The sequence below is a fragment of the Dehalococcoidales bacterium genome, from assembly GCA_030698765.1.
Taxonomy (GTDB): Bacteria; Chloroflexota; Dehalococcoidia; order Dehalococcoidales; family UBA2162; genus JAUYMF01.
In genome coordinates this window covers 1-55,443 of the sequence record JAUYMF010000104.1, presented here as the reverse complement: position 1 = coordinate 55,443, position 55,443 = coordinate 1, and the positions used below count along the sequence as shown (strand labels likewise).

The following is a 55,443-nucleotide window of genomic DNA, read 5'->3' as shown; positions in this document are numbered from 1 at the left end:
ACTGAGCGAAGCGAACGTGCTCAGGGTGACATAGAGGGAATCACTTGTGATACAAAGCTTCCTGGGGGAGAGAGTACCCTGATCTTTATTCGGCTCTCCGCTTACAAATCCATCTTCACTACAGCAAACCGGGTTGAGAGGGTTGAGAGTGGGTAAAGCTGGTGAGCGCCACCACCTTATCACCATCATCGAGCCTCATCAACCTTACCCCCTGGGTGCTCCTCCCCTGAATAGTGATGCCTTTCTTGGGGTCTGTCTCCCGCACCGGCGTGCGGATGACAATTCCATCGGCGGAGACTATCATTACTTCCTGGGATGGAGTGACTACCCTGGCAGCGGCCACCCCCTCCGTCTCCGAGGTAAGCTTAAATGTCTTCACTCCGCTGCCGGCTCGCTTCTGTTTCGGATAATTACTGATAGGGGTAATCTTACCAAAACCGCCGCCGGTAACCGTCAAAAGAAAAGCATCAGGATCGGCGATATCCATACTGACCAGCCGGTCACCCGGCGCCAGCCGGATACCGGCCACTCCGCCACTGGTCCTCAGGCTGGCTCTTAAACTGGATACGGCGAACTTGATTGACTGTCCCTTCTCCGTGACTATAATCACATTGTCCCGGTCAGTAGCCAGACGCGCCGCCACCAGCTCATCCCCCTCCTCCACATCCATGGCAATGAGCCCGCTGCTGCGCACCACCGAGAACCGGTCCAGGGCCGTCTTCTTTACCTCGCCACTGCGGGTCGCCATCAACAGGTAGGTATCCGGCTTAAAGTCAGTTACTGAGACGACATCGGTAACTTTTTCATGCTCGACGATAGGGAAGAGATTGACCACCGCGATTCCCTTGGCTGTCCGTGAACTGCCGGCCGGGATTTCATAGCACTTAAGGCGATAGACCTTGCCCCGGTTAGTAAAAAAGAGGAGGTTGGCATGGGTATCCGCCACCACCAGCAGTCTGACGGCATCATTCTCCCTGGTTACCATGCCGATGATACCCTTTCCCCCGCGGTGTTGCAGCGTGTAGAGTTGAGAAGGCACTCTCTTCACAAACCCCCGGTCACTGAGCGTGACCACCACATCCTGGTGAGGGACGAGGTCTTCTTCGTGGAACTCCACCTCCCCCTGATCACTGATTTCCGTCCGCCGTGGGTCACTATACTTCGACTTTAACTCCTCGACCTCACTCTTGACCAGAGCCAGCACCCTTCTCGGATTCGCCAGCAACTCTTCCAGATAAGCGATTGTCTTCAAGACCTCGGCATACTCATCAAACACCTTCTGTCGCTCCAGATTAGCCAGCCGGCGTAATTGCATGTCCAGGATAGCCTGTGCCTGGATCTGAGACAAACCAAAGTCGGTCATCAGGTTCTGTCTCGCCTTCTCGGCCGTCTCGGACTGCCTGATGGTAGCGATCACCTTGTCTATCTGGTCCAGAGCGATTTTCAGCCCCTCCAGGATATGAGCACGGGCTTTAGCCCCTTTCAACTCAAACCGGGAACGCCGGGTGATAACCTCGCGGCGGAAATCAATATAGCACTGCAACGCCTCTTTGAGACTGATAAGCCGGGGTTGCCCGTCAACCAGGGCTACCATATTGACGAAAAAGGCCGTCTGCATGGCGGTATGCTTGTAGAGGCTATTAAGCACCTGCTGCGGTTGAGCTTCTCTCTTTAACTCGATGACGACACGCATCCCCTGACGGTCAGATTCATCCCGGAGCTCACTGATACCGGTTATTTTCTTGTTGGAAACCTGCTCGGCTATCTTCCCCACCAGGGCAGCCTTATTGGTCTGGTAGGGAAGCTCGGTCACGACAATCTGGCGGTGCCCGGTATCAGAACTATCGGTGATGAGCGCCTTTGACCGGACTATTATCCGGCCACGGCCGGTAGTATAAGCGCTTCTGATTCCGTCCCTGCCCAGGATGATACCGGCGGTCGGAAAATCAGGTCCCTTGACGAACTGGGTAAGCTCATCAACGGTCGCGCCCGGATTCTCAATAAGATAACAGATAGCCTCACATACCTCTCCCAGATTATGGGGAGGAATATTGGTTGTCATTCCTACCGCAATTCCCGAACTGCCGTTAACCAGCAAATTAGGTAACCGTGTAGGCAGCACCAGAGGCTCGGTAAGACTATCATCAAAATTGGGCGTGAAGTCGACCGTTTCCTTATCAATGTCAACCAGCATCTGCCCGGCAACCTCAGCCAGGCGGGCTTCAGTATAACGCATGGCGGCCGGCGGGTCGTTATCAATACTGCCGAAATTACCCTGCCCCTCGACCAGCATATAGCGCATCGAGAAATCCTGCGCCATGCGCACCATCGCATCATAAACGGAGGTATCGCCGTGGGGATGATATTTACCCAGCACCTCGCCCACAATACGGGCGCTCTTCTTAAAGGGAGTATTGTAACGGATCCCCATACCATCCATAGCGAAGAGAATGCGCCGATGGACCGGCTTCAGTCCATCCCTCACATCGGGCAGAGCGCGGGAAACGATGACGCTCATCGCGTAGTCAAGATAAGAGCTACGCATTTCATCTTCGATGTTTATCGGCCGGGTCTTACCTAGAACCATAGCAGCATAAACCTCCTATTCTTCGCTTTCCACATCATCATCACCATCCGTAACGTCCCCTGATAATACTTCCGTCTCCTCGCCGCCGATGATGGTATAGCTTGGCTCTCCGGGTAATTCCTGCTCGTACTCAATCTCGCGCCGGATAATCCTGTCCCCTATCCTGTCGGCAACATAGGGCCGCAGGCCCTCGGTACTTTTCGGCGGTGGAAACGAGAGACGCCCCATCTGCTCGGGACTCTTGAACACCTCCCTGATAATGACCTTCACCGCGTCTTCCGTGGAGCTGATAATAGCCGCCGAATACCTGTTCCCGCCCTCTATCAACTTGACCAGACGTTGTCCGTACCTGGGGTCAACCTGTCCCAGGTACTCGCCCCGGCTGTTCTCCGCCAGTAAATTAGACCCGGATACCTTCAGCTCTACCCGGCTACCAGCCACCATTTTAGCCAGTACCCCCGGTGGCGCCAGGTTATATAAATCAACCACTCCCGCCCGGCCCACCTCTTCGATGAATTGATTGGGCTCAACCTTCTGGTAATCACCCACCGAAGTATCCGTCGCCTCGTCCAGATGGGACAAACGGTTGAAATTTTTGCTGGCGATAGAATTGTAGGGATCAAGCTCTATCGCTTTCTGGTAAGCTTTCTTCGCCCCGGAATAGTCCCCCAGCTCCATATAGGCCCTGCCCAAACGGTTATAGGCCTCAACATCGTCAGGAAAAAGTTCCAGCAGGCCCTGATTAGCCGCTACCGCCTCCTCCCAGCGACCCTCCATCGCCAGGGCTATCGCCTGTTTACTGGACTGGCGTCTCAGCCTTATCCCTTCTTGCTCCTGATATGACATGCCGAATATCTCCCTGAGATTTAATCAACCCTTCATTTTACTCCAGCCAAACCAGTTAAACAAGGCTATTTCTATACATCCAGCTTAAATACCCGGTGCAAGGCGTTGACCGCATCTTTAATCCTGGCTTCATCAATAATACAGGTTATCCTGATCTCGGACGTAGAAATGAGCTGAATATTTATCCCGTGTTCACTGAACACCCTGAACATGCTGGCGGCATATCCCGGCGTATTCTGCATTCCGGTACCGACGATACTGACCTTACCCAGGTGAATATCACTGACACACTCGGTCGCCCCGATTGACCTGGCGATAGGTTCCACCACCTTCATCGCCTGGCTGAGCTGGCTCTTGGCCACCGTGAAGGTCAAATCCGTGATTTTGTTGATACTAGCATTTTGCACGATAGTATCGATGCTGATATTGGCTTCGGCCAGCGGCTCGAATAGAGCCGCGGCAATACCCGGACGGTCAGGAACACCAACCACCGTTATCTTGGCCACATCCAGGTCATGAGCAATACTTCTCACCTTGTTGCGTACTTCCATTGATGCTCCTCCATGAATCAGTGTCCCCGGCTCTTCCGTAAAACTTGAAGCCACCATAATGGGGATGTTAAACAGTTCCCCCAGCTCAACTGCCCGGGGGTGCATTACCTTGGTCCCTTCGCTGGCCAGTTCCAGCATCTCCTCATAGCCAATCTCAGGCAGCTTTTGCGCCGTGGGTACAAGCCGGGGGTCAGCGGTATAGACCCCTTCCACATCGGTATATATCTGGCAGACCTCCGCCCCCAGACTGGCCGCCAGGGCCACCGCCGTAGTATCAGACCCCCCCCTGCCCAGCGTGGTTACATCCATTTCTTCAGTGATCCCCTGAAACCCGGCCACGATAACAATATTCCCTTTCTCAAGCTCCTTGGTTACCCGTTTCGCCTCAACCTTCAGGATGCGGGCCCGGCTGTAGGTAGCATCAGTCTGTATCCCCGCCTGAGCGCCGGTAAGGCTGATCGCCTCGTAGCCCATATCCCTCAGGCTCATCGCCAGCAATGTGCTGGAAACGACTTCTCCGGTGGACAGAAGAACATCCAGCTCCCTCTCGCTGGGCTGTTCGGTAATCTGGTAAGCCAGACTGATTAGATCGTCGGTGGTATCTCCCATCGCCGAGACGACCACCACGACCTGATTACCCTTTTCCCTGGTAGCGGCAATACGCCGGGCCACGTTCTTGATCTTCCCGGCATCCGCCACTGACGAACCACCGTATTTCTGAACAATCAAAGCCATTTATTCCTGTCCTTTTCTGACCAATCTGCCCATAATACTACACCCCGGGTCAATAAACAAGTCTCTTCCGGCAGCCTCGGTTTCGGTGAACCTCAGCGCACCGTTGGGAGCGAAGCCGGGACCCCAGAGCAAAAAGGGGACCGGCTCCGGGCTGTGCGTCTGCGTCCTGACCGGAGTCGGGTGGTCAGGCATCACCAGCACCCGCAGGGCGTCCCTGCGCCAGGAACGGAGCCGGCGGGCAATTCCCTTATCCACTCTCTGTATCGCTTCTATCTTATCATCAATCGAGCCGGCATGCCCCGCTTCATCCGCCGCCTCAACGTGAATAACCGCCAGGTCATACTTACCGAGCGCCGCCAGCGCCCCTTCCGCCTGGGCATCGAAATCATTATCCAGCCCGTCTTTCACGCCGGGTATCTCCAGGACCCCGATCCCCATCATCAATGCCAGCCCCCGCAGCACATCAACCGCTGAAGTCAATGTCGCCTCCAGACCGTAGACCTGCCGGAAAGACGGCATCCCCGGCGGGCGCCCGCTTCCCCAGAAAAGCCAGACCATAGTGGCCGGAACCTCTCCGCGCTCCTGCCGCCTGATATTCACCGGGTGAGTCCGGAGCACTTCCCTGGAACGCTCCATCAGCTCCAGTAATATCTCGCTCCCCTCCCCCCGGGGCAGAAACTCAGCCACCGGCTTACCCGGAATGTCATGCGGGGGGGTACACTGAGCCCGCAGCGCCGGTTCATACCCCCTGAGCTTACAAATGTGGCGGTAGCTGACGCCGGGATAAAAGCGGACCCGGTCATCGCCCAGGCTTTCATTCAATGCCGAGATGAGCGACTGCGCCTCTTCAGTGCTGATGTGTCCGGCGCTGTAGTCCCGCATCTTACCATCGCCGACCGCCACCAGATTACAGCGGAAAACGACCTCACCCTCAGTGACCGGAATCCCCATACTGGTAGCTTCGATAGCCGCCCGGCCCTGGTAATAGACACGCGGGTCATAACCAAGCACGGACATACAGGCGGCATCGCTGGAAGGCTCCATCCCGGCGGGTACGGTACGCGCCCGTCCCACTATACCTTCCCGCGCCATAACATCGAGGCTGGGGGTCTGCGCCAGTTCAAAGCAGGTCTTGCCGCCCCTCTCAGGGAGTGGCAGACCGGCGGCGCCGTCAATTATCAGAACGCAATACTTCAAAGTCGGCAATTCTATACCATCTCATAATTTACTACCTTTTGCGGCAGGTGTAAATAACCATCACTATTGAAAACTGGACAGCGGTGGGTTCATTCAGAACCGGTCACTTGTCTTATTCCGCCCGTCAGCTTATAATGGATGCTTACGGGGCGTAGCGCAGTCGGTAGCGCGCAGCGTTCGGGACGCTGAGGCCGGAGGTTCAAGTCCTCTCGCCCCGACCAGTATTTTTTACTCCACCCTCCTCTTCGCCTCTTCCCACAGGGCGTTCTGCTCGGCAAACGAAAGGTCGGCAAAGCTCATCCCGCGCTGGCGGCAAAGCTCTTCCATAGCCGAGAAACGGCGGTAAAACTTCCGGTTGGCTTCCCTCAGCGCCGCCTCAGCATCAATCTCCAGATGGCGGGCAACGCTGACCAGGGTAAAGAGCAGATCGCCGAACTCCTGCGCTCTCTGCTCATCGGTAGCTGACTGCTTAAACTCGCCGACCTCTTCAACCAGTTTGTCAATCACACCGTCAATATCCTCCCAGTCAAAACCGACCCGCGCTACCCGGCGCTGGATTTCCTGGCTGTAACCCAGGGCCGGCATCTGTCTGGGGACACCATCCAGCATTGAGGCATCGCCGCGCGCTTCACGCTTAATATGCTCCCAGTTGCGCAGCACTTCCGCGGTACCGGTTACTTTCAGCGACCCGAAGACATGGGGATGACGCTGCACCAGCTTGGTGCTGATACCGGCCAAAACATCCCCCAGCTCGAAGTCCCCGGCTTCACGGGCAATCTGGGCATGCATCACAATCTGCATCAGCAGATCGCCCAGTTCTTCGCGGAGCTTCCCGGTATCCCCTTCATCAAGCGCCTCCAGCACCTCATAGCACTCTTCGAGCAGGTTTTCCCGCAGGGAAGCGTGGGTCTGCTCCCTGTCCCACGGACAGCCATCAGGCGCCCGCAGCCGGGCGATGATATCAACCAGCGTATCAAACCGCTCCAGGTTTTCCGGTAAAGACAAAATACCTCCTAATCGGAAGGCAATATCGCGCCGATAAATTGCCGCTGCCCCCGCAGGAACTCGGCGGCGGACATCACTCGCTTTCCCTCCATCTGCACCCGCAGGACACCTAATATCCCCTCACCGGTACCTATACCTAAAACCGCTCCTCCCTCGTCATTCAGAGCAATAACCTCCCCCGCCTTCCCGGCACCTTCCCCGGCTAGAGGCACCGCCTCGATTATCCTGAACTGCTTTCCCAGCCAGCGGGTGTAGCACCCCGGCCAGGGGTGAAAGGCCCGTACCCGCCGCCAGATAACCCCCGCCGGGAGCTGCCAGTCAATCTCCCCCTCCCCCTTGGTAAGTACCCTGGTATAGGTAGCCGCAGCCTCATCCTGGGGCTGAGGAGTGATCTCGCCTTTGACCCAGCGGGGCAAGACCTCCAGAAGCAGCCCCGCGGCAACACGGGACAGCTTCCCGGCAAGCGAACCCGTAGTATCCGAAGCTGAAATTGGTATCTGCGCCCTGGTCAGGACGGGGCCGGTATCCATGCCCCTGTCCAGCAGCATGATGCTCACCCCGGTGAACTCTTTCCCCGCCAGGATAGCCGCCGCCACCGGTGAGGCCCCCCTGAACTCGGGCAGCAGGGACGGATGGATGTTGATGCAGCCATGAGCGGGAACATCCAGGACCGCCTGCGGTAGAATTTGACCAAAGGCAGCCACGACCAGCACATCAGGCTGCAGCTCAGCCAGTTGCGACACAGCCGCCTTATCCTTAAAATTGACCGGTTGCAGAACGGGGAGGTTCCGCTCCAGCGCCGCCCTCTTTACCGGGGAAGAGACCAGAGAACGGCCCCTGCCCGCCGCTCTGTCAGGCTGAGTATAAACGGACACCACCTGGTATTGATCGAGAATTAGCCGCTCCAGAGAAGGCACGGCGAACTCGGGAGTACCCATAAAAATAACTCGCAAACCCAGTCCTCCCGCCAGTAATTGTAACATCAAATATTTTCGATAACAACAATTCCCCCCACGCCTATCAGTGAAATACTGGTCAAAACCAGAAGCCTGACAGACCTTGCAAGAGCAAAGGATAGGCCGAAACTGACCAGCAACCAGTGACACAAACCTTGCCAGTAAGGATGGCCGGTATTATCCTTGGTAATGTTCCCCGCTAACTAGCCCCGGTTGTTACCATCATCACTGAAAGAGCCTGAATGACGCCTCATCTTTGGGGGTTAAATCTTTAAGGGTACCGAAAACGGAGAATGCTTTGACGGAAATCAGGTCAGCGCAGCAAATCTGGAAAGCTGCCTTAGGAGAACTCCAAATCCAGGTCAACGCCCCAAACTACCGCACCTGGCTGGCAAACACCGCAGGTCTAAGCTATCAAGACGGTCAGTTTGCCGTTGCCGTACCCAATACCTTCGTCGCTGAGTATCTGGAGAAGAACCAGCGTTCCTTGATTGAAAGAGTGCTTACCGGTCTCACCCGGCACGAAGTCCGGGTACAGTTCAGGATAGACTCCTACCAACAGTACCCTGCGAGGAGCATCCGGGAGAAAAATATCCCGGCGCAGCAGGCCAGCTTTCCCCTGCTTAACCCGAAGTATACTTTCAGTTCCTTCGTCACCGGCAGCAGCAACCAGCTAGCCCACGCTGCCGCCCTGGGGGTAGCCCAAAACCCGGGACACAGCTACAACCCGCTCTTTATCTACGGCGGGGCGGGACTGGGCAAGACCCACCTTTTACAGGCTATCGGCAATATGTCCGTAGCCAACAATATGAATGTCCTCTACGTCAGCGCCGAAAAATATACCAACGACCTGATGCAGGCAATCCGCGAGAATAAAACCGAGGCTTTCCGCAATAAATACCGCAGCGTTGATATGCTGCTGGTTGACGATGTCCAGTTTTTCAGCGGTAAAAAGCAGACCGGAGAAAACTTCTTCCACACCTTCAATGAGCTGCATGACGCTAACCGCCAGATTGCCATCACCTGTGACCGTCCCCCCAGGTCCATAGCCCTGCTGCCGGAACGGCTGCGTTCCCGGCTGGAATGGGGATTAGTTACCGATGTTCAAGCGCCCGACTTTGAGACACGCCTTGCCATCCTGCAGGCCAGGGCCAAACAGGAACCCATCGACATTTCCGAGGACGTGCTCGAACTTATCGCCCTCCAGATTCAGCAGAACATCAGGGCGCTGGAAGGCTCTCTAAATCGCGTTGTCGCTTACGCCCGGCTGGTCAGGACCATGCTCACTCCGGCCCTGGCCGCCCAGGTGCTGAAGGATATCGCCGATAATGAAACGAAAGCCGCCCCGGTCACACCCGCTCTGATAATGGAAGCCGTGGTGAGCAGTTTCCAGCTCACTCCGGCCGACCTCAAGGGACGGAAAAGGGATGCTGAGACCGCCCTGGCACGCCAGGTGACGATGTATCTCATCAGGCAGGAAACCGAGTGTTCACTGGCCGAAATCGGGCGGGAACTGGGGGGTAGAAGTCCGGCGACAGTCAGCTATGCTTATCAAAAAATATCCAGTGATATCAACAACATTCCATCCCTGAGACGGAAAATATTTGAAATCCAACAAGGGTTACATGTTGTTTCCCCCGCTGACTAACCTCTCTTTACCTAACTTTTCCTCACTTTTCAACCAATCACCCTGTAAAATTTGATAAGTCCGGCTGCCTTTTCATAACTTCCAAAACCGCCCTGTGTATTATCGTCTCTTTCCCTAACCCGGTGCCAGATTTTAACCCTGCGTCAATTCGTGCTAATATTACTAATACTAATCTAAGTAAAAGTACTTATAAAACTATAGGAGTTTATTAATTATTAAGCGTGTTTGATAAAGTAGAGATAACAGTAAGGGCTGGCGGTGGCGGTGATGGCGCGGTGAGTTTCCGGCATGAGAAGTATGCTGAATTTGGCGGTCCTGACGGCGGTGATGGTGGAGATGGTGGAGACGTAATTATTCTGGCTGACGCCGGAATTACCGACCTGCGTATGTTCAGGGGGAAAAAGGTATATTCGGCGGGCAGGGGCGAGAATGGGAAGGGCAAGAAGCAGCACGGCAAGAAGGGGAAGGACCTGGTATTAGGGGTGCCGGCGGGCTGCGTTGCCTGGAGGAATACACCATCCGGTAGTGGAGAGATGGTTGCTGATCTGGAGTTACCCGGCCAGCAGGCGGTGGTAGCCAGAGGAGGCAGAGGGGGGCTGGGTAATGTTCACTTTGCCTCATCAACCAATCAGGCGCCGCAGCTGGCGCAAAAGGGAGAGGCCGGGGAAGAGATCTCGCTGGTACTGGAGCTAAGGCTTATTGCCGATGCCGGCATTATCGGTTATCCCAACGTCGGTAAGTCCACCCTGCTGACAGCCGCCTCCGCGGCCAGACCTAAAATAGCCGGTTATCCCTTCACCACTCTTGAGCCGGTACTGGGGCTGGTTGAGGTCAATCAGCGGAGCTTTGTCCTGGCTGAGGTGCCGGGGCTGATTGATGACGCTCACCTGGGACGGGGGCTGGGGCATGATTTCCTGCGCCACGCTCTGCGTACCAAAATACTGATCCACCTGATAGATGGCGCCTCGGCGTCTCCCGTGGAAGATATGCTGCGGGTCAATGCGGAGCTCAGCTTATTTGACCCGGCCCTGGCGCAAAAGCCTCAGCTCGTGGCGGTAAACAAGGTCGACCTGCCCCAGGTCAGCGCACGGTTGGCCGAGTTGAAGGAGCTTTTCAGCCGCGCCGGAACCCCGGTTTTTTTCCTCTCCGCGATGAGTGGCGAGGGCGTACCTGAGCTTATGGCTGCGGCGGTGAAACTGCTGGGCAAGGTAGCGGAGCGGGTGAAATCCGCTGAACCGGTTCCCGGTGTTGTCTTCCGGCCTCAGCCCAGGGACGCCGGTGTGACCGTGAGCCGGGACGGGGATACCTTTGTTGTGAACGCTCCCGCTCTAGAGCGTATTGTTAGCCGGGTGGATATGGGCAACCCCGAGGTGCGCCGCCAGCTCCGCCAGCAAATATCCAGGCTTGGGGTCAGCAAGGCCCTGGAAAAGGCCGGGGTCAGTCCCGGAGACAAAGTCCGCTGTGGCGGTGTTGAATGGGAGTGGTAATTAATCTCGATTAACCGGAGGTGAAAGTTGAATTCAGGGGTACTGGGCGGCACTTTTGACCCGGTCCATAACGGGCATATTGTTGTCGCTGAAGAGACCAGACGCCTCTTGAGTCTGGATGAAGTGCTTTTCATCCCGGCGGGTGACCCGTGGTTGAAGGCAGGTAACTCTATTCTGCCCGCGGAGCACCGCGTCCAGATGGTCCGCCTGGCGATTGCCGGCAAACCTTACTTCAAGCTGTCCACAATGGAAATAGACCGGGCTGGTCCCACCTACACGGTTGATACCATCAGTGAACTGAGGTCCCGGCTCGGGCCGGCTGACGAACTGTTCTTTATTCTGGGGAGGGACAATCTGGCTCAGCTTCCCCGCTGGCGGGAGCCGTCACGCTTGATTGAGATGTGCCGTCTGGTGGTGGTACCCAGGCCCGGCTATTCACTGCCTGACTTGCGTTCACTGGAGGAGGCTATTCCGGGAATATCGCGGGTGCTGGTGTTACTGGATAAACCGGAGATGGATATTGACTCCACGGAAATCAGGAATCGGGTAGCTCAGGGTCTATCAATCAGTCACCTCGTCCCGAAGGCGGTAGACGAATACATCAAGCAACACAAGCTGTACTCAAGCTGATTGGGGAGGTTGAAGTGAAAGCAGTTGTCGTAGAACATCGCGCTGCCGCTTAAAAGTTTGAATGACTGAAACGTTGAGGTAAATCGTAGTGGATAGTATCCGGGGACAGGGTAACCCTCCGGGAGAGGCAATGGAAGAAGCTCAAGAGTTCTGCCAGGCCCGGGTAACGGACTGCTATGACTGCGCCGAAGCCGCAAGCTGCCCGGCGCTTAACGAGTTATTCCTTAAGTATTATAAGAAGAACGGGGTCAATAACTACCAGGCAACAACCCGGGCAGTGCCCCACCCCAAAAATTCCCTCAATGAGCTTGGCGGCGCGGAGTGGCTCTACTTCACCAAGACGTTGCTGACCACCTCTTACTCCCGCCGCTACGGGCATGAGCTGCGCAAGGCGCACGGCGCCAACAAGCCTCCGGAGCTGATGAAGCACCTCATTGAGTTCTTTACCAGAGGGGGTGACCGTGTATTGGACCCCTTTGCCGGGGTGGGCGGTACTCTGCTCGGCGCCGCCATCGCCGCTCCCCCGCGGCAATGTACCGGCATTGAAATCAACCCGAAGTGGATTGACATCTATCACCGTGTAGTCGAGGATAGCAACTCCCGTGGAGAAGATCTGCGCCGGTATGAAATGATCCAGGGCGACTGCCTGGAAGTGCTGCGAAGCTTTGACGCAGGAAGCTTCCAGTTCATCGCCACCGACCCGCCCTACAACCGGCACCTGGAGAAGACGATGTGCACCGGGCAGTACCGGGACTTCGCCAACCGCCAGACCGATTATGACATGCGCTCTGATGACCCGCTTGACCTGGCTAACCTGTCAACCTACGCGGAATATCTGGACGCCATGGAGCGTGTCCTGGGCGAGTGCTACCGTGTCCTGGAGCCGAAGAAATACCTGGCGCTGATCATCCGGGACGCCTACCAGGACGGCGAGTACATCTTCACCCATGTGGATATCGCCCGCAGAGCCGGGGCGCAGGGCTTTACTCCCAAGGGTGAGATAGTGTGGTACGAGGCGGGTACCAGGCTGAGACCCTACGGCTATCCCTATGCCTACGTGCCCAATATCGCCCACCAGTACATCGTGATACTGCGGAAAGAGAAAAGCAGGGCATCAGTCTGAAAACACGTTGTTTATGAAACATATCAAAGACTGTCGGAGGCTGCCCAAAAATGTCATTCTGAAGGAGCGGAGCGACTGAAGAATCCGGGGGTGGAGTTGATACGCAATCAAATGCCTCCCCCAACCCAGATACTTTGCGGAGTTTATATTGAGCGTAGCGAATGTACTCAGTATGACAATTCGTCGTTTTCAGACAGCCTCTCCAGAGGGGTGGAGCTGGAAACTGGATTCTGGCTCCCGTAACGCGGTACGGGACAAGCTTCGCCAGAATGACAAGACATCATCTTCGCGCTGTATTGGCTCAATGCACATCAGGGCAGGGCACTAAACATCCAGGTTCTTGACGCTCTTGGCGTGTGCCTGGATGAAGGCCTTTCGGGGCGGGACTTCATCACCCATCAGCATATTGAACACCTGGTCAGCCTTGGCCGCATCGTCAATGTTTACCGTGATCAGGGTGCGGGTGTCCGGGTTCATCGTGGTCTCCCAGAGCTGCTCGGCGCTCATCTCGCCCAGGCCCTTGTAGCGCTGGACGTCCACATTCCGGGTGCCTTTCAGCCCGCGCAGGGCTTCCTCTTTTTCCTGCTCCGAGTAGAGCCATTGCTCGGTCCTGGCGGACTTGACGCGGTAAAGAGGTGGCTGGGCGATAAACAGGTGCCCGTGGTGAATCAGCTCCATCATGTGGCGGAAGAAGAAAGTCAGCAACAGGGTGCGGATGTGCGAACCGTCAACATCAGCGTCCGTCATCAGGATGACGCGGTGGTAGCGGAGCCGGGCCAGGTCTAACTCATCATCGAGGCCGGCCCCCAGCGCCGTAATGATAGCCCGGATTTCCTCATGGGCCAGTATCTTGTCCGGCGGGGCTTTTTCCACGTTGAGTATCTTACCGCGCAGCGGCAGGATAGCCTGAAAGCGGCGGTTCCGGCCCTGCTTGGCGGAGCCACCCGCGGAGTCTCCCTCAACCAGGTACAGCTCGCAGTGAGCGGGGTCTTTTTCGGAGCATTCCGCCAGCTTCCCGGGGAGCGTACCGGCATAGAGTCCGCTCTTGCGGACAATCAAATCGCGCGCCTTACGGGCGGCTTCTCTGGCTTTAGCGGCGAGCAGACACTTTTCGATGATCTTCTTGAGGTCGTCGGGGTGCTCTTCAAGGTAGAGGGATAAACCTTCGCCCATTGCCACCTCTACGGCGCCCTTGGTCTCAGGATTGCCTAATTTAGCCTTGGTCTGCCCCTCGAACTGCGGCTCGGTAAGCTTAACGCTGATGACGGCGGTGAGACCTTCCCGGACGTCCTCTCCGGTGAGGTTGGGCTCATCTTCCTTGATGAGCTTGCTTTTACGGGCGTAATCGTTGAGAACGCGGGTCAGCGCCGTGCGGAAACCGGTGAGGTGGCTGCCCCCGTCGATGGTGTTGACACAGTTGGCAAAGCTGAATACGGACTCGGTGAAGCCGTCATTGTACTGAAGGGCGACCTCAACGATGGTACCGTTTGCCGTACCCGAGATATAAATGGGCAGGGGGTGGCGGACTACCCGGTTGCGGTTGAGGTGACGGACGAAGCTGGTAAGTCCCCCCTCAAAGTAGAAGGTGCGTTCGTCATCAATCCTTTCATCCTTGATTGAGATTTCCACCCCTTTATTCAGGTAGGCCATCTCTCTCAGGCGTTCACTCAGGGTATCAAAGTCATACCTGGCGCCGCCGAATATCTCTTCGTCAGCCAGGAAAATAATGGTCGTGCCTGTTTCACCGGCTTCACCGACTTCGACAACGCCGGTCTGTGGTATCCCCTGCTTGTATTCCTGCTGGTAAATCTTGCCGTTCCGCTTGACCCTGACGGTGAGCCAGCGGGAAAGGGCGTTCACTACTGAAGCGCCGACCCCGTGTAACCCGCCGGATACCTGATAGGTCTTGCCGCCGAACTTGGCCCCGGCGTGCAGGGTGGTCATTACCGTCTCCAGGGCGGAGAGCTTGGTGGTGGGGTGGGTATCGACGGGGATACCACGCCCGTTATCCTCCACCATGACGGAATTGTCTGCGTGAATGGTTACCTTGACCTTATCGCAGAAACCGGCCATGGCTTCATCGATGCTGTTGTACGCAATCTCGTAAATGAGGTGCTGCAGTCCGCGCTGGTCCGTGCTGCCGATGTACATGCCGGGCCGGCGGCGTACCGCCTCCCGTCCCCCGAGGACATGAATCGCGTCGGCGTTGTATTCGCTCGTTGCCGTTGTTGAAGCCGGGTTCTTGGCCATTACTCGCTCTTACTCCTTTGCTTGTGATAACAGTACGGTAAAGAACAGACAGTTCGGGAGAGAATAGAATGGCTAGCTGGTGTTGAAACAAAAAACATGGTATCTGCTGATAGAAACATCATTATTATTATAGCACATTTTGACCGGGAAGTGAAGCTATTGTAGCCAACCACAGGTAAATACTGCCGCCGGCGTATCCGGTTGCATGCCCTTAGTATATTCTATTATACTAAAGTAGCGGGGATTCCTCTCCAGAGTAGATGATGTATTCCTGGTTATATCCTCAAAGAGGAATTGCCCCTAAACGCCTTGTAGCAAAGACCCGTCCTACCAAGAGTTGACAGTTTACTTTAGCTGTGATAGACTTTCTCTTTGGTACTTGGCGGTTCAGCAAACGGATGACAGAGTTGATTTTCAAGCTGTCGTTCTGATGATGGATGAGCTTATGCTCATCCATTTCAATTGTGAGACGGGGAGGAGATAATTGCCAACAATTAATCAGCTTATCCGAAAAGGGCGTAGGGCGGCTTCGAAGAAAAGTAAGACGCCGGCGTTGCGCTTCACCTATAATGCGTTGAAGAACAGGATGGTCCAGGGTGAGGGTTCTCCGCAGAAGCGCGGGGTCTGTATCCAGGTAAAGACGACCACCCCGAAGAAGCCCAATTCAGCGCTGCGTAAGATAGCCCGGGTACGGCTGTCCAACGGCATGGAGGTAACCGCTTATATCCCCGGTGAGGGCCACAGGCTGCAGGAACACTCCGTAGTCCTCATCCATGGAGGGCGTGTTAAAGATCTGCCCGGCGTGCGTTATCATATTATCCGGGGGGTACTGGATACCACCGGTGTCGAGAATCGCCGGCAAGCCCGCAGTAAGTATGGCGCCAAGCGGGTCAAGGCTTAAGGTACTCAGGAGGATAGAATGTCAAGACGGAGTCGGGCCACCACCAAAGGGATAGCTGCCGATGCTGTTTATCATAATGTAGTCTTAGCCAGGCTGATTAACAGAGTAATGAAGGATGGCAAGAAGAGCACGGCGGAGAAGATTGTTTATGGTGCTCTGGCCAGTATCGAAAAGCAGGAAGACAAAGCTCCTCTCTCCGTGCTGGAACAGGCGGTGAGAAATGCGACTCCTCAACTGGAGGTTAAGTCACGCCGTATCGGGGGCGCTACCTATCAGGTCCCGGTAGAGGTACGGCCGGAACGGAGCCTCTCCCTGGCTCTGCGCTGGCTGGTTGCTTCGGCCAAGTCCAGGCAGGGTAAATCTATGGTCGTGAAGCTGGCCGGTGAGCTTAGCGATGCGGCTAAGGGGCAGGGGGCGACCGTTAAAAAGCGCGACGATACTCATAGAATGGCTGAGGCGAACCGGGCCTTCGCCCACTACAGATGGTGAAAGGTGACCTAAGGGCAATTTCAGTATGGTAAATAAACAGCAAACAATTAAATCGGGGGCAGAGGAGAGGGTAGTGCCGAGAAGTTTTCCACTTGAAGATATACGAAATATAGCTTTTATCGCTCATATCGATGCCGGTAAGACTACCGTCACCGAGCGGATATTGTATTACACCGGCCGTACCTACAAGGTAGGGGAAGTGCATGAAGGGACGGCGGTCATGGACTGGATGGAACAGGAGAAGGAGCGCGGCATTACCATCACCGCCGCGGCGACAACCTGTTATTGGAGAGACCACCGCATCAATATCATTGATACCCCCGGGCATGTTGATTTTACCGCTGAGGTTGAGCGCAGTCTCAGGATACTGGACGGAGGCGTGGTGGTTTTTGACGCGGTGGCCGGAGTCGAAGCTCAGTCAGAGACGGTATGGCGGCAGGCTGACCGGTACCGTGTGCCCCGCATTTGCTTCATCAACAAGATGGACCGGCTCGGCGCCAATTTCAACCGCACCATATCCATGATTGAACAGCGGTTGCGCGCCAAACCGCTGCCGATCCAACTGCCTTTAGGCGTTGAGACTGCATTCCATGGCGTTATTGACCTGATTGAGAGCAGAGCCTGGAGCTTTGATGGTGAGATCGGGACAGAACCGACGGAGGTGGCTATCCCTGAGTCAGAGCGGGCGAAGTGTGCTGAATATCGTCAGGCGTTGATTGAGAAACTGGCGGAGATGGATGACCAGATTTTAATAGCCTACCTTGACGGTCATGACATTCCCGCTGAAGAGTTAAAACAGGCCTTAAGAAGAGTAACCCTGGCTAATAAAGGGGTACCGATTATTTGTGGCAGTGCGCTGCGGAATAAAGGTATCCAGCTATTACTTGATGCCATTACCAGCTATCTGCCATCGCCGCTGGAGGTGCCGCCCGTGCCGGCTGTGGCTACTCATGGCCAGGCTGAGCTCTCCATTCCCGCCAGTGACGAGGAGCCCTTTACCGCGCTGGCCTTTAAGGTGGTATCTGACCCCTACGTCGGCCGGCTGGTCTACTTCAGGGTGTATGCCGGCAAGCTGGCCGCCGGTGACCAGGTCTATAACTCGACCCGGGGCAAGAGAGAGAGGCTGGGACGGTTGCTGTTAATGCACGCCAACCGCCGCACCGAGATAGATGAGGCTGATACCGGTGCTATTGTGGCTACTCTGGGCCTTAAGGATACCTTTACCGGGGATACCCTGTGTCATCCTTCGCGCCCGGTGATACTGGAGTCGATCCGTTTCCCTGAGCCGGTAATATCAGTGGCTATTGAACCAAAGACCAAAGCTGACCAGGACAAGATGGGGGAAGCCCTGCAGAGACTAACCGAGGAAGATCCCACTTTCAGGGTGGTTTTTGACCACGAGACGGGACAGACGGTCATCTCCGGTATGGGTGAGCTTCACCTGGAGGTCATCGTAAACCGGTTGCTCAGTGAGTTCAAAGTAGGGGCCAAAGTGGGCAGGCCACGGGTTGCCTACCGGGAGACCATCACCCGGCCGGTGCGTGCCGAAGGCAGGTTTATCCGGCAGAGCGGCGGCCATGGTCAGTACGGGCATGTCTGGATTGAGCTTGAGCCCGGGGAGCGCGGCAGCGGTCTGGAGTTTGTTAACCGTCTTAAAGGGATTACCATCCCCAAGAATTTCATCCCGGCTGTTGAAGCCGGTATCAAAGAGGCTACGGAGACCGGGGTACTGGCCAATTATCCGGTGGTTGATATCAAGGCAACCCTGGTTGACGGCAGCTATCATGAGGTTGACTCTTCAGAGTTAGCCTTCAAGATGGCCGGTTCGATGGCGTTGAAGAGCGGCGTCGCTAAAGCGGCCCCGGTTCTTCTGGAACCGATTATGAAGCTGGAGGTAGTGACGCCGGAGCAGTTCCTGGGTGATGTTATCGGTGACCTCAATTCAAGGCGAGCGCATCTTGCATCCGTTGAGACCTACGGAGAATTAGCTACCATCCATGCCCTTATCCCCCTGGCGGAGGCTTTTGGCTACGCAACCGTTCTCCGGTCGAAAACTCAAGGCAGAGCTACTCACTCGATAGAGTTCGATCACTATCAGGAAGTGTCGGCTGATTTAGTGGCCAAGATGGTTGATAAAGTGGGGAGTGAACATGCCTAAACAAAAAATTCGTATCAAGATAAAGGGCTTTGACCATAAGCTGGTTGACCAGGCGGCGGAACAGATTGTAGAAGCCGTGGAGCGTACCGGAGCCGTTATTTCCGGGCCGGTGCCGCTGCCAACACATATCCAGAAGTTCAGCGTTATCCGCTCCCCGTTCATTGATAAAGACTCACAGGAGCAATTTGAAATCCGGACCCATAAACGGCTTATTGATATTATCGAAACGAGCTCCAAGACAATAGATGCTCTGACCGGTCTGCACATACCCTCGGGAGTTGAGGTAGATATTAAATTATAGAGGGGCGCAAATCGCTTTAAGGAAGCTGAAGATATGTTACAGGGAATTATTGGCCGGAAACTGGGCATGACCCAGGTATACAATGACAGCGGTGAAATGGAAGCGCTGACTGTTATTGAGGCCGGGCCGTGTACCGTAATACAGGTAAAGACCGAGGCTAAAGAAGGTTATAATGCCGTTCAGCTCGGCTTCGGTGAGGCGAAACGGATCAAGTCGCCGCAGCGGGGACATCTCAGGGAGCTGGGTAAATTCCGCTACCTTCGCGAATTTAGGGTGGGTGATGCGGAAGCGATCAATATCGGCGATAGGATTGACGTTAGCCTCTTTGAAGAAGGTGACCACGTGGATGTGACCGGAGTCTCCAAGAGCAAGGGTTTCGCCGGTGTGGTCAAGCGCCATCATTTTGCCGGCGGGCCGAAGACTCACGGCCAGTCCGACCGGCACCGTCACCCCGGCTCGATAGGCTCGACTACCTCCCCCGGCAGAGTGCTCAAAGGGACCCGTATGGCCGGGCGCATGGGGGGTGAGCGAGTGACGGTGCGCAAGCTGGAAGTATATAAAACAGACCCGGAGAATAACCGGTTGCTGGTCAAGGGAGCGTTACCCGGTAGCCGCAACGGGCTGCTTCTGATAAAGAAATCGGGCGGGGGAGCATAGCCGAAATGCAGGTTCCAGTTTACAGTGTTACCGGAGAAGAAGTAAAACAGATTGAGATCAGCGAGAGCGTGTTTGGCGTGCCCTTTAATCAGGGAGTGGTGCATCAGGTAATGGTCGGCCAGCGCGCCAATGCCCGCCAGGGCACGGTCAGTACCAGGACCCGCGGCGAGGTCACCGGGAGCACGCGGAAGCTGTACCGCCAGAAAGGTACCGGGAATGCCCGGGCGGGCAGTATCAAGTCACCGTTGCGCCGGGGGGGAGGCATCGTCTTCGGGCCCAAGCCGAGAAGTTACCGGCAGGCGCTACCGAAGCGGATGCGCCGGCTGGCGCTGAGATGTGTCCTTTCCGCCAAGGTCCGGGACCAGGAATTGAAAATCGTCGAAGCGCTGGAGTTTGAGCAGCCGAAAACCAGGGAAATGGCGCAGGTTCTGGCCGCCCTGGGCGTGACTTCTTCATCTCTTATCGTTACCGGCGCCCCGGAAGAGAATGTAATCAAATCAGCCCGTAACCTGCCCGGTGTCAAGACGATGCCGGCCAGTTTACTAAATGTGGTTGACATCCTTTCCCGCAAAATGTTATTGATAACGGTGTCTGCCGTACGCAGGGTGGAAGAGTTGTGGGGAGAGGAATCAACCGGAGGAGAAAGCAGTGCAACTGCATCAGATATTGCGCCGTCCGCTGATAACTGAAAAGTATACCGCCCTCCAGGCTTATGGTAAATATGCCTTTGAAGTAGCCGCGGGGGCTAATAAACCTCAGATTAAACAGGCCGTAGAAAAGGCTTTTAAGGTCAAAGTGACGTCGGTGAATGTGATGACCATGCCCGGTAGCCGGCGCCGGTTAGGAATGCGGCAGCTCCCGGCCCGGCCCTGGAAAAAGGCGGTGGTTACCCTGCAGCCGGGGGATAAGATTGAGCTCTTCGAGAGTACTTAATAAATGGTAAAGGGAAGGGGGAAAGCCCCTTCAGGGACTGCGCTCTTTCCCTGTTAGCGGGATTAGGTGAGAGTTCGGCCCGGGGATTACTTCTTAAAAGGAATCCCTTCAAAAACTGGGGAGACTGTAGTAGAAAATGGCATTAAAGATATATCGACCAACTTCTCCCGGCAGGCGGGGCATGACCGGCGCCACCTTTGAAGAGATAACCAAAGACAAGCCGGAAAAATCCCTGCTCTTGCCCCTGAGGAAGAGAGCCGGGCGTAATAGCCAGGGGAGAATAACCGTCCGTCACCGCGGCGGAGGCGCCAAGCGGAATATCCGCATCATCGACTTTAAGCGCGGCAAAAGCGGCGTTCCGGGCAGGGTGGCGGCTATCGAGTATGACCCGAACCGTTCGGCGCGGATCGCCCTGATTTACGATGCTGACGGAGAAAAGCGTTACATCCTGGCCCCTCTGGGACTGAAAGTTGGCGATACGATAAAAGCGGGCGGAGAAGCCGAGATAAAACCGGGGAACAGCTTACCTTTAAAGTTGATTCCAAGCGGCACTATGATACATAATATAGAGTTGCAGAAAGGCAAGGGGGGGCAGCTGGTGCGCAGCGCCGGGATGTCCGCCCAGATAGTAGCCAAGGAAGGCGATTATGCCCTCATCCGGCTGCCGTCCGGTGAGGCCAGACGTGTCAACAGTGATTGTACGGCGACTGTCGGGCAGGTGGGTAATGTCGAGCACCAGGGCATAAAATTAGGCAAGGCCGGCCGGAAACGGTGGTCGGGCTGGAGGCCCACGGTAAGAGGCTCGGCGATGACGCCCCGCGACCACCCTCACGGTGGTGGAGAAGGCAGAAGCCCGATAGGTCTCCCCGGGCCGAAAACGCCGTGGGGGAAGCCGGCACTGGGCTACAAGACCCGTAAGAACAAGGCTTCGGATAAAATGATTGTTAAACGCCGGGGGAAGAAGTAATAATGTCAAGGTCAACCAAAAAAGGTCCAGCCGTTGATGAAAAACTGATGAAAAGGGTGGAAGCGCTTAATCGCTCCGGCCAGAAAGCGGTTATCAAGACCTGGTCGCGCTGGTCTACCATATTACCGGACATGGTAGGTCTGACCATCGGCGTGCATGATGGGCGGAGGCACGTTCCCATCTTTATTACGGAGAATATGGTGGGGCATAAGCTGGGTGAGTTCGCTCTGACGCGGACCTTCCGGGGGCATGTCTCCAAGGCGGAAAGGACTTCTCAGGTAAGAAGGAAATAGCAGCTTACGGCTGGTTTTAGGAAAAGCCTGAAGGTATAAAAATGAAAGTAAGAGCGATAGCTAAAGATACCGGAGTATCACCGCGCAAGGTACGGCTGGTGGTTGATATGGTACGGGGTAAGAAGGTTGACGAAGCCTTAAATATGCTCAGATTTACCCCTTCCCCGACTGCCCGCGTCGTGTCCAAGGTGATAAAATCAGCGGCGGCTAATGCCGAGAATGGTTTTCAGATGGCGGCCGCGGACCTGAAAATTGTCAGTATCTATGCTGATGAGGCGCGGACTTTGAAGAGGTTCCGTCCCAGGTCCAGAGGGCGGGTAAGCCCTATCCTGAAACGTTCCAGTCATATTACCGTAATTGTTGGTGAACAGGAGAGTTAATGGGACATAAAGTACACCCACTGGGCTTTAGACTTGGCGTCATCCGTGATTGGCAGGCTAAGTGGTACGCCGATAAATCTTACGCCGATTTCCTGCAGGAAGACCTGAAATTGAGGCAGGCTATTCAATCCGCTTATGCCGATGCCGCCGTCTCTCTGGTGGAGATTGAGCGTGAAGCAAACCAGGTGGCGATGACCGTTCATACGGCCCGGCCGGGTATCGTCATCGGCCGCGGAGGACAGCGGGTTGATGAGACCAGGCGTTCCCTGGAGCGACTTATCGGTAAGAAGGTGCAATTAAATATCCAGGAAATTCAGCAGCCTGAACTTGATGCCTACCTGGTAGCCAGGAACATAGCTGAGCAGATTGAGCGCCGGGTTGCTTACCGCCGGGCGATGAAACAGGTAATGATACGCACGATGCAGGCTGGCGCCAAAGGAATGAAAGTCAGTTGTTCCGGCAGGCTGGGAGGCGCTGAAATAGCGCGCCGCCTGAGTATGCGGGAGGGACAGGTACCTCTGCACACGCTGCGGGCTGATATTGACTATGGCTTTATCGAGGCGCGTACGGTGATGGGGCGCATCGGGGTGAAGGTCTGGATATATAAAGGTGAAATCCTGCCGGAGGTCAAAAAAGAAGAGGAAGCCGAGGAAGCGCCGGCAGAAACAATGGCTGAGGCAGTAGCGGCAGAAGAAACGCCGGACAAACCGGCGCCGAAACGCCGGGCCAGAACCGCGCCGGCTGCGGAAGCGGCTGCCGGAGAAAGCACAGAAGGCGTAACGGCAGTAGCGGCAGAAGAAGCGCCGGACAAACCGGCGCCGAAACGCCGGGCCAGAACCGCGCCAGCTGCGGAAGCGGCTGCCGGAAATACGGATGAGGTAGAGTCGTCTAAGCCAGCGGGAGAGGATGATGTTACAACCTAAAAGAGTGAAGTTCCGCAAGTCGCATAAAGGGCACCGTCGTGGTGAATCCTCTTCGAGGAATACGGTTGTCTTTGGCGATTTCGGCCTGCAGGCGCAGGAGCCTGCCTGGCTCACTGCCCGTCAAATCGAAGCCGCGCGGCGGGCGATTACCCGTTACGTTCGTCGGGGCGGTAATATCTGGGTGTGCATTTTCCCGGATAAACCGGTCACCAAGAAGGCGGCGGAGACCCGTATGGGTTCAGGCAAAGGCGCCCCGGACCACTGGGTGGCGGTAGTAAAGCCGGGCCGGATTTTATTTGAGATGGCCGGCGTTAATGAGGATGTCGCCAAGGAGGCAATGCGCCTGGCGGCGCATAAACTTCCCATAGATACTAAATTTGTCGTCAGGGAAAGCCTGACGGCGGCCGGATAGTCAGACTACGGTGGGAGCTGGTGTCAATTGAAAGTTGATGAAATTAGAGCCTTGAGCTCCGAAGAATTGGCGAAGCAGCTAGAAGCTGCTCATCGTGAGCTTTTTGACCTACGTTTTCGTCTGGAGACCAAGCAGCTGGTCAACCATCGTCAGGTACGGGCGACCAGGAAGAACATCGCCCGGCTGCAGACGATAATCAGAGAGAGGGAACTGGCTCAGGAGTAAGTTATTAAAGATCAGGAGTTAAAACAGGCTCGGAGTGGGTTTGAAAGATATGGAGACAAAGCGTAAAATCAGGATTGGCCGGGTCGTCAGCAACAAGATGGATAAAACTGCGGTTGTCGCTGTGGAAACAACCACGCATCACCCGCGGTACGGGAAGACGCTTAAGAAGTTGGTTAAATATAAGGCTGACGATGCTAAAAATGAGTGCGGGGAAGGGGATATCGTCAGGATTATCGAGACCCGTCCTCTCTCCAAAGACAAGCGGTGGCGGGTGGCTGAGATAATAACCAAGAAGGAAGCCATTGAAATTCAACCCAGGGAAATAACCTAGGCTGATATTTGAGGTAGAGCGGCATGATACAATCTTATACCAGACTTAAAGTAGCTGATAACACCGGCGCCCGCCAGATTATGTGCATCGGGTTGCTCGGCGGTACCGGGCGGAAATTTGCCCGGGTGGGAGATACTATCGTGGCTTCGGTAAAGCGGGCAACCGCCGGGGGAGCCGTGAAAAAAGGCGAAGTGGTCAAGGCGGTTGTTATTCGTACCACTCAGAGGTACCGGCGCCCTGACGGCTCTTCCATCAGATTTGATGAGAATGCGGCGGTTATTCTTACGGATAAGAATAACCCTAAAGGAACCCGTATCTTTGGCCCGGTAGCGCGGGAACTGAGAGATAAAAATTTCACCAAGATAATATCTTTAGCCCCCGAGGTTTTATGAGATGAATATCAGGAAGAACGACACGGTTCTGGTTATCGCCGGTAAGGACAAGGGGAAAAAGGGTAAAGTGCGCTTTGCTCATCCACGTGACGAGCGGGTGCTGGTTGAGGGCGTTAATTTTATCAAGAGACATACCCGGGCGGTACGTCAGGCGCGGCAGGCGGGTATAATAGAGCGGGAAGCGCCAATCCATGTGTCCAATGTGATGCTGCTCTGCTCTAAATGTAATCACCCTGCCCGTATTGGCTTCCGTTTTTTGGCGGATGGTAAGAAAGTGCGGGTTTGTCGCGCTTGTCATGAGGTGATTGATTAGATGTCACGGTTGGGAGATAAATACAAGCAGGAAGTTGTCCCGGCGCTTATGGAGCGTAGTAAATACAAAAATATCATGGAGGTACCGCGCCTGGAGAAGGTGGTGCTTAATATTGGGGTGGGAGAGGCTATCCAGAATGCCAAAGCTCTCGAGGCGGCGGAAAGAGATCTGGCAACTATTACCGGACAGCACCCGATAACGACCCGCTCCAGGAAGTCCATCGCCAATTTCAAGCTGCGGGAAGGGATGCCCGTCGGCTTAAAGGTGACCCTGCGCGGTGAGCGCATGTATCAGTTTATTGATAAGCTGGTAAACACCGTTTTATGCCGCATCCGCGAGTTTCAGGGAGTTCCCCGGAACTCTTTTGATGGGCGTGGCAACTATACCCTGGCCTTCCGGGAGCAGACCGTTTTCCCGGAAATAGAGTACGACAAGATAGACAAATCCCGGGGTCTGGAAATTTCGTTTGTTACTACCGCCAAAGTAGACGAAGAAGGCAGAAACCTTTTGGAGTTGTTGGGAATGCCTTTTGCGATGGAGGACAATGGCTAAGAAATCAGAAATTGCCAAGTGGAGACGTCCCGCCAAATACAGCGTTCAGCAGCACAACCGGTGTCACGTGTGTGGCCGGCCTCATGCCTACATCCGTAAGTTTGGCCTGTGTCGTATTTGTTTTCGCAAACTGGCTCTGTCAGGTCAGATTCCCGGCGTGAGAAAATCAAGCTGGTGATAATAAAAATAAATGGTAATTTCAGGGAGGAACGGTGACTATCTCTGACCCAATAGCGGATATGCTAACGCGGATACGTAACGCAATTATGGTACGTCATGATTCGGTGCTGGTACCTTCCTCAAAAATGAAACTCTCTCTGGCCAGGATCCTCAAGGAAGAGGGTTTTATCAAAGACTATGAGGTACTCAAGGGGAAGCCTCACCGGACAATAAAGCTGGTGCTCAGGTATGATGATAATAACCGGCCGGTCCTTTCCGGGCTGGAGCGGGTAAGTAAGCCCGGGCTGCGGGTATACATGGGACGGAAAGAGATCCCGCGGGTTAGCGGCGGTCTGGGTATTGCCATTGTTTCAACATCTAAGGGTGTGATGACAGGCCAGCAGGCCTGGCGACAGGGACTTGGCGGAGAGCTGCTATGTTATGTTATGTAATTGAATCCGGGGGTAAGACTGGTGTCTAGAATAGGTAAAATGCCGATAGCTGTACCGTCGGGAGTGACGGTGAGCATTAAAAAAGATGAGGTCACGGTAACCGGGCCCAACGGGAAGCTTCAGCGTAGTTTTAGTCCGGAGATGTCGATCGCGCTTGAGGATAATAACCTGCTGGTCACCCGGCCCAGTGATAACCGTAGGCACCGCTCCCTGCACGGTTTGACCAGAAGCCTGCTGGCTAACATGGTGCAGGGGGTGGACAAAGGCTTTGAGAAGGTGCTGGAAATAGTCGGAGTCGGCTACCGGGCGGAGAAAGCGGGCGATAATCTGATACTTCGCATCGGCTTTTCCCATCCGGTTGAGGTTTCCCCTCTGCCCGGCGTTTCCCTTAATGTTGAGGGTAACAACCGGATTAAGGTCAGCGGGTTTGACAAGGAAGCGGTGGGTGAGATGGCCGCCAGGATTCGGGCTATCCGTCCGCCTGACGCTTATAAAGGCAAGGGTATCAGATATTCCGGGGAACCGGTTCGCCTTAAACCGGGTAAGGCAGGCAAGGCGGTGGGAGGTTCTAAATGACCAGAGATGAGCCGAGGGTAGCGCGCCGGCGGAGGCACATCCGCGTCCGGGCCAAGGTGAAGGGCACCCCCCCCCAGCCCCGATTGTGTATTTTCCGCAGTCTGAAGCATGTTTATGCCCAGGTGATTGATGACACGCAGGGTCAGACACTGACTTCAGCCTCAACTCTGGACCAGGAAATAAGGGAGGCAGCTGCCGGTAAATCCAGGACGGATAAGGCTGAGCTGGTTGGTGCCCTTATCGCCCGGCGGGCATTGAGCAAAGGGATTAACCGGATAGCCTTTGACCGGGGCGGATATCAGTATCATGGTAATATAAAGGCCATGGCTGACGCAGCTCGTAAGGGAGGTCTGAAGTTTTGAAAACCTTTGACGGAGAAAGTGGGAAAAGATGAGCGCGTTGCTGACCAGGATAGACCCGAGGGAGCTGGCGCTGAATGACAAGTTGATTCATATCAACCGGGTAGCCAAGGTATTGAAAGGGGGAAAACGCCTCCGCTTCAGTGCCCTGGTGGTTACCGGTGATGGTAATGGATACGTCGGTATTGGTCTGGGTAAGGCCAATGAGGTGCCGCAGGCCATCAACAAGGCAAATGCCACGGCCAGAAGAAACCTGATTAAAGTGCCGATGGCCGGGACAACCATTCCTTATGAAATCAAGGTCAAGTACGGCGCCGCTAAAGTATTACTTAAACCGGCCGCGCCCGGGACAGGTATTATCGCCGGTGGTAGTGTGCGGGCAGTGCTGGAAGCCGCCGGAGTCAAGGATATTCTGACCAAATCACTGGGCAGTGATAATCGTGTTAATGTCGCCAGGGCGACATTGCTCGCCCTCAGCCAGCTTAAGAACCCGGCGGAGGAGCTGGCCAGACGGAAGGCAATCTTCGAGGTAGCCGGTGAAAAACGGGGTACCTCATCGGAAGCTACAACCGGGAGCCGGGAAGTCTAGTTTACCGGAGAAATCCGGGGGTCTTTCCCGGCAGTCTCGCTTGAGAGGTGTTAGAGTCGATGACCGAATTACGTATCACCTGGGTGAAAAGCGCTATTGGCTACGCTGGTGACCAGAAGAGGACATTGAAAGTCCTCGGTCTGCACCGGCTGAATCATAGTGTTATCCATAAGGATTCGGCCTCATTGCGGGGCATGATTAAAAAAGTGAGGCATTTAGTCAGGGTAGAGGAAAAAACTGATGAAGCAAAATGAACTCTCTCCGGCTGCCGGTTCCAGAAAGGACAGGAAACGGGCGGGGCGGGGGAACGGTAGCGGACACGGTAATTATTCAGGGCGGGGCGTTAAAGGGCAGAAGTCTCGCGCCGGCTTTAAGATGAAGCCCGGCTTTGAAGGCGGACAGCTGCCTCTGATCAAACGCTTGCCCCAGAAGCGGGGCTTTGTCAACATGTTCCGGACGGAGTACAACGCGATCAATATCAACCGGCTTAATATCTTTGAAGCGGGGAGTGAGGTCACGCCGGAGACAATGCTTGCCCGTGGACTGGTGAAATCGCTGCGTCACCCGGTCAAGATTCTGGCCGGGGGTGATATCGAACATTCCCTTACCGTAAGGGCACACAAATTCTCGGCGGCGGCTAAAGCCAAGATCGAAGCGGCCGGGGGCAAAGTAGAGGAGATGGGGTATGCGCCCGAGAACAACTAGACCACGGCTGCTGCAGGCGGCCATTGACGCTTTCCACCTGCCTGATTTAAGGCGGCGCCTTCTTTTTATGGCGGTTATCGTGGTAATATTCCGCTTCGTGGCTCACGTACCTCTACCCGGAGTGGATGCCGATGCTTTGCGGGAACTCTTTGAACGTAATGCGCTGCTGGGTATGCTGGATATGTTCAGCGGCGGCGCCATGCGGAATTTCAGCGTGGCGGCGATGGGGGTTTATCCCTATATTACGGCTTCAATCATCATGCAGTTGATGGTACCGGTGATACCACGCTTACAGGCTATTGCCCAGGAAGGAGAAGCCGGCCGGCACCGCATTGACCGCTATACGCACTGGCTGACGGTACCCCTGGCCGGTCTGGCCGGATACGGGCAGATTGTCCTGCTGCGGCGGGAAGGGGTGGTGGCCAGCGCCGACCTACTGCCCACGGTGGCGATGGTCTTCGCCATGATGGCGGGCACCATCTTCCTGGTCTGGCTGGGTGAGCTTATTACTGAATACGGCATCGGCAACGGTATCTCTATTATTATCTTCGCCGGTATTGTGGCCGGTCTGCCGGAGATGATTGGCAGCGGTTTCCTGGCCAGGGAGCAGTTTGGCGGACTGGTGGCTTACGTGCTCATCGCCTTGGCTACCATCGTGGCCATAGTTATTTTTACCGAGGCGCACCGGCGTATCCCGGTACAGTATGCCCGTACCGTATTCCGTGGTAACCGCATGTATAAACAGTCAGGAGCCACTCATATTCCGTTGCGGGTAAACACGGCCGGCATGATACCTCTTATCTTTGCGATGTCCATGGTACTCTTCCCGGGAATGGTGGCCAGCTACTTCGCCGGTCCGCCGGATGCCCCTAACCTGGCTAATCATATTCAGAACCTGTTCAATCCCAACGCTGCCTTCCCCCTGGGCATGTTCTACTGGGGACTCTACTTTCTGCTGACGGTCGCTTTTGCCTTCTTCTACACCATGGTCATTTTCCAGCAGCAGGACCTGGCCGGTAATTTGCAGCGGCAGGGAGGATTTGTTCCCGGAATCAGGCCGGGAAAGCAAACGGCCAACTATCTTGATCAGGTAGTTAAGCGTATTACCTGGGCCGGGGCCCTTTTCCTGGCGATGGTGGCGGTAACACCTTACCTGGCGCGGGAGATTACCAGTGTCCAGGTGATACAGCTTTCCAGTATGGGTTTATTGATTGTCGTTGGTGTTGTTCTGGATACGATGAAGCAGGTTGAAGCGCAGCTGGTGATGCGGCGCTATGAAGGCTTCATCAAATAGTAAAAACTTTCAGCAATTTTGAAATAAGGGATAAAATACAAGTGTATATTATTTTTCTGGGTGCTCCCGGCGCCGGCAAAGGGACGCAGGCAGCCAGGATGGCACAGAGATTGAAGATAGCGCATATTGCCTCTGGAGACCTGTTCCGCCAGGCACAGGAACAGGAAACTCCGTTAGCCAGGGAGGTCAAATCTTATATGGAAAAGGGGGCTCTCGTCCCGGACGAAATAACGATACGGATGGTCCTGGAGCGCCTCTCCGCGCCGGACTGCGAGGCCGGGGTGATTCTGGACGGCTTCCCCCGGAACCTGCCCCAGGCTGAAGCTCTGGACCGGGCCCTCTCCGAGCGGAGGAAGGCTATCGATAAGGCGGTGTATATCAGGGTTCCTGAGCCGGAGTTATTAAAGCGGTTGAGCGGGCGCTGGGTTTGCCGGAAGTGTCAGGCGCCGTACCACTCCGTAGATTCTCCTCCCGGGGTCCCGGGTAAGTGTGACCAGTGCGGCGGCGAGTTGTACCAGCGCCCTGATGACAGGGTTGAGACGGTGAAAAAGCGGCTGCAGGTATATTTTACCGAGACCGCTCCCCTGATTGATTACTATGCCCGGGACGGTAAACTGCTGGAGGTGGACGGGGATGGGGGTGTTGAGGAGGTAGAAGGAAGAATGATAGCGGCTCTGGATAAAGAGTTTGCCCGCCTGGGGGGGCGGTGAGTATAACCATCAAATCCGAACCGGAGATTACCGCCATGCGGCAGGCCGGAAGGATTGTGGCTACGGTACTGAAAGTGTTAAAATCACAGTTGAGAGCAGGGATGAAGACGGAAGAATTAGATATTATTGCCGCGCGGGAAGCGGAAAACCTGGGAGCCACGCCCTCATTTAAGGGCTACCGGGGATATCCGGCTACTCTCTGTGTCTCAGTTAATGATGAGATTGTGCACGGCATTCCCGGAAAGCGGGTTCTGCGTGATGGCGATATCGTGTCGCTGGACTTTGGCGTTATTTTTAATGGTTTCCACGGAGATGCGGCGCTGACGGCGGGCGTGGGTAAGATTAGCCCGCAGGCGGAACAGCTGATAGCCGTTACCGAAGGCGCCCTCCAGACGGGGATTAAAGCCGCTCGCCACGGAACGAAGCTGGGAGACGTTTCGGTGGCCATTCAGCATTACGCCGAGTCAAGGGGCTACTCGGTAGTACGGGAATACACCGGACACGGTATTGGCCGGCAGATGCATGAAGATCCTCAGGTGCCCAATTTTGGGCTGCCGGGGCAGGGGCCGACTCTGAAGAAAGGAATGACTCTGGCTCTCGAGCCGATGGTAAATGCTGGCGGCTGGCGCACCAGGGTGGGCGATGACCACTGGACGGTCTTTACCGGTGACGGTAGCCTTTCCGCCCACTTCGAACACACCATTGCCATTACTGATGCTGAGCCTGAAGTGCTTACCGCTTTATAGATGAGGGTTTTATGCCTAAAACCAGAAAAGAAGTTATCGAGGTTGAAGGAACGGTTGTTGAGTCTCTGCCCAACGCCATGTTTCGCGTTGAGCTGCCCAACGGGCATAAAGTACTGGCGCACATTTCAGGTAAAATAAGAATGCACTATATCAGGATTTTGCCCGGTGATAGCGTACTGGTTGAGCTATCGCCCTATGACCTGAACCGGGGCAGGATTACCTACCGGTTCAAGTAGGCGGTTCGCTGGATAGATGAGAGGCAGATATTTATGAAAGTCAGAGCTTCAGTCAAAGTTAGATGTGATAAGTGTAAGGTAATTAAACGGCACGGGGTAGTCAGGGTCATTTGCTCTAACCCCAAGCATAAACAGAGGCAGGGTTAGTCATGGTAACCCTAGGAGGGAAAGATGGCGCGTATTGCTGGAGTTGATATCCCCCGTGACAAGCAAATCTGGGTGGCATTGCAGTATATCTATGGTATTGGCTCTACCCGCAGCCAGAAGATTCTGACTCAGGCTGGCGTCAATTACGATGTCAAGACGGATGCGCTTACCGAGGGAGAGGTTAACCGCCTGCGGGAGATTATTGACAAAGAGTATACTGTTGAAGGGGAACTGAGAAGAGAGATTGACCTTAATATCAAGCGTCTCATTGAGATTGGCAGCTACCGGGGTTCGAGACACCGCCATAACCTGCCGGTCAGGGGGCAGCGCACGCGCACCAATGCCCGTGTCCAGCGTGGCTCGCGTAAGACAGTCGCCGGCAGGGGCAAGAGACGCGGTGTGGCCAAGAAGTAGCCGTAATATAACGTAATACGATATTGAAATTTATTTTCAGAAGAGGAGTAGTATGACACAGAGGAGGCGAACCAGAGGAAAACGGCGGGAAAGAAAGGTTGTTCCGTCAGGGAAAGCCTATATCCAGTCCACCTTTAACAATACGATTGTGACCCTTACTGACCCCCAGGGTAATGTCCTTGCCTGGGGCAGCTCAGGGTCATCAGGATTTAAGGGTTCACGGAAAGGTACTCCCTATGCCGCCCAGCTGGCGGCCCGGGACGCCGCGCGTAGAGCCATGGAGCACGGCCTGCGCCAGATTGAGGTCTTTGTTAAGGGGCCGGGCAGCGGCCGTGAGGCGGCAATCCGTTCTTTGCAAAGCTCGGGCCTCTTTATCACCAGCATTATGGATGTGACTCCAATTCCGCATAATGGCTGCCGTCCTCCGAAGAGAAGGCGGGTGTAAGGTAAGAAATGGCAAGATATACGCTTTCAGTTTGCAAGTTGTGTCGTCGTACCGGTGAGCGGCTAATGCTCAAGGGCAGCAAGTGCATTATCAAATGCACACTGGAGAGAAGGCCGAGACCCCCGGGACAACAAGCCACTCAACGCCGCCGGCGGATTTCTGACCGCGGTCTTCAGTTAATGGAGAAGCAGAGAGTCCGCTACAGCTACGGCGTTCTGGAGAGACAGTTCCGGCGGATTTTCGCTCAGGCGGAGAAACAGATGGGTATCACCGGTGACAACTTGCTGGTATTACTGGAAAGGCGACTTGATAATGCGGTCTACCGTTTAGGCTTTGCAGAATCCCGTGCTCAAGCTCGCCAGCTGGTTCGGCACGGGCACATCACGATCAACGGACGTAAGAATGACATACCCTCTTGCCTGGTCAGGGAGGGGGATACTATTAGCTGGAAAGAGAGTAGTACCAGGTCTGAGTATTATCAGCAGTTGCTCAAAGATATTCAGGCTAAGTCTGTGGTCGGCTGGTTAAGCCTGAACAAGCAGACTCTCGTTGGGCAGGTTTTGTCTTTGCCCACCCCTGATGATATTGATACCAAGTTTGACGGGAAGGCGATAGTTGAGTACTACTCGCGATAAGGAGGTCGGTTTTGTCTCACCTCGTGGTACCTAAGGTTGAATGTATTGAGAGCGGTGATAACTTCGGGCGGTTCGGCGCCGAACCTATGGAGAAGGGTTTTGGTATTACTATCGGCAACGCCCTGCGGCGAGTGTTACTGGGACATCTTCCGGGGGCGGCGGTTGTCAGTGTTAAGATTGAAGGAATTCAGCATGAATTCTCGCCTATTCCTTACGTGAAAGAGGATGTAACCGACTTTCTGCTTAACGTCAAAGGCTTGAGGTTAAAGCCAATCTCAGGGCGTCCCGGTAAGCTGGTACTGGAAGCGGAAGGAGAAAAACAGGTTACCGCGGCTGATATTAAACCCTCGGCGGACTTTGAAATCGCTAATCCGGGTCTGTATCTGGCCACCCTGGATTCGGCTGAAGCCAGGCTTTATGTGGAATTAGACGTGGAACTGGCCAGCGGCTACAGAGAAGCTGAGTCCAGCGAGAACATGGCCGTTGGAGTAATTCCGGTAGATGCCATCTTCACCCCGACACGTAAAGTCAATTTTACCGTTGAGCCGGTCCATGTCGGTCAGGAGACCAGTCGGGAACGGATGTACCTGGAAGTCTGGACGGATGGGACGATATCACCGGTCACCGCCCTTAGCCGCAGCGCTGAAATTTTGGGCGAGCAGCTCGCCGCGTTTGCTAATTTTACCCGGGTTTCCCAGGAAGATTCAGGGGAGGCTGCTCGTCTGACTATTGATGAGGAGCAGTACAATATGCCGGTGGAGCAGCTAAACCTGTCCGTACGTACTCTCAACTGCTTGAGGCGTGGTGGTATTACTACCGTTGGCGAATTAATCGCCAAAGAGGAAAAAGAACTGCTGGGACTGCGTAATTTCGGGGAAAAGTCCCGGCAGGAGATAATCGACCGCCTTGAGTCAATGGGACTCTCGCTGGCTTCTTACATTGGAGATGATGAGGAAAATTTGGCCGGAATGGAATCCGAGGAGTAATAACCGGGGTATCATGAAATGAGTAACAAAACAGCACGTTCAAGAACAGGCAAGACTTCAAGTTACCGCAGGGCGATGTATCGTAACCTGGTGACTGACCTCCTGGGTTATGAGAAGATTACTACCACCGCGCCCAAGGCCGCCCAGGTACGTGGTCTGGCGGAGAAGATGATTACGTTAGGCAAGCGGGGCGGGCTTCATTCCCGTCGCCAGGCACTGTCCTTTGTCTTCAATGAAGACATCGCCGACAAGCTATTTAATGAGCTTGCCCAGAGATATTCCGCCCGTCCCGGCGGTTATACCCGTATTACTAAGCTGGGGCCCAGGCTGGGTGATGGCGCCCTGATGGTCCAGCTTGAGCTGGTGAAATAAATGGTGCTTACCGCCGATATTCCGGACGTGGGACTGATTACCGGTTCAGCCGTGACTACCAGGGTCGTCCTGGTGCTGGAATATGACGGTACCCGCTACCATGGTTCCCAGTGGCAGGCTGATATGCCTACTGTTCAAGAGGAAATAGAGAAAGCGCTACGGAAGCTTACCGGGGAAAAGACGCGGGTGACCTCAGCCAGCCGCACTGATGCCGGCGTCCATGCCCGGGGGCAGGTGGTCAGCTTCAGGACAGCGTCACCCCATCCCCCGGAGACTTTTATTAGCGGGCTGAATTATTATCTGCCTCCGGATGTGGCGGTCAGGACGGCGTATAGAGTAAGGGATTCCTTTAACGTCAGGAGACAGGCGGTGAGCCGGGAATATGACTATTACATACTTAATAGCCCGGTACGGTCGCCCCTGAGAGAGGGTTTTTCCTACCGGGTTGGCGGGCGACTGGATATCGAGGTGATGAATCAGGCATGTCAGGCGCTTATCGGCGAACATGACCTGGCCTCTTTTATGAGCGGTACCGGCGCCGGGGTGAAGAGCACGGTGCGCCGGGTTTACCGGGCGGAAATCAGGCGAGACGGGGATATGGCCGTATTTAATATGGTGGCTAATTCATTCTTACCTCATCAGGTGCGTAATACCGCCGGGGCCTTAATCAGGGTCGGTCTGGGTAAGATGGATGTCGCCGGGTTTGTTGATATAATGGCTGCCAAAAGACCCGGTCTGGCCGGACCGGCGGCCCCCGCTTGCGGGCTATTCCTGACGCGGGTAAACTATCCCCGCCCTTTAGCCGAGGAGACCGTTTGAAAACCGTAACCTTAGTTTGTGAGGATGATAAATGTTAAAGACCTATAGTACTAAAGCCTCTGATATTGAGCGGGAATGGCACCTTATCGATGCTTCAGATGAAATCCTGGGCAAGGTGGCGACACGGGCGGCTAGCCTGCTGATGGGTAAGCACAAGCCAATCTTCAGCAATCACCTGGATACCGGTGATTATGTCGTTATCATCAACGCGGAGAAGGTGCGGGTTACCGGCAAGAAGGCGCAGCAAAAGTTCTATTACCGGCATTCCGGTTATCCCGGAGCGCTCAAAAGTACCAGTTTAGAGAGGATGATGCAGACCTATCCCACACGGGTGATTGAGCATGCCGTTAAGGGCATGTTGCCTCATACCCGCCTGGCCGCCGGGATGATGACCAGGCTCAGGATTCACGCCGGTACCAGTCATCCTTATCAGGGCCAGATAAAAACTGACCTGACTAAAGAAGAGAAGGGATAGCATAAAAGGCAGGGAAAAGGGAGGTTTCTTTGGCAAAGCAAACATACTATCAGAAGACAGGCAGGCGCAAGACGGCGGTAGCCCAGGTACGGCTGTTGCCGGGTGGCGGCGCCATCGTGGTCAACGGCACTCCTTATGAGGAGTTATTCCCCAGGCTGGTCAACCGTCAGGCAATCGCCAGGCCCCTGGTATTGACCGAGACTCTCGGCAAGTACAGCATAACGGTTAAGGTGGACGGCGGCGGCGTATCAGGTCAGTGCGGCGCTATCTCTCATGGTATTGCGCGGGCCCTGCTGGCTGCCGACGAAGGCCTTAAACCGGTGCTGCGCCAGAACGGGTTGCTTACCAGAGACTCCAGGACTAAAGAGAGAAAGAAGGCCGGTCTCAAACGTGCCCGTAAAGCGCCTCAGTACACCAAGCGTTAAGGTCTCTGGCTGAGAGGGATAAACACACAAGCTGCCTGTTTGGTCAAGGCCGGGCATTAGCAGGGAAAGATTTCGGAGAGGGGCATAGCCCCTCTCTTTCTTTTTGCAGCTTTTCCGCCGGCTCTCAAGATATGCTATGATAACAATGGACTTGCAGGTGCTGAAATGGCTGATGGATTGCCTGCCCTGACCCTGGAAACGGTCGGTCAACAACTGGATAATATCTACCGCCGCCTCATCGAGTGCTACGGCCACCAGCACTGGTGGCCTGCCGAGGAGCCGTTTGAGGTGATGGTGGGGGCAATACTCACCCAGTCCGCCGCCTGGCGTAATGTGGAGAAGGCTATCTCCAACCTGAAAGCGGCCGGGGCGCTGTCATCCCGGGCGCTTCGCCAGCGCAGCCTGGCGGAAATTGCCGACCTTATTCACCCCTGCGGGTACTATAACGTCAAGGCGCGTAAGCTCAAGTCCCTGGTGCACTGGCTCCAGGAATACTGTGATGACGACCTGAGCAGGCTTTCCGATGGTGCTACTGACCGGCTCCGTCAGCAGCTCCTGGCGGTCTGGGGTATCGGGGAGGAGACAGCTGATTCCATAATCCTGTACGCGGTAGGCAAGCCGGTTTTTGTTATTGACGCTTACACCCGCCGTATTATCGACCGCATCGGCCTGGCGGTTGATGGGAACAGCTACGCGGATTATCAGTCGCTCTTTACGGAAAATTTACCGGCGGATGCGGTGCTGTTCAATGAATATCACGCCCTGCTGATCTGTCTGGGCAAGAATGTCTGCCGCCCCCGCCCCCTCTGCCCGCGGTGCTGCCTCCGGGAGGTCTGCCGTTTCAGCTCGAATAGCTGACTAACCGGCGCTTTTCTTGCTGCCTTCCGGGCTGCGGCTCTGGCTTATCCAGGCTTTTCTGTCTCTGATGTCCCGGTCAAAAAGCAGGCGGTTGATAACCACCTCTCTGGTTGGCAGCCCGGCGCTGATCGGGGCGCGCGGCACCGTCAACCGCCGTAACATGGCGGTAAACAGTAGCAACAGGTAACCCAAGGTAATGGCCGACCTTTCTTCGATGCCGAACGGCTCGCTGAGAAACCAGCTTGCCACCGGTAAGCTGACCAGGGCTATGGTTACTCCCAGGGATAGCTGCCGGAAGGGCGCAAAAAGGTAAGCCAGGACTAAAGCGCTTATCCCCAGCTTGGGTGACAGTACCAGGAGGACACCCAGGGTAGTGAACATACCGCGCCCCCCGTTGAAACCGAGAAAGACTGTCCAGTTGTGTCCGATAATGGCCGCCAACCCGATGATTATCTGCTGGATGACGCCCAGCCCCATTAACTGGGCCAGCCCCACCGTTACCATCCCTTTCCCCAGGTCAAAAATAGTTACCGGGATGCTCCACCGCTTCGAGACGACAGACAAAACGTTGGACGCCCCGACGTTCCCGCTGCCGTATTGCCGGATATCTATCCCCCGTCTCCATTTGGCAATCAGATAGGCGGTCGGCACTGAGCCTAGCAGATAGGCGCCTGCAACCAGTAAGACAAACTCGATACCCATTTACTTTTTCTGGTTACGGCTTGGCTGACTTGACCGCCTGGTGGCCTGGTCTAAAGCAAAGAGTTTCTCGGCCACGGTGATGGGGACATCAGCCCCGCCGATCATGGTCTCGGTGCTGTTGTCCAGCCCGTGGTAATCGCTGCCGCCGGTGGCGATAAGGCCGTGCTGGTCAGCCAGCGTCACCAGTCGGTTGATTTCTTCAGGGGTGTAATTGTTATAGTAAGCTTCGATACCGGCCAGGCCGTGGGCTTTCAGTTCAACAATCAGCGCCTCCGGTTCATTAAGGGTAAGCGGGTGTGCCAGCACCGGCACGCCGCCCGCCCGCAGTATCAGTTTTACCAGTTCCGCGGGGCTCATCTTTTTTCGTGAGACATAGGCCGGCTTGCCCCAGCCGAGATAGCCGGAAAACGCCTCCTTCATGGAAGATATGTAGCCTTTCTCCAGCATCGCCTGGGCGATGTGGGGACGGCCGACGGAGCCGCTGCCGGCGATTTCCCTGACACGCTCCCACTCAACGGGCAGACCTAACCTCCCCAGTTTGGCAATCATTTGCTGTGCCCGTTCCAGGCGGGAATCGCGTAATGTCTGCAGAGCGTCGCACAACTCGGGGTGAGTATAATCTATAAAATAGCCCAGAACATGAGCCTCGCCGGTGGCAATGTCGGCGCTGATCTCAACACCAGGTATCACGGTTAGCTGAGGGAAACTTCTGGCCGCTTCCAGGGCGGGGGCAATGCCGTCAAGGTTATCGTGGTCCGCCAGGGCGATAACGGTTAGCCCGGCCTCAGCGGCTCTACTGACCACTTCCGCCGGGCTCAAGGTGCCATCGGATACTGTGGAATGGATGTGGAGGTCAACCTGGGACATTATTCCACCTCCTGGTAGACGCGGTCGATACGGGTCGCTTTACCGCTCTTTTTGTCTATCTCAACCAGTACCGCGTTGAACATTACTTTACCCTGAGCTACGGATAGACGGTTGTGTATGGAGCTGAGGAAACGCTGCAGTACTGATTCAGTATCATCACCGATAACCGAGTCAACCGGGCCGGTCATGCCGATATCGGTGACATAGGCGGTGCCTCTGGGAAACAGCTGGGCGTCAATGGTGCCGACATGGGTATGTGTGCCCAGCACGGCGCTGACCCTGCCATCCAGGTATCTCCCCAGCGCCATCTTTTCTGATGTTGCTTCGGCGTGAAAGTCAACAATAATTACCGGCGGTCTGGGGTTAAGCTCCGCCAGCAATTTATCCATGCCCCGGAATGGACAATCGAAGTTGCCGATGAAAGTCCTTCCGATAAGATTGACCACCATAATATCCTTCTTGATGAGATAGCCCCTCCCCGGTACCCCCGGCGGATAGTTCAGCGGGCGTAAAAGAGGCATATTTTCATCATCAAGGTAAGGAATGATTTCTTTTTGCGCCCAGATGTGGTTGCCTGAGGTAAGTACGTCAACGCCGGCGTCAAGCAACTCTCTGGCCGTCAGTGGTGTCACCCCTATGCCGCCGGCAATATTCTCGGCGTTGGCGATAACCAGGTCAAACTTGTGTCGCCTGTGCAGCTCCGGTAAGAGCTTATTTACGGCTTGCCTGCCGGGCCTGCCGATTATATCACCAATGGCTAGAATTAACACGATGCTCCAGCAGAGGACAACACCAGGTCATAGCTGACGGTTACCCCCGTACCTTTACCTCCTATTTAGCGAAGTCTACGGCTCTGGTTTCCCGGACAACGATAACCTTGATTTGCCCCGGGTACTCCAGACCCTCCTCTATTTTCTTGACGATATCCCGGGCCAGCCTCATCGCTCCCAGGTCGTCAACCTCTTCAGGCTTGACTAAAATGCGGATTTCACGCCCGGCCTGAATGGCAAAAGACTTTTCTACTCCCTTAAAGTTATTGGCGATGTCCTCCAGCGCCCGCAGCCGTTTCAGGTAGTTCTCTAATGACTCGCGCCTGGCTCCCGGCCGGGCACTGCTGATGGCGTCAGCCGCTGATATGATATAGCCCCAGATGCTGACATTGCTGGTCTCAAGGTGATGTTCGACGATACCCTGAATAACCTCGGGGGACTTGTCCCATTGCTTTACCAGGTCCGCCCCGATAGCTGTATGCGTGCCTTCTACCTCACGGTCTATCGCCTTCCCGATGTCATGCAGCAGTCCGGCCCTCTTGGCGATATTGACATCAGCCTCCAGTTCGGCGGCAATCATACTGGCCAGATAAGCAACCTCGATGCTATGGGTGAGAACATTCTGTCCATAGCTGGTGCGGTACTTGAGGCGACCCAGTAATCTGATTAGCTCCGGGCGTAGTCCGTGCACTCCTACCTCGTAAGCCGCCTGCTCGCCGGCGCTGTACATGGTGGCCTCTATTTCTTCCCTGGTCTTGGCTACCACCTCCTCGATGCGTGCCGGGTGAATACGGCCGTCAATGATGAGCTTGTTTAAGGCTAAGCGGGCTATTTCCCGTCTTACCGGGTCGAAACTGGAAAGAGTCACCGCTTCCGGTGTATCGTCAATAATCAGGTCGACACCGGTCGCCTGCTCCAGTGCCCGGATGTTGCGGCCCTCCCGCCCGATGAGCCGGCCCTTCATCTCATCGCTGGGCAGCGGAACACTGACTACCGATGTTTCCGATACCACTTCAGAAGCGGAACGCTGGATGGCCTGGGATAAAATTTCCTGGGCTTTCTTATTAGATTCCTCTTTCAGCTTTTCTTCCCAGTCCCGAAGTCGCCGGGAACTTTCATCCCGGATTTCAACCTCTATCTTCTCCAGCAAAAACTGCTTGGCCTCATTGCTGGTCATGCCCGAAACCATCTCCAGCTGCTTTAGCTGCTTGTCTTTGATCGAATTGAGGTCGGCACGAATGGCATCGATACTCTTTTCCTTGTTGATCAGGTTACGTTCACGCTGTTCAATGCTTTCCAGCCTGCGGTCCAGTGTTTCTATCTTGTTGGAGAGGCGGCTTTCCTGACGCTGTAGTTCCGTGCGCCTTTCACGGTATTCGGAATCATTGGCTGCTATAGCTTTATCTACCTCCGCTTTGGATTCGTTAATAATTTCCCGGGCTTCATTCCTGGCTTCGGCCACTGTCCTGGCGGCCTTCCTCTGCGCGTTACGGAGCTGGCGGTTAATGACCATCTGCCGGGCAAAAAAGACAGAGGCCCCCCCCAGTATCACCCCGATAACAAAAACAGAGATTATTAGTAACACGGTAATTGTTTGCATTTTTCACCTCGCTTTCTGATTTTAAGTAAGAGCAAATACACCTATCTATAAGGAGTTGTCACTTGTTTCTTGCCATAGCCGTTTCACGGTATGGTTTATCACCTCGTAATCGAATCCGCGTCTCTTCAGGAACCCGCCCAGTCGCCGGGAAAAGCCCTGATAATCGGACTGAGGTAAACGGTAAACTCTGCTCAGGGCTGCCTGGTAGGCGCTCTCTTCATCGTCAATGGTATCAATCACCTGGTTTATTATATCATCGGCGATGCCTTTCCGCCTGAGCTCCATTACGGTCAGCCTCCGGCTGCGCGGGTTAAACGTTTCCCGGTTATCCTTCCAGAATTGAGCAAAAGCCATATCATCGCCCAGTCCCTGTGTCTTTAACCTGGAGATTACCGTTTCCCGGGTATCCTCAGTAAAACCGCGCTGGCGGAGTTTTTCTCTCAACTCGCTCTCACTGCGGGGCCGGTAACTGAGATAGTGAAGGGCAGCATTGAGGCAACGCTGCCGGCGGTCAGCCCCGGTCAATGCTTCAATCCGGTCAGCCGATAATGCCTGCTTAACCTGCAGCCCCTCCTGAGCCACCACCTCGGCGGCTAAACTGAAGGCATATTTGCCGTCCAGAAATATATTTACCCTCCCCCCCCGGTCTTTCCTGCTATGGAGAGCCGTGATTTCGCGCATTGACCTGGCACCTCTCCTAAAACAAATAGAGCTGAGGAAATATGCCTCAGCTCTACAAATATTCAGTTTTCAGTTATTGATTGGACTGTGAATTTAGCTCTTGAAGTTCAATTCTTGTTATTTGAATTATTGCCTGAAGGAGCGTGGTTGCTGATTGCTGAGGCTTTAATCTGCTGGCCAATCTCCTGGGCAAGTTCCGGGTTTTGAGACAGGAATTGCTTGGCATTCTCCCTGCCTTGCCCGAGGCGAGTGTCACCAAAAGAGAAAAAGGCACCAGACTTGCTAACTAGCCCCAGCTCTACACCAAGGTCCAGAATATCACCCTCCCGGCTTATTCCATGGTCAAACATGATGTCAAATTCGGCGCTTCTGAAGGGAGGTGCGACCTTGTTCTTGACTATCTTGGCTTTAACATGAGTTCCTATCATTTCGTTACCTTGCTTGATGGTGTCAGTACGCCTTAAATCTATTCTTACTGAACTGTAGAACTTGAGCGCCCGGCCACCGGGTGTCACCTCAGGATTACCGAAGACAATACCGACCTTCTCTCGTAGCTGGTTGATGAATATTACCGCGGTTCCTGCTTTGCTGATGGTGGACGTCAGCTTTCTTAGGGCCTGTGACATCAGGCGGGCTTGCAAGGCAACATGAGTATCCCCCATCTCCCCCTCAATTTCAGCCTGGGGTACCAGGGCGGCGACGCTATCGACGACAATTATCTCAACAGCCCCGCTCCTGACCAGCGCTTCGGCAATCTCCAAAGCCTGCTCCCCGGTATCCGGTTGGGATATCAGCATCTCATCAACATTTACCCCGCAGCGCCTGGCGTAGGACGGGTCCAGAGCGTGCTCAACATCGATATAAGCCGCGATACCCCCCCGTTTCTGCGCTTCTGCAATTATGTGCTGCCCCAGGGTAGTCTTACCTGATGCTTCAGGGCCAAAAATTTCCGTAATCCGCCCTCTGGGGATACCCCCTATTCCTAGGGCCAGGTCTAATGATAGTGAACCACTGGGAATAGCCTCCACCGGTGACATGACAACCGACTCACCCAATTTCATGATTGAGCCTTTGCCAAACCTCTTTTCAATCTGGCTAATCGCTAGTTCTAGTGCTTTTCCTTTTTCCGTGGTCATGCTCGTCTCAAAAAAATACTAACATAACCAACCAGTTAAAGCAAGTGACATAAAAAAGGGTTTTATTCGGTTTTGGTTGGCGGTGTCATTGCGAGACCATTCCGCCGCAGGCGGAAGGCTTCAGCCCGAGTTCAGCGTTCGACTGAGCTCACGCCGAAGTCCCGAGGGCGAAGCAATCCGTAGTCCGGGGAGCGGATTGCTTCACTGCGCTCGCAATGACAAATAAAACCAACCAAATACAAACAGAACCTAAAAATCACGCCTGACTTTACTAGCAGCTATCCGGAGCGCTATAATTGTCTCGTGTTTAGCGTTAGCGTACCTTACCGGGTTTCAGGGTAGCGTTAGTCCCTGCCGGTCAACCGGTTATAGTTATGAAAAGGATTGGAATACTCTACCATCCCATGAGAGAAGCCGCCCGCACCATGGCCCGGCGGCTGGAGGAGTTTCTCGGCGCCAGGCACCTGGCTGTCTGGTTATCTTCCGCCTGGGAGGAGGAAGCGGGCAGGGCTAAGGTGGCTGATACCGATTTGTTTATCACCATTGGCGGGGACGGCACTATCTTGCGGGCGGCGCAGCTGGCAATCGCCGGCTTGACCCCTATTGTGGGGATAAACCTGGGTCAACTGGGTTTTATGACCGAGCTTAGCATTGACGAAGCCGAGGAAAAACTGACCGCCCTGCTGTCCGGTGAAGGCTGGATTGACGAGCGGTCTCTGCTGGAAGCGGAGCTTTCCCCGGTGGACGGTGGGGAGGAAGCGCCCCGTACCTTTTATGCCCTGAATGATGTGGTCGTGGCGCGGGGAGCGGTAGCCAGGGTGATCAATGTCGAAGCCAGTATTGACGAGGAGGTATTGACCACATATCGGGCTGACGGGGTAATTGTGGCCACGGCTACGGGCAGTACCGGCTACGCGCTGGCGGCCGGGGGTCCCGTCCTGAACCCACGGGCCAGGGAGTTCCTGCTCGTGCCGATATTACCCCATCTCAGTCTGGCATATACCATGGTGTTATCATCAACGGCCATGGTTAAATTGTGCGTGGATACTACCGCCCCGGCGACGCTCAGCATTGACGGTCATATCAACCTGGAATTATCAGATAAAGCTATTGTCAGGGTGAGGCATAGCGCGCGGAAAGTCCGGTTTTTAAGGATTCATCCGGAAACGTCGTTCTACACCTCCCTGGAGCAAAAATTGAAGGGGAAACATTAGATTGTATTGCGTAGAAAAAGCTAGAATCACTGATGCCGCCCAGATGCACGTGTTGATTAATTATTTTGCTGACAAGGGTGAGATGCTGGCACGCCCCTTGAGCGAGATATATGAAAATATCAGGGATTACTTTGTCGTCAGGGAAGGCGAGCGGGTAGTTGCCTGTGCGGCTTTGCATGTCAACTGGCTCGACCTGGCCGAGATAAAGTCAGTGGCGGTGGCTGAGGAATGCCAGCGAAAGGGAGTTGGCGACCTGCTGATTGACGCCTGTCTTAAAGAAGCCGGGGAGCTTGGTATCGCCACCGTATTTTGCCTGACCTACAAACCCGCCTTCTTTTCGCGGTTCGGCTTCTTACAGGTGGATAAGATGGAGCTGCCGCAGAAGGTCTGGACGGAATGTTACCGTTGTCCCCAGTTCCCTAATTGCGAAGAAATAGCTCTCGTCTACCGGCCCGGAGAGACCGCTGGCAAACAATGATTCACCGGGCGGAAGGTCGGCGATATTTGCTCAGCGGAGACCGGCAAGGGTCCGGCTAACGGAGGATTTAGCTTGGTTGAGGAAAAGCCGCTATCCAGCCAACTGGTTTATCAAGGGCGGGCGCTGAGGCTGCGGGTTGATACCGTGCAGATGCCTGATGGGCGGCAGACGACCCGAGAGATTGTGGAGCGTAGCGACTGCGTAGCTATTGTGGCGGTTGATGCTAATGATGATGTTCTGCTGGTCAATCAGTTCCGCAGGGCGGTGGAAAAAGAGCTTGTAGAGATACCGGCCGGTGGTATTGACCCCGGGGAAGACCCGGCAGACGCCGTCCGCCGTGAGCTGCGTGAGGAGACCGGTTACCTCCCGCGGAAAGTGGAGAGGCTGGGCGGGTTTTACCTTGCCCCCGGCTACAGCAGCGAATACCTTTATCTTTACCTGGCTACTGACCTCGTTCCCAGCCCGCTGCATGCTGAGGATACGGATGAAATCAGCTTAAGCCGGGTCCCCCTTAGCCAGATTCCCGGTCTTATCGCCTCGGGGAATATTTTTGATGCCAAGAGTATCGCCGGTCTGTTTACCTTTCTTGAGCGTCAAAAAGGGCGCTGAGATACCCGTAACGCCTGAGGGCGGTAGCCCGGCCGGATTTAGCCCAGCGCATTCGAGAGCTGGCGTCCCCCGAGCAGGTGCAGATGAAGATGGGGCACCCCCTGTCCACCCTGCCGGCCGCAGTTGATGACCAGCCGGTAGCCGCTTTCCGAGATACCTTCCTCTCTGGCCAGCCGGTTGGCGATGGCAACCATTTCCCCGGCCAGTCCAGATTCCTCTTCAGCAAGCTGGACCAGAGAAGGGATGTGCTTTCTGGGGATGATAAGCAGGTGTACCGGCGCCAGGGGATTAATGTCCGGAAAGACGACGATTCTTTCATCCCGGTAAAGGATATTGGACGGTATTTCACCGGCGGCAATCTGACAGAAAACGCAGTCCATATTTCCTCCTTTTCCCTGGTATCGGAGCTTTCAGGTTAATAGCATCCAGATGGTATCATACTATCACTTTCACGGGCAAACCGGAGTTGGGGAAGATGTCTAACAGTGGTTTGTCATGCGAGGGCTTCGCCGGCTGGAATGGCGGATGTTAAACACTCTCGGTTAGAGTATCCGGCAGGTGGCGGTAAATTGGCAAAAATTGTGCTAGAATAGGAGTAGCACTGCTGCCATGGTCAGTTTTCAGAAGAAAGGCGTAAGTTGGAGAAAAGCCGCCGGACACTAGCCGGCACCCGTTGCCGTAATACCGAGTTCAGGTGGGGGGAGCGTACCTACGTGATGGGGGTCATCAACCTCAGCCCGGATTCCTTTTCCGGAGACGGGCTGGGTGATGATATCGAGGCCATTGTTGCCCAGGCCCGGCGTTTTGTCGCGGAGGGGGCTGATATTTTAGATGTTGGTGGGGAATCAACCCGCCCCGGCACCAGGCCAAAATCCGCGGAGAGTATTGAAGAAGAGTTGCGCCTGGTAGTTCCGGCGATAGCCAGATTAGCCAGGGAGGTACCGGTACCGTTAAGTGTCGATACCTATAAATCGGAGGTGGCCAGCCGGGCGGTGGAGGTGGGCGCTAACATGATTAACGATATCTGGGGCCTGAAGCGTGACCCGGATATTGCCCGGGTCGCCGCCGCGGCGGGAGTCCCGCTGCTCCTGATGAGCAACCAGCGGGACGCTCCCAGCCCGGATATAATGGCGGAGCTGGTGGCTGACTTGACGAGGGCTATCAGGCAGGCGATGGAAGCCGGAGTGCCCGGTGAGAATATTATCATTGACCCCGGCATTGGCTTCGGTAAAAGCCTGAAGCAGAACCTGGAAATCATCCGCCGTCTGGCTGAACTGAAATCCCTGGGCAGGCCTATCCTGCTGGGAACATCACGAAAATCGATGATTGGCCTGACACTGGACCTGCCTCTTGACCAGCGTGTCGAGGGTACCGCGGCTACCGTGGCTATCGGCATTGCCCACGGCGCCGATATGGTGCGCGTCCATGACGTTGCGCAGATGGTGCGGGTATCCCGGATGAGCGATGCTATTATGCGAGGTGTTACAAATGAGCTTTGAACCGGTAGCAGCCTACCTGGGACTGGGGTCGAACCTGGGAGACCGCCAGGGTAATCTGGATCTGGCGTTGAACCTGCTCTCACAGAGGCTACCGGTAAGAAAGGTATCGTCGGTATACGATACCGAGCCGGTAGGGAACACCAATCAGCCCCGTTTCCTTAATCTGGTGTGTCAGGTGGATACCAGGCTGGCGCCGGAGGCATTGCTGACACTGGCCAAGGGTATTGAGCGCAAGCTGGGCAGAGCGCCGAATACCCATGGTGCCCCCCGCCCTATTGACATTGACATCCTGTTCTACGGCGACCAGGTTATTGAAACCCCGGAGCTGGTTATTCCCCACCCCCGGCTGGCGGAAAGGGCTTTTGTCCTGGTTCCGCTGGCGGAGATTGCCCCTGACCTGGTGCACCCGGTAAGCGGCAAGACGGTCAGGGAGCTATTGCGGGCGGTGACCGAGAAGCAGGGCGTGCTCAAATGGGGAGGTAGTTAAGAAGGCACGATGTACCGGGTATCCGTAGAAGACCATTTTGACGCCGCCCATTTCCTGAGGGGCTACCAGGGGAAGTGTGAGGCGCTGCACGGGCACCGTTACAAGGTGGTGGTACAGGTAACCGCAGCCGGTGTTGATGATATTGGACTGGCTTATGACTTCACGGTGCTGAAGCAGCATCTGTCCGGTATCCTGTCCCGCTTTGACCATGCCTGTCTCAATGACGTGCCTCCCTTTGATAAGATAAACCCGTCATCGGAAAATATCGCGGCCACCATCTATAAGGAGCTTGAACCGGGGCTGGCGGGAGACGGGGCTTCTCTCTCCGCGGTGGAGGTATGGGAATCACCCGAGAGCTGGGTGACCTATACCCCGGACTGCTAGATTACTTAAAACTTCCTCTTAAGCGTGCTTTGCCCTGAAAGAACTATTTTCGTGTCACCCTGAGCGCGGCGAAGGGTCTTGGGGCGGTGTAGACTCACTCGTACCCCACCCACAGATTCTTCGGTCGCGGAGTTTACACTGAGCGAAGCGAATGTGCTCCTTCAGAGTAACATTTGATATAAGCCCCTTGTTTAGGGGAATAGGGCAAAGGGGATAGGGTTAGTATCAGGACGAATCTGTACGCTCCGGGGGCAGCAGGTTGGGGATGGTATCCGTAATAGGATAGCGTGTCCGGCACTTCGGGCAGTAAAGAGAGCCGCTGACTACTTCCTCTTCATCCTCCTCTGCCACGCTCAGTTCCAGCTCCCCCTTGCATACCGGACAGGCTAAAATATCCACAAGTTCCCGTTTCATAGCTGGATTATAGCACAGAGCAGGATTCATCGTGCCGGGTAAAGTTTAACGGGTTTGAAATCTCACGGAATCCGGGGGTACTGAAGAACCGGTCAGTACAAAAACTTGACAAATTAACATTTCTCTTTCTATAATAAAGAGAAACCCCTTGCTTCACTTCTTGCCCAAAATTTCCAGCGTGAGTTATCTTTCATAGTACCCTTAAGGTTTAGCCTGGTTTTCCTGTATGGCGAAATACATCTTTGTTACCGGTGGCGTAGTCAGTTCAGTTGGTAAGGGTATCACTGTCGGTTCAATTGGTACCATTCTGAAGAGTCGCCAGATTACCGTCTCCGTGCAGAAGCTGGACCCCTATCTTAATGTTGATCCCGGAACAATGTCCCCCTACCAGCATGGCGAGGTGTTTGTTACCAGGGATGGCGCCGAGACTGACCTTGACCTGGGCAACTACGAACGCTTCATTGACATTGAGTTGACCAGTGATTCTAATATTACCTCGGGGCAGATATACAGCGCCGTTATCGCCAAGGAGCGGCGGGGTGATTTTCTCGGGGGCACCATTCAGGTGGTGCCTCATGTTACTACGGAGATAAAGGACCGCTTTAAAAAGCTGGCTGAACAGTCCGGGGCGGAGGTGGTTATCATCGAGGTGGGCGGTACTGTCGGCGATATTGAGGGACAGCCCTTCCTGGAAGCTATCAGGCAGATGAGAAATGACGTCGGGCGGCACAATGTGCTCTATATCCATGTCACGCTGTTGCCCTATCTGGCGACGACCCAGGAGCTGAAGACCAAGCCTACTCAGCACAGCGTCAATGAGTTGCGCCGTATCGGTATCCAGCCTGATATTATCATCTGCCGTAGTGACCACCCTATTCCGGAGGCGCTAAGGGACAAGATATCCCGCTTTTGTGACGTCGAGCGTCAGGGGGTTATTCCCCTGCCCACAGTGGACACCATCTATGAAGTACCGCTGGTACTGGAAGAAGAAGGACTGGGACAGCTGATTACGGACAAGCTCGAACTTGAAGCGCGCCGCAGTGACCTGAGCGAGTGGCGGAAACTGGTGGCATCTCTCAAAAGGCCCCGTGAGCCGGTTAACATCGCCCTGGTCGGCAAATATGTGGACTTAAAGGACTCTTATTATTCGGTACGTGAAGCCTTGCAGCACGCCGCCCTCCACCATAACCGGGACGTTAATCTCATCTGGGTCTCATCGGAGGATTTGGAGAAGGAGGGTGGAGAGGCTTTGCTGCGTTCCGCCCAGGGCATCGTTGTTCCCGGCGGTTTCGGTATCAGGGGGATTGAAGGCATGATAGAAGCCGCCCGCTATGCCCGGGAGAATAAAATCCCCTACCTTGGATTATGCCTGGGGATGCAGGTCATGGTGATTGAATTTGCCCGCCATGCCCTGAACTCCCCCGAGGCAAACTCTACCGAGTTTAATGAAGCTACTCCTCATCCGGTTATTGACCTGCTTCCCGGTCAGAAAAAGACGCAGGACAAGGGCAGTACCATGCGCCTGGGTGATTACCCCTGTCAACTGGTTGAAGGTACTCTGGTGTCCAAGGCTTACGGACGGAACCTGATTCAGGAACGTCACCGGCACCGCTACGAGTTTAACAACCGCTTCCGCGACCAGCTCGAAAAGGCGGGAATGGTCTGCAGTGGCCTGTCCCCTGACGGTAATCTGGTGGAGTTCTGTGAGCTGACCGGCCACCCCTGGATGGTCAGTTGCCAGTGCCACCCCGAATTTACCTCCCGTCCCGGCCGTGCCCATCCCCTCTTCCGAGACTTTATCGGAGTTGCCAGGGACGTACTGCGGGAAGGGGCACAGCCATCGCTGCCCTTTTCGACTTAACGGATAAATAACATTGCTGAGAGGACTGGATGCGTATTTTCCTGGATACAGCTAATCTTGACCAGATAAAACGGGCGGTCAAGCTGGGTGTTATCAGCGGCGTTACTACCAATCCCAGCCTGGTCTCCCAGGCTGGGATCAAAGACTATGAAGCTGCCATCAAAGAGATTTGCGCGGTTGACTGCGGGCCGATTTCCGCCGAGGTGCTGGTTGAAGGGGTCAAGCCGATGATTGAACAGGCACGTCAAATCGCGCGCTGGGCGCCCAATATCATCATTAAGATCCCGGCTACGGCTGACGGTCTGGAAGTGACCTCGGTCCTGGCGGGAGAAGGCATCAAGGTGAACTTCACCCTCTGTTTCTCATTGAATCAGGCCCTGCTGGGAGCGCGGGCCGGCGCCGCCTATGTCAGCCCCTTTGTCGGCCGACTGGATGATATCGGCAGTGACGGCATGAAACTGGTCGGGGATATCGTTGACGTCTTTGGTAAGTATGATGACTTGAAAACCGAGGTGATCGCCGCCAGTATCCGGCACCCTGAGCACTGTATCGCGGCCGCTAAGGTCGGGGCTCACATTGCTACCGTTCCCTATAATGTGCTGATGCAGATGATACGCCACCCGCTGACTGATATCGGGATCAGCCGTTTTCTGGCGGACGGGCAGAGCGTGGCGCGCGGATAGCTTAAGCGGGATGGTTGCCATGGATGTGATGAAGCGGGACTGGATTCACCCTCCGCTATAATTTTAAAATAAACCCTTCTTCCTGATGATACCTGAAAACTAGGAGAAAAATTAAGATGGATATGAATCAACTGGAAAGTAAATCCAAGGACGAGCTGATTGAGCTGGCCAAAGAGATGGATATCACCAACCATTCCGGTCTCAAGAAGCAGGACATCATTATGCGTCTGCTCCAGGCGTACACGGAACAGGAAGGGAACACCTTCTGCAGCGGTATCCTGGAGATAATGAGTGACGGCTATGGTTTCCTGAGGAATGGTACTCTGCTGCCCAGCGCCACTGATATTTACGTTTCCCAGTCCCAGATCCGGCGTTTCGGCCTGCGCAACGGTGATATGGTCGCCGGTCAGGGCAGGCCTGCCAGGGCGGGAGAGAAGTATTTCAGCCTGCTGCGGGTAGAAGCCGTTAATGACCTGAACCCGGAGCTGGCCAAGGGCCGTCCCCATTTCGGGGCGCTCACGCCCACCTTTCCCGACAGGCTCATCGACCTGGAAACCCCGGCTAATGATATCGCCGCCCGTTTGATTAACCTTATTGCGCCTATCGGCCGGGGGCAGCGGGGTCTGATCGTCTCTCCGCCGAAAGCCGGCAAGACGATGCTACTCAAGTCTATCGCCAACTGTACCAGCAACAACTATACTGATATTCACCTGCTGGTATGTCTGGTCGGGGAAAGACCGGAAGAGGTTACGGACATGAAACGCTCCGTCAGGGGCGAGGTAATCGCCGCTACCTTTGATGAGCCGGTGGAGAACCAGACCCGTGTCGCCGAGCTGGCCCTGGACAGGGCTAAACGCATGGTGGAGAGCGGCAAGGACGTGTTTATTCTGCTTGATGGCATTACCCGTCTCACCAGGGCCTATAATCTGGCCATGCCTTCCAGCGGGCGTACCCTGTCCGGAGGCATTGACCCGGCGGCTCTCTACCCGGCCAAGCACTTCTTTGGCGCTGCCCGTAACACCGCTGAGGGCGGTAGTCTGACCATTCTTGCCACCTGTCTGGTTGATACCGGCAGCCGCATGGATGACCTGATTTACGAAGAGTTCAAGGGCACGGGTAATATGGAGGTGCATCTTGACCGCCGGCTGGCGGAACGGCGGACCTTCCCGGCGATAGATATTCAGCGCAGCGGTACCCGGCGTGAGGAGCTCCTCCTCGGCGAGGAAACCTTGAAGCAGGTATGGCTGCTCCGGCGCATGGCATCCATGATTTCCTCTGACTCGGCTAACCTCGCTGAAGCCACGGAACGGATTATTGACCGTTTGAGAAAGACAAAAACCAACGCCGAGTTCCTGGCCAACCTCATCCGGGAAACCTAGCCAGTCGCTTCGTGCCTTCATTCGCTCCTCAGCAATAAGGTTGTGTAATAACAGGATTTGTCATTCCGAGCCCTGGCCTGTCGCCAGGACAGGCTTGACACGGAATCCGGAAAGAACGATCTTGGCACGCGTTGGCGGCATTCTGGATACCGATTACCGTATCGGAGTACGGGACATGCTTCGTCGGTATGCTAGACTAGTTGCTGAACAGTCTCTTTGATCTTCTTTTTCCAGTCACCGAAAAAGGGTTATAATTACTGGTGTGGATTCCATCGGGGAGAAGAAGGGGTGGTGCTAACCGGCCGGCAAAGCGAGAAGTATATCCGGGGAACCCGGGGGTGATGAGTTGGCCAGCAGTTTGGTAAACGAACAGCTAAAACAGCTACCCTCCGGCCCGGGTGTCTACCTGATGAGGGACGCCGAGGGTAATATCCTCTACGTGGGTAAAGGGGCCAATCTCCAGAACCGGGTCAGGTCATATTTCGGCAGCGGGCAAAAGCTGTCGCCGAAGCTGCAACGGTTGGTGGCGCGGGTCCATGACCTTGATTTCTTTGTTACCACATCGGAGCAGGAAGCTCTTATCCTCGAGTTAAATCTGATAAAGAGGCACCATCCCCATTATAACGTCCGTCTTAAGGATGATAAGGCCTTTCCTTACCTCAATATTGACCTCACTGAAGATTGCCCCCGGGTGTGTGTTACCCGCCGTCTGGAAGAGAACGGAGGGCGGTATTTCGGCCCTTTTGCCAGTGCCCGGTCAGTACGGCAAACGCTCAAGGTGTTGCGGGGGATCTTCCTGTTCCGCTCCTGCTCCCGGACAATCACCGGTAATGACCGGCAACCCTGCCTTGACTATCACATCAACCACTGCCTGGGGCCCTGTATCGGGGCGGTCAGCAAGCAGGAATATGATGATGTCATCAAGCAGGTGATCCTGTTTCTGGAAGGAAAACAGGGAACGGTGGTGCGGAAACTGGAGGGCCAGATGAGAAGGGCCGCTGAAGCCCTGGATTTTGAGAAGGCGGCGCTGCTCAGAGACCAGATACAGGCGATGCGCCGGGTCGTCGAAGGGCAGAGAATCGCCGCCACGGTCAGGGGCGAGCAGGATGTTATTGCCTTCGCCCAGGATAGAGACCAGGCCTGTGCTCAGGTCTTCTTTATCCGGGGTGGCAAGCTGATTGGCCGGGAAAGCTTTGTCCTGCAGGGCACTCAGCATGAAGCGCCGCCGCAAATCATGACTGACTTCGTGAAACAGTTTTACGGTTCCAGCCCTTACGTTCCGCCGCTCTTACTGCTCCAGCATCCGGTGGAGGATATGGCCGTGGTCCGGGACTGGCTGCAAAGCCGGAGAGGGGCCAGGGTTGATATCCAGGTGCCGGGCCGGGGTAACCGGAAACAGCTGGTGCAGATTGTTGCCGAAAACGCTCGCCAGGAACTGGAACAGCTCAAGATTAAGAAGCTGGCATCTCCTAAAGTGCTGGAGGCGGCTCTGGCGGAAGTACAGGAAGAGTTGCGGCTGCCGCGCCTGCCTGCCCGCATGGAAGGCTATGATATCTCTAATATCCAGGGAACGGACGCGGTGGGCAGTATGGTGGTCTTCGAGGGAGGTAAGCCGAAGCCAGCCCTTTACCGGCGCTTCCGTATTAAGATGGTGCCCGGAGCCAATGACTATGCCATGCTTCAGGAGGTCATCAGCCGTCGCTTCCGGCGTCTTAAAAGCCGGGATGCCGCCGCGCCGGATGCCTGGGCAGGACTGCCCGACCTTATCCTCATTGACGGGGGCAAAGGGCAACTGAATGCGGCGCTGGCGGCGCTGGAGGAAGCCGGGGCCGGGGACGTCCCTGCCGCCGGTTTAGCCAAGGAAAATGAGGAGATTTTTCTCCCCCGGGAGAAAGCGCCGGTTGTTCTACCCCGCAGTTCGCCGGGACTTCAGCTACTGCAGCGTCTGCGGGACGAGGCGCACCGCTTTGCCCTCAGCTATCATCAGAAAGTGCGTAAGAAGGGGACTTTTGTTTCCGTGCTTGATACTGTCCCCGGTATCGGCGCCAGGCGCAAGCGGTCTTTACTGAGGCACTTTGGCTCGGTGCAGGCCATTAGAGAAGCCACTGTGGAAGAAATAGCCCGGGTCAAGGGTATTACCGCCAGCCTGGCGAAGAGAATAAAGGGTTATCTTGGGTAGAAGAACTGCGATTAACAATGTACTCCCTATTTTCTGTTGAGCATGGCTAAGCCGGCGGGGAGCCAAAAAGGGCGTCAGAGAGTTGCCTAAGCCCAGAATTAGGAGGTTGACAGAAAAAGGCCTGTGTCATTGCGAGGGCGAAGCCCGTGGCAATGACAGGCGTTAAAGAGGTGTGTAAGAGGGGTTTCGCCCCTCTTCTATAGCCCCTTCCCCCTTCCTTTACCAAAGAGCCTGTCCTGGTTCCACTGAGTCACCACGAAGTGAGCCTGCCGAAGGAAGGAGGAGGCAGGGGGATGGATTTCCAGGGAGGACGGGGTTTAACAATAGTACTAGCAGGATAAGAAATGCCGGCTAATTTACCCCCGCAGTATTTTGACGCGGAGAAGAACTTCCGTCTGGCCAGGACGGCTCCGGAAAAGATAGCCGCCCTCGAAGAAATGCTGGCGATCATGCCCAGGCACAAGGGGACTGACCACCTGCGTGCCGAGCTGAGAAGACGCATCGCCAGGTTGACCCAGTCGGTTGACAAGAAGGCGGCTACCCAGAGGGCATCAATGGTGATCCCCAAAGAGGGGGCCGCTCAGGTCGTGGTTATCGGATTGCCGAACTCGGGCAAGTCCCAACTGGTCGCCCGCATTACCAGCGCCTCACCGGCGGTGGCGGACTATCCCTTCACCACCCAGACAGCCACACCCGGTATGATGGAGTTCGAGAACATCCAGATTCAGTTGATTGATACCCCGCCCCTGGTAGCCCAATCCAGTGAACCCTGGTTGCCTCCGGCGCTGGTGCGGGCTGACGCTCTATTGCCGGTGGTGGATCTGAATGATGCTCCGCTTGACCAGATGCAGGCAATAATCGACGAGTTGAAGGATATGAGGATAGGCATCATCAAAGCGGAGGTTGAAGATGAGCCGCCGTCTGTTCTACACTACAAGAAAGCGCTGATTGTTGGCAACAAGCTGGACCTGCCTCAGTCCCCCCGGAACTACGCGGCTTTGCAGAGCCGGTACGGGGACAGGCTGCCCATCGTGGCCATCTCGGCGCAAGAGGGCGCCGGTCTCGAAGAAATGAGGCTCAAGATATACCAGACGCTTGATATTATCCGGGTGTACACCAAGACGCCGGGGCAGAAACCGGATTTGGCGGACCCGATAATTCTGGGACAGGGGAGTACCCTGGAGGATGCTGCCCTGGAAGTCCACAAGGATTTCCGCGCCCGGCTGAAGTACGCCCGGGTGTGGGGTTCCGGCAAACACGATGGCGTGATGGTGAAAAGAAACCACGTCCTGCAGGACGGAGATATCATCGAGCTGCACGCGTGACAGGAGGTTACAATGCCTGTTCGTCCCGGCTGGAATGACGAATACTGGAAAAAACTGGACAGGGAGACGGAAAAAAAGATAAGGACAAGCTGTCCCCGCTGCGGGAGCGCCAACACCTATTACAACAAGCAGTCCCGGGTCTGGCGCTGCGCCCGGTGCGAACATTCTTTCATCGTAGAGGGGTACGGTGATACCGTACCCTGGTGGAAACGGTTATTGGGGAAGGGTGGCTAGTGCTCAGTTTCAAAAATCAAAAATAGTACACACATAATTCCGCTCGCCCTGAGCTTGTCGAAGGGCGCGCCGGTGGTTCGATAAACTCACCACGAACGGCGCGCATAAGACAACTCAATTACGAAACAAAGTACTAGTGTGGTGTAACGCATTATTTTTCGCTCAAGAAGTGGAACGAATCGTTTTCCAATAAAAAGCACGTTACTCGTGTTGTCATTGCGAGGAGTCCGCCTCCGGTGGACGACGTGGCAATCTGGGGGTAAGGGATAATTCCGCCCCCGCCGAGATTGCTTCGCC

General features: G+C 55.1%; 68 protein-coding genes, 1 tRNA gene and 1 pseudogene. 55 read left to right on the top strand and 15 right to left on the bottom strand.

Annotated elements, in window-relative coordinates; translation table 11 throughout:
* Positions 1-118: 118 nt before the first annotated feature.
* The 4 genes from gyrA to Q8Q07_05175 all read right to left on the bottom strand — a co-directional run bounded on the left by gyrA (position 119) and on the right by Q8Q07_05175 (position 5,925).
* A complete protein-coding gene (gyrA, locus tag Q8Q07_05190; protein MDP3879683.1) occupies positions 119-2,587 on the bottom strand; it encodes a DNA gyrase subunit A in 2,469 nt (822 codons plus the stop codon).
* Between the two features lie 15 nt (positions 2,588-2,602).
* Positions 2,603-3,433 carry a tetratricopeptide repeat protein gene (locus Q8Q07_05185; protein MDP3879682.1) on the bottom strand — a complete coding sequence of 277 codons (831 nt, stop codon included), beginning with the start codon at positions 3,431-3,433 and terminating at the stop codon, positions 2,603-2,605.
* A 71-nt stretch (positions 3,434-3,504) separates the two neighbouring features.
* Positions 3,505-4,719 (bottom strand): aspartate kinase, encoded by a 1,215-nt coding sequence (locus Q8Q07_05180; GenBank protein MDP3879681.1) that lies wholly within the window; start codon positions 4,717-4,719, stop codon positions 3,505-3,507.
* Entirely contained in the window at positions 4,720-5,925 is a 1,206-nt protein-coding gene (locus Q8Q07_05175; GenBank protein ID MDP3879680.1) for a cofactor-independent phosphoglycerate mutase, read from the bottom strand.
* A 136-nt stretch (positions 5,926-6,061) separates the two neighbouring features.
* On the opposite strand from Q8Q07_05175, the gene Q8Q07_05170 reads away from it, so the two are divergent.
* A tRNA-Pro gene (locus tag Q8Q07_05170) sits at positions 6,062-6,137 on the top strand.
* Positions 6,138-6,144: 7 nt separating this feature from the next.
* Here Q8Q07_05170 and mazG read toward each other — a convergent pair.
* Both mazG and fmt read right to left on the bottom strand, forming a co-directional pair.
* Entirely contained in the window at positions 6,145-6,921 is a 777-nt protein-coding gene (gene mazG, locus Q8Q07_05165; GenBank protein ID MDP3879679.1) for a nucleoside triphosphate pyrophosphohydrolase, read from the bottom strand.
* A gap of 8 nt (positions 6,922-6,929) precedes the next feature.
* Positions 6,930-7,874, bottom strand: coding sequence for a methionyl-tRNA formyltransferase (fmt, locus tag Q8Q07_05160; protein ID MDP3879678.1), 945 nt, complete (start codon positions 7,872-7,874; stop codon positions 6,930-6,932).
* Between the two features lie 301 nt (positions 7,875-8,175).
* On the opposite strand from fmt, the gene dnaA reads away from it, so the two are divergent.
* The 4 genes from dnaA (at position 8,176) to Q8Q07_05140 (ending at position 12,765) form a co-directional block, all read left to right on the top strand.
* Positions 8,176-9,525, top strand: coding sequence for a chromosomal replication initiator protein DnaA (gene dnaA / locus Q8Q07_05155; protein MDP3879677.1), 1,350 nt, complete (start codon positions 8,176-8,178; stop codon positions 9,523-9,525).
* 221 nt (positions 9,526-9,746) lie between these two features.
* On the top strand, positions 9,747-11,012 hold the full coding sequence (gene obgE / locus Q8Q07_05150; GenBank protein MDP3879676.1) for a GTPase ObgE: 1,266 nt from the start codon (positions 9,747-9,749) through the stop codon (positions 11,010-11,012).
* Between the two features lie 27 nt (positions 11,013-11,039).
* Positions 11,040-11,642: a nicotinate-nucleotide adenylyltransferase gene (gene nadD / locus Q8Q07_05145; protein ID MDP3879675.1), complete on the top strand. Its 603-nt coding sequence runs from the start codon at positions 11,040-11,042 to the stop codon at positions 11,640-11,642.
* Between the two features lie 130 nt (positions 11,643-11,772).
* Positions 11,773-12,765: a DNA methyltransferase gene (locus tag Q8Q07_05140; GenBank protein MDP3879674.1), complete on the top strand. Its 993-nt coding sequence runs from the start codon at positions 11,773-11,775 to the stop codon at positions 12,763-12,765.
* 324 nt (positions 12,766-13,089) lie between these two features.
* On the opposite strand, the gene gyrB is transcribed toward Q8Q07_05140, so the two are convergent.
* Complete coding sequence (gene gyrB, locus Q8Q07_05135; GenBank protein ID MDP3879673.1) at positions 13,090-15,015, bottom strand: DNA topoisomerase (ATP-hydrolyzing) subunit B; 1,926 nt, start codon at positions 15,013-15,015, stop codon at positions 13,090-13,092.
* Between the two features lie 484 nt (positions 15,016-15,499).
* On the opposite strand from gyrB, the gene rpsL reads away from it, so the two are divergent.
* From rpsL to Q8Q07_04945, 38 genes and pseudogenes are all read left to right on the top strand, one after another.
* The gene (gene rpsL, locus Q8Q07_05130) at positions 15,500-15,916 is read left to right on the top strand and encodes a 30S ribosomal protein S12 (GenBank protein MDP3879672.1); all 417 of its coding nucleotides are present in this window, start codon (positions 15,500-15,502) and stop codon (positions 15,914-15,916) included.
* Between the two features lie 18 nt (positions 15,917-15,934).
* The gene (rpsG, locus tag Q8Q07_05125) at positions 15,935-16,405 is read left to right on the top strand and encodes a 30S ribosomal protein S7 (protein ID MDP3879671.1); all 471 of its coding nucleotides are present in this window, start codon (positions 15,935-15,937) and stop codon (positions 16,403-16,405) included.
* A 25-nt stretch (positions 16,406-16,430) separates the two neighbouring features.
* Positions 16,431-18,563, top strand: a complete 2,133-nt coding sequence (gene fusA / locus Q8Q07_05120) for an elongation factor G (protein ID MDP3879670.1) — start codon at positions 16,431-16,433, stop codon at positions 18,561-18,563.
* Positions 18,556-18,864: a 30S ribosomal protein S10 gene (rpsJ, locus tag Q8Q07_05115; protein ID MDP3879669.1), complete on the top strand. Its 309-nt coding sequence runs from the start codon at positions 18,556-18,558 to the stop codon at positions 18,862-18,864. The genes fusA and rpsJ overlap by 8 nt, the downstream gene beginning before the upstream one ends.
* A 33-nt stretch (positions 18,865-18,897) precedes the next feature.
* A complete protein-coding gene (gene rplC / locus Q8Q07_05110) occupies positions 18,898-19,521 on the top strand; it encodes a 50S ribosomal protein L3 (GenBank protein ID MDP3879668.1) in 624 nt (207 codons plus the stop codon).
* 5 nt (positions 19,522-19,526) lie between these two features.
* Positions 19,527-20,210 carry a 50S ribosomal protein L4 gene (gene rplD / locus Q8Q07_05105; GenBank protein ID MDP3879667.1) on the top strand — a complete coding sequence of 228 codons (684 nt, stop codon included), beginning with the start codon at positions 19,527-19,529 and terminating at the stop codon, positions 20,208-20,210.
* Entirely contained in the window at positions 20,170-20,454 is a 285-nt protein-coding gene (rplW, locus tag Q8Q07_05100; protein ID MDP3879666.1) for a 50S ribosomal protein L23, read from the top strand. The genes rplD and rplW overlap by 41 nt, the downstream gene beginning before the upstream one ends.
* A 136-nt stretch (positions 20,455-20,590) precedes the next feature.
* Positions 20,591-21,421, top strand: coding sequence for a 50S ribosomal protein L2 (rplB, locus tag Q8Q07_05095; protein MDP3879665.1), 831 nt, complete (start codon positions 20,591-20,593; stop codon positions 21,419-21,421).
* A gap of 2 nt (positions 21,422-21,423) precedes the next feature.
* A complete protein-coding gene (rpsS, locus tag Q8Q07_05090; protein MDP3879664.1) occupies positions 21,424-21,714 on the top strand; it encodes a 30S ribosomal protein S19 in 291 nt (96 codons plus the stop codon).
* Between the two features lie 41 nt (positions 21,715-21,755).
* A complete protein-coding gene (gene rplV, locus Q8Q07_05085; protein ID MDP3879663.1) occupies positions 21,756-22,094 on the top strand; it encodes a 50S ribosomal protein L22 in 339 nt (112 codons plus the stop codon).
* Positions 22,094-22,825, top strand: a pseudogene (gene rpsC, locus Q8Q07_05080) (30S ribosomal protein S3). The gene rplV and the pseudogene rpsC overlap by 1 nt, the downstream one beginning before the upstream one ends.
* 178 nt (positions 22,826-23,003) lie before the next feature.
* Entirely contained in the window at positions 23,004-23,429 is a 426-nt protein-coding gene (gene rplP, locus Q8Q07_05075) for a 50S ribosomal protein L16 (protein MDP3879662.1), read from the top strand.
* A 27-nt stretch (positions 23,430-23,456) separates the two neighbouring features.
* Positions 23,457-23,654, top strand: coding sequence for a 50S ribosomal protein L29 (rpmC, locus tag Q8Q07_05070; protein MDP3879661.1), 198 nt, complete (start codon positions 23,457-23,459; stop codon positions 23,652-23,654).
* 49 nt (positions 23,655-23,703) lie between these two features.
* Positions 23,704-23,985: a 30S ribosomal protein S17 gene (rpsQ, locus tag Q8Q07_05065; protein ID MDP3879660.1), complete on the top strand. Its 282-nt coding sequence runs from the start codon at positions 23,704-23,706 to the stop codon at positions 23,983-23,985.
* Between the two features lie 23 nt (positions 23,986-24,008).
* A complete protein-coding gene (gene rplN, locus Q8Q07_05060) occupies positions 24,009-24,377 on the top strand; it encodes a 50S ribosomal protein L14 (protein ID MDP3879659.1) in 369 nt (122 codons plus the stop codon).
* A 1-nt stretch (position 24,378) separates the two neighbouring features.
* Positions 24,379-24,690: a 50S ribosomal protein L24 gene (rplX, locus tag Q8Q07_05055; protein MDP3879658.1), complete on the top strand. Its 312-nt coding sequence runs from the start codon at positions 24,379-24,381 to the stop codon at positions 24,688-24,690.
* Positions 24,691-25,242, top strand: a complete 552-nt coding sequence (gene rplE / locus Q8Q07_05050; GenBank protein ID MDP3879657.1) for a 50S ribosomal protein L5 — start codon at positions 24,691-24,693, stop codon at positions 25,240-25,242.
* Positions 25,235-25,420, top strand: a complete 186-nt coding sequence (locus Q8Q07_05045; protein MDP3879656.1) for a type Z 30S ribosomal protein S14 — start codon at positions 25,235-25,237, stop codon at positions 25,418-25,420. The genes rplE and Q8Q07_05045 overlap by 8 nt, the downstream gene beginning before the upstream one ends.
* Positions 25,421-25,454: 34 nt before the next feature.
* Entirely contained in the window at positions 25,455-25,853 is a 399-nt protein-coding gene (rpsH, locus tag Q8Q07_05040; GenBank protein MDP3879655.1) for a 30S ribosomal protein S8, read from the top strand.
* A gap of 21 nt (positions 25,854-25,874) precedes the next feature.
* Entirely contained in the window at positions 25,875-26,429 is a 555-nt protein-coding gene (gene rplF, locus Q8Q07_05035; GenBank protein MDP3879654.1) for a 50S ribosomal protein L6, read from the top strand.
* Positions 26,426-26,791 carry a 50S ribosomal protein L18 gene (gene rplR, locus Q8Q07_05030; GenBank protein MDP3879653.1) on the top strand — a complete coding sequence of 122 codons (366 nt, stop codon included), beginning with the start codon at positions 26,426-26,428 and terminating at the stop codon, positions 26,789-26,791. The genes rplF and rplR overlap by 4 nt, the downstream gene beginning before the upstream one ends.
* Positions 26,792-26,831: 40 nt before the next feature.
* Entirely contained in the window at positions 26,832-27,377 is a 546-nt protein-coding gene (gene rpsE / locus Q8Q07_05025; protein ID MDP3879652.1) for a 30S ribosomal protein S5, read from the top strand.
* Positions 27,378-27,436: 59 nt separating this feature from the next.
* Positions 27,437-27,631, top strand: a complete 195-nt coding sequence (rpmD, locus tag Q8Q07_05020; protein MDP3879651.1) for a 50S ribosomal protein L30 — start codon at positions 27,437-27,439, stop codon at positions 27,629-27,631.
* Positions 27,618-28,082, top strand: coding sequence for a 50S ribosomal protein L15 (gene rplO, locus Q8Q07_05015; GenBank protein MDP3879650.1), 465 nt, complete (start codon positions 27,618-27,620; stop codon positions 28,080-28,082). The genes rpmD and rplO overlap by 14 nt, the downstream gene beginning before the upstream one ends.
* Positions 28,063-29,376, top strand: coding sequence for a preprotein translocase subunit SecY (gene secY / locus Q8Q07_05010; protein ID MDP3879649.1), 1,314 nt, complete (start codon positions 28,063-28,065; stop codon positions 29,374-29,376). Before rplO ends, secY begins: the two co-directional genes overlap by 20 nt.
* A 41-nt stretch (positions 29,377-29,417) precedes the next feature.
* Positions 29,418-30,086, top strand: a complete 669-nt coding sequence (locus Q8Q07_05005; GenBank protein MDP3879648.1) for an adenylate kinase — start codon at positions 29,418-29,420, stop codon at positions 30,084-30,086.
* A complete protein-coding gene (gene map / locus Q8Q07_05000) occupies positions 30,083-30,832 on the top strand; it encodes a type I methionyl aminopeptidase (protein ID MDP3879647.1) in 750 nt (249 codons plus the stop codon). Before Q8Q07_05005 ends, map begins: the two co-directional genes overlap by 4 nt.
* Positions 30,833-30,843: 11 nt before the next feature.
* The gene (gene infA / locus Q8Q07_04995) at positions 30,844-31,068 is read left to right on the top strand and encodes a translation initiation factor IF-1 (protein ID MDP3879646.1); all 225 of its coding nucleotides are present in this window, start codon (positions 30,844-30,846) and stop codon (positions 31,066-31,068) included.
* A gap of 33 nt (positions 31,069-31,101) precedes the next feature.
* Entirely contained in the window at positions 31,102-31,215 is a 114-nt protein-coding gene (rpmJ, locus tag Q8Q07_04990) for a 50S ribosomal protein L36 (protein MDP3879645.1), read from the top strand.
* 24 nt (positions 31,216-31,239) lie between these two features.
* On the top strand, positions 31,240-31,629 hold the full coding sequence (rpsM, locus tag Q8Q07_04985; protein ID MDP3879644.1) for a 30S ribosomal protein S13: 390 nt from the start codon (positions 31,240-31,242) through the stop codon (positions 31,627-31,629).
* Between the two features lie 52 nt (positions 31,630-31,681).
* Entirely contained in the window at positions 31,682-32,074 is a 393-nt protein-coding gene (gene rpsK / locus Q8Q07_04980) for a 30S ribosomal protein S11 (protein MDP3879643.1), read from the top strand.
* 8 nt (positions 32,075-32,082) lie between these two features.
* Positions 32,083-32,709, top strand: coding sequence for a 30S ribosomal protein S4 (gene rpsD, locus Q8Q07_04975; GenBank protein ID MDP3879642.1), 627 nt, complete (start codon positions 32,083-32,085; stop codon positions 32,707-32,709).
* A gap of 11 nt (positions 32,710-32,720) precedes the next feature.
* On the top strand, positions 32,721-33,695 hold the full coding sequence (locus tag Q8Q07_04970) for a DNA-directed RNA polymerase subunit alpha (GenBank protein MDP3879641.1): 975 nt from the start codon (positions 32,721-32,723) through the stop codon (positions 33,693-33,695).
* 18 nt (positions 33,696-33,713) lie between these two features.
* Positions 33,714-34,067, top strand: coding sequence for a 50S ribosomal protein L17 (rplQ, locus tag Q8Q07_04965; GenBank protein ID MDP3879640.1), 354 nt, complete (start codon positions 33,714-33,716; stop codon positions 34,065-34,067).
* Positions 34,068-34,886: a tRNA pseudouridine(38-40) synthase TruA gene (gene truA, locus Q8Q07_04960; protein ID MDP3879639.1), complete on the top strand. Its 819-nt coding sequence runs from the start codon at positions 34,068-34,070 to the stop codon at positions 34,884-34,886.
* Positions 34,887-34,917: 31 nt separating this feature from the next.
* Complete coding sequence (gene rplM / locus Q8Q07_04955; GenBank protein MDP3879638.1) at positions 34,918-35,361, top strand: 50S ribosomal protein L13; 444 nt, start codon at positions 34,918-34,920, stop codon at positions 35,359-35,361.
* Between the two features lie 29 nt (positions 35,362-35,390).
* Entirely contained in the window at positions 35,391-35,786 is a 396-nt protein-coding gene (rpsI, locus tag Q8Q07_04950) for a 30S ribosomal protein S9 (protein ID MDP3879637.1), read from the top strand.
* 165 nt (positions 35,787-35,951) lie between these two features.
* Positions 35,952-36,644 carry an endonuclease gene (locus Q8Q07_04945; protein ID MDP3879636.1) on the top strand — a complete coding sequence of 231 codons (693 nt, stop codon included), beginning with the start codon at positions 35,952-35,954 and terminating at the stop codon, positions 36,642-36,644.
* Here the strand turns inward: Q8Q07_04945 and Q8Q07_04940 are convergent, their stop codons facing one another.
* The 6 genes from Q8Q07_04940 to recA all read right to left on the bottom strand — a co-directional run bounded on the left by Q8Q07_04940 (position 36,645) and on the right by recA (position 42,400).
* Positions 36,645-37,346 carry a glycerol-3-phosphate acyltransferase gene (locus Q8Q07_04940; protein MDP3879635.1) on the bottom strand — a complete coding sequence of 234 codons (702 nt, stop codon included), beginning with the start codon at positions 37,344-37,346 and terminating at the stop codon, positions 36,645-36,647.
* Positions 37,347-38,213, bottom strand: a complete 867-nt coding sequence (locus tag Q8Q07_04935; protein ID MDP3879634.1) for a PHP domain-containing protein — start codon at positions 38,211-38,213, stop codon at positions 37,347-37,349.
* On the bottom strand, positions 38,213-38,983 hold the full coding sequence (locus tag Q8Q07_04930) for a TIGR00282 family metallophosphoesterase (protein ID MDP3879633.1): 771 nt from the start codon (positions 38,981-38,983) through the stop codon (positions 38,213-38,215). The genes Q8Q07_04935 and Q8Q07_04930 overlap by 1 nt, the downstream gene beginning before the upstream one ends.
* 61 nt (positions 38,984-39,044) lie before the next feature.
* On the bottom strand, positions 39,045-40,583 hold the full coding sequence (gene rny, locus Q8Q07_04925; GenBank protein MDP3879632.1) for a ribonuclease Y: 1,539 nt from the start codon (positions 40,581-40,583) through the stop codon (positions 39,045-39,047).
* A 45-nt stretch (positions 40,584-40,628) separates the two neighbouring features.
* Positions 40,629-41,264, bottom strand: coding sequence for a RecX family transcriptional regulator (locus Q8Q07_04920; protein MDP3879631.1), 636 nt, complete (start codon positions 41,262-41,264; stop codon positions 40,629-40,631).
* A gap of 107 nt (positions 41,265-41,371) precedes the next feature.
* On the bottom strand, positions 41,372-42,400 hold the full coding sequence (gene recA, locus Q8Q07_04915; protein ID MDP3879630.1) for a recombinase RecA: 1,029 nt from the start codon (positions 42,398-42,400) through the stop codon (positions 41,372-41,374).
* A 374-nt stretch (positions 42,401-42,774) separates the two neighbouring features.
* Here recA and Q8Q07_04910 point away from each other — a divergent pair, with 374 nt between their 5' ends.
* The 3 genes from Q8Q07_04910 (at position 42,775) to Q8Q07_04900 (ending at position 44,701) form a co-directional block, all read left to right on the top strand.
* Positions 42,775-43,614, top strand: coding sequence for an NAD(+)/NADH kinase (locus Q8Q07_04910; protein ID MDP3879629.1), 840 nt, complete (start codon positions 42,775-42,777; stop codon positions 43,612-43,614).
* Position 43,615: 1 nt separating this feature from the next.
* The gene (locus Q8Q07_04905; protein MDP3879628.1) at positions 43,616-44,092 is read left to right on the top strand and encodes an N-acetyltransferase; all 477 of its coding nucleotides are present in this window, start codon (positions 43,616-43,618) and stop codon (positions 44,090-44,092) included.
* Positions 44,093-44,164: 72 nt separating this feature from the next.
* Positions 44,165-44,701, top strand: a complete 537-nt coding sequence (locus tag Q8Q07_04900) for an NUDIX hydrolase (protein MDP3879627.1) — start codon at positions 44,165-44,167, stop codon at positions 44,699-44,701.
* 38 nt (positions 44,702-44,739) lie between these two features.
* On the opposite strand, the gene Q8Q07_04895 is transcribed toward Q8Q07_04900, so the two are convergent.
* A complete protein-coding gene (locus Q8Q07_04895) occupies positions 44,740-45,081 on the bottom strand; it encodes a histidine triad nucleotide-binding protein (protein ID MDP3879626.1) in 342 nt (113 codons plus the stop codon).
* Between the two features lie 258 nt (positions 45,082-45,339).
* On the opposite strand from Q8Q07_04895, the gene folP reads away from it, so the two are divergent.
* From folP to queD, 3 genes are read left to right on the top strand one after another with little or no spacing between them, the layout of a single operon-like run.
* The gene (gene folP / locus Q8Q07_04890; GenBank protein ID MDP3879625.1) at positions 45,340-46,200 is read left to right on the top strand and encodes a dihydropteroate synthase; all 861 of its coding nucleotides are present in this window, start codon (positions 45,340-45,342) and stop codon (positions 46,198-46,200) included.
* Positions 46,190-46,687, top strand: coding sequence for a 2-amino-4-hydroxy-6-hydroxymethyldihydropteridine diphosphokinase (gene folK / locus Q8Q07_04885; GenBank protein ID MDP3879624.1), 498 nt, complete (start codon positions 46,190-46,192; stop codon positions 46,685-46,687). Before folP ends, folK begins: the two co-directional genes overlap by 11 nt.
* 9 nt (positions 46,688-46,696) lie before the next feature.
* The gene (gene queD / locus Q8Q07_04880) at positions 46,697-47,071 is read left to right on the top strand and encodes a 6-carboxytetrahydropterin synthase QueD (protein MDP3879623.1); all 375 of its coding nucleotides are present in this window, start codon (positions 46,697-46,699) and stop codon (positions 47,069-47,071) included.
* A 225-nt stretch (positions 47,072-47,296) separates the two neighbouring features.
* Here queD and Q8Q07_04875 read toward each other — a convergent pair whose 3' ends face one another.
* Entirely contained in the window at positions 47,297-47,485 is a 189-nt protein-coding gene (locus Q8Q07_04875; GenBank protein MDP3879622.1) for a methytransferase partner Trm112, read from the bottom strand.
* A 226-nt stretch (positions 47,486-47,711) separates the two neighbouring features.
* On the opposite strand from Q8Q07_04875, the gene Q8Q07_04870 reads away from it, so the two are divergent.
* The 6 genes from Q8Q07_04870 to Q8Q07_04845 all read left to right on the top strand — a co-directional run bounded on the left by Q8Q07_04870 (position 47,712) and on the right by Q8Q07_04845 (position 55,146).
* A complete protein-coding gene (locus Q8Q07_04870; GenBank protein MDP3879621.1) occupies positions 47,712-49,346 on the top strand; it encodes a CTP synthase in 1,635 nt (544 codons plus the stop codon).
* A gap of 29 nt (positions 49,347-49,375) precedes the next feature.
* The gene (gene fsa, locus Q8Q07_04865) at positions 49,376-50,029 is read left to right on the top strand and encodes a fructose-6-phosphate aldolase (protein ID MDP3879620.1); all 654 of its coding nucleotides are present in this window, start codon (positions 49,376-49,378) and stop codon (positions 50,027-50,029) included.
* Between the two features lie 116 nt (positions 50,030-50,145).
* Positions 50,146-51,408, top strand: coding sequence for a transcription termination factor Rho (gene rho, locus Q8Q07_04860; protein ID MDP3879619.1), 1,263 nt, complete (start codon positions 50,146-50,148; stop codon positions 51,406-51,408).
* A gap of 346 nt (positions 51,409-51,754) precedes the next feature.
* Positions 51,755-53,587 carry an excinuclease ABC subunit UvrC gene (uvrC, locus tag Q8Q07_04855; GenBank protein ID MDP3879618.1) on the top strand — a complete coding sequence of 611 codons (1,833 nt, stop codon included), beginning with the start codon at positions 51,755-51,757 and terminating at the stop codon, positions 53,585-53,587.
* A 344-nt stretch (positions 53,588-53,931) separates the two neighbouring features.
* Positions 53,932-54,912 (top strand): GTPase, encoded by a 981-nt coding sequence (locus tag Q8Q07_04850; protein MDP3879617.1) that lies wholly within the window; start codon positions 53,932-53,934, stop codon positions 54,910-54,912.
* 12 nt (positions 54,913-54,924) lie between these two features.
* A complete protein-coding gene (locus Q8Q07_04845; GenBank protein MDP3879616.1) occupies positions 54,925-55,146 on the top strand; it encodes a hypothetical protein in 222 nt (73 codons plus the stop codon).
* The last annotated feature ends 297 nt before the right edge of the window (positions 55,147-55,443 follow it).

Excerpts from the sequence above, each read along its gene's own strand:
- queD (MDP3879623.1), top strand. The coding sequence starts at position 46,697 with ATGTACCGGGTATCCGTAGAAGACCATTTTGACGCCGCCCATTTCCTG.
- folK (MDP3879624.1), top strand. The coding sequence starts at position 46,190 with ATGAGCTTTGAACCGGTAGCAGCCTACCTGGGACTGGGGTCGAACCTG.
- rpmJ (MDP3879645.1), top strand. The coding sequence starts at position 31,102 with ATGAAAGTCAGAGCTTCAGTCAAAGTTAGATGTGATAAGTGTAAGGTA.
- secY (MDP3879649.1), top strand. The coding sequence starts at position 28,063 with ATGCGCCCGAGAACAACTAGACCACGGCTGCTGCAGGCGGCCATTGAC.
- rpsQ (MDP3879660.1), top strand. The coding sequence starts at position 23,704 with ATGGAGACAAAGCGTAAAATCAGGATTGGCCGGGTCGTCAGCAACAAG.
- Q8Q07_05180 (MDP3879681.1), bottom strand. The coding sequence starts at position 4,719 with ATGGCTTTGATTGTTCAGAAATACGGTGGTTCGTCAGTGGCGGATGCC.
- rpsJ (MDP3879669.1), top strand. The coding sequence starts at position 18,556 with ATGCCTAAACAAAAAATTCGTATCAAGATAAAGGGCTTTGACCATAAG.
- Q8Q07_05045 (MDP3879656.1), top strand. The coding sequence starts at position 25,235 with ATGGCTAAGAAATCAGAAATTGCCAAGTGGAGACGTCCCGCCAAATAC.
- rpsM (MDP3879644.1), top strand. The coding sequence starts at position 31,240 with ATGGCGCGTATTGCTGGAGTTGATATCCCCCGTGACAAGCAAATCTGG.
- rplQ (MDP3879640.1), top strand. The coding sequence starts at position 33,714 with ATGAGTAACAAAACAGCACGTTCAAGAACAGGCAAGACTTCAAGTTAC.
- rplX (MDP3879658.1), top strand. The coding sequence starts at position 24,379 with ATGAATATCAGGAAGAACGACACGGTTCTGGTTATCGCCGGTAAGGAC.
- rpmD (MDP3879651.1), top strand. The coding sequence starts at position 27,437 with ATGACCGAATTACGTATCACCTGGGTGAAAAGCGCTATTGGCTACGCT.
- Q8Q07_04945 (MDP3879636.1), top strand. The coding sequence starts at position 35,952 with ATGGCTGATGGATTGCCTGCCCTGACCCTGGAAACGGTCGGTCAACAA.
- rplD (MDP3879667.1), top strand. The coding sequence starts at position 19,527 with ATGCAGGTTCCAGTTTACAGTGTTACCGGAGAAGAAGTAAAACAGATT.
- rplN (MDP3879659.1), top strand. The coding sequence starts at position 24,009 with ATGATACAATCTTATACCAGACTTAAAGTAGCTGATAACACCGGCGCC.
- Q8Q07_04940 (MDP3879635.1), bottom strand. The coding sequence starts at position 37,346 with ATGGGTATCGAGTTTGTCTTACTGGTTGCAGGCGCCTATCTGCTAGGC.
- rplP (MDP3879662.1), top strand. The coding sequence starts at position 23,004 with ATGTTACAACCTAAAAGAGTGAAGTTCCGCAAGTCGCATAAAGGGCAC.
- rpsS (MDP3879664.1), top strand. The coding sequence starts at position 21,424 with ATGTCAAGGTCAACCAAAAAAGGTCCAGCCGTTGATGAAAAACTGATG.
- Q8Q07_04920 (MDP3879631.1), bottom strand. The coding sequence starts at position 41,264 with ATGCGCGAAATCACGGCTCTCCATAGCAGGAAAGACCGGGGGGGGAGG.
- Q8Q07_04845 (MDP3879616.1), top strand. The coding sequence starts at position 54,925 with ATGCCTGTTCGTCCCGGCTGGAATGACGAATACTGGAAAAAACTGGAC.
- rplB (MDP3879665.1), top strand. The coding sequence starts at position 20,591 with ATGGCATTAAAGATATATCGACCAACTTCTCCCGGCAGGCGGGGCATG.
- Q8Q07_04870 (MDP3879621.1), top strand. The coding sequence starts at position 47,712 with ATGGCGAAATACATCTTTGTTACCGGTGGCGTAGTCAGTTCAGTTGGT.
- rplO (MDP3879650.1), top strand. The coding sequence starts at position 27,618 with ATGAAGCAAAATGAACTCTCTCCGGCTGCCGGTTCCAGAAAGGACAGG.
- rplM (MDP3879638.1), top strand. The coding sequence starts at position 34,918 with ATGTTAAAGACCTATAGTACTAAAGCCTCTGATATTGAGCGGGAATGG.
- Q8Q07_05185 (MDP3879682.1), bottom strand. The coding sequence starts at position 3,433 with ATGTCATATCAGGAGCAAGAAGGGATAAGGCTGAGACGCCAGTCCAGT.
- gyrB (MDP3879673.1), bottom strand. The coding sequence starts at position 15,015 with ATGGCCAAGAACCCGGCTTCAACAACGGCAACGAGCGAATACAACGCC.
- Q8Q07_04895 (MDP3879626.1), bottom strand. The coding sequence starts at position 45,081 with ATGGACTGCGTTTTCTGTCAGATTGCCGCCGGTGAAATACCGTCCAAT.
- fusA (MDP3879670.1), top strand. The coding sequence starts at position 16,431 with ATGGTAAATAAACAGCAAACAATTAAATCGGGGGCAGAGGAGAGGGTA.
- truA (MDP3879639.1), top strand. The coding sequence starts at position 34,068 with ATGGTGCTTACCGCCGATATTCCGGACGTGGGACTGATTACCGGTTCA.
- rpsG (MDP3879671.1), top strand. The coding sequence starts at position 15,935 with ATGTCAAGACGGAGTCGGGCCACCACCAAAGGGATAGCTGCCGATGCT.
- gyrA (MDP3879683.1), bottom strand. The coding sequence starts at position 2,587 with ATGGTTCTAGGTAAGACCCGGCCGATAAACATCGAAGATGAAATGCGT.
- Q8Q07_05140 (MDP3879674.1), top strand. The coding sequence starts at position 11,773 with ATGGAAGAAGCTCAAGAGTTCTGCCAGGCCCGGGTAACGGACTGCTAT.
- rny (MDP3879632.1), bottom strand. The coding sequence starts at position 40,583 with ATGCAAACAATTACCGTGTTACTAATAATCTCTGTTTTTGTTATCGGG.
- fsa (MDP3879620.1), top strand. The coding sequence starts at position 49,376 with ATGCGTATTTTCCTGGATACAGCTAATCTTGACCAGATAAAACGGGCG.
- Q8Q07_04850 (MDP3879617.1), top strand. The coding sequence starts at position 53,932 with ATGCCGGCTAATTTACCCCCGCAGTATTTTGACGCGGAGAAGAACTTC.
- rplV (MDP3879663.1), top strand. The coding sequence starts at position 21,756 with ATGAAAGTAAGAGCGATAGCTAAAGATACCGGAGTATCACCGCGCAAG.
- recA (MDP3879630.1), bottom strand. The coding sequence starts at position 42,400 with ATGACCACGGAAAAAGGAAAAGCACTAGAACTAGCGATTAGCCAGATT.
- Q8Q07_04875 (MDP3879622.1), bottom strand. The coding sequence starts at position 47,485 with ATGAAACGGGAACTTGTGGATATTTTAGCCTGTCCGGTATGCAAGGGG.
- rplR (MDP3879653.1), top strand. The coding sequence starts at position 26,426 with ATGACCAGAGATGAGCCGAGGGTAGCGCGCCGGCGGAGGCACATCCGC.
- rpsK (MDP3879643.1), top strand. The coding sequence starts at position 31,682 with ATGACACAGAGGAGGCGAACCAGAGGAAAACGGCGGGAAAGAAAGGTT.
- infA (MDP3879646.1), top strand. The coding sequence starts at position 30,844 with ATGCCTAAAACCAGAAAAGAAGTTATCGAGGTTGAAGGAACGGTTGTT.
- rplE (MDP3879657.1), top strand. The coding sequence starts at position 24,691 with ATGTCACGGTTGGGAGATAAATACAAGCAGGAAGTTGTCCCGGCGCTT.
- Q8Q07_04910 (MDP3879629.1), top strand. The coding sequence starts at position 42,775 with ATGAAAAGGATTGGAATACTCTACCATCCCATGAGAGAAGCCGCCCGC.
- Q8Q07_04935 (MDP3879634.1), bottom strand. The coding sequence starts at position 38,213 with ATGTCCCAGGTTGACCTCCACATCCATTCCACAGTATCCGATGGCACC.
- rplC (MDP3879668.1), top strand. The coding sequence starts at position 18,898 with ATGTTACAGGGAATTATTGGCCGGAAACTGGGCATGACCCAGGTATAC.
- rho (MDP3879619.1), top strand. The coding sequence starts at position 50,146 with ATGGATATGAATCAACTGGAAAGTAAATCCAAGGACGAGCTGATTGAG.
- rpsD (MDP3879642.1), top strand. The coding sequence starts at position 32,083 with ATGGCAAGATATACGCTTTCAGTTTGCAAGTTGTGTCGTCGTACCGGT.